45 protein-coding genes (1 of these 45 running past the window's edge) are annotated in these 57,671 nt (G+C 62.1%); 26 read left to right on the top strand and 19 right to left on the bottom strand.

Annotated features, from left to right (window positions below):
* A protein-coding gene (locus tag P1T08_02205; GenBank protein MDF1594901.1) for a low temperature requirement protein A crosses the window boundary here: on the bottom strand, nt 1-883 show its 5' portion. It extends 296 nt beyond the left edge of the window; 883 of the gene's 1,179 nt are visible here — the first part of the coding sequence; its start codon is at nt 881-883; its stop codon lies beyond the left edge, outside the window.
* 141 nt (nt 884-1,024) lie between these two features.
* Between P1T08_02205 and P1T08_02200 the strand changes: the two genes are divergently transcribed.
* The gene (locus tag P1T08_02200; protein MDF1594900.1) at nt 1,025-2,857 is read left to right on the top strand and encodes a cyclic nucleotide-binding and patatin-like phospholipase domain-containing protein; all 1,833 of its coding nucleotides are present in this window, start codon (nt 1,025-1,027) and stop codon (nt 2,855-2,857) included.
* 131 nt (nt 2,858-2,988) lie between these two features.
* Entirely contained in the window at nt 2,989-3,768 is a 780-nt protein-coding gene (locus P1T08_02195) for an MBL fold metallo-hydrolase (GenBank protein ID MDF1594899.1), read from the top strand.
* 53 nt (nt 3,769-3,821) lie between these two features.
* Here P1T08_02195 and P1T08_02190 read toward each other — a convergent pair whose 3' ends face one another.
* The gene (locus P1T08_02190; GenBank protein MDF1594898.1) at nt 3,822-5,213 is read right to left on the bottom strand and encodes an ATP-binding protein; all 1,392 of its coding nucleotides are present in this window, start codon (nt 5,211-5,213) and stop codon (nt 3,822-3,824) included.
* Entirely contained in the window at nt 5,210-6,868 is a 1,659-nt protein-coding gene (locus P1T08_02185) for an FAD-dependent oxidoreductase (protein ID MDF1594897.1), read from the bottom strand. The genes P1T08_02190 and P1T08_02185 overlap by 4 nt, the downstream gene beginning before the upstream one ends.
* Nucleotides 6,869-7,074: 206 nt before the next feature.
* Here P1T08_02185 and P1T08_02180 point away from each other — a divergent pair, with 206 nt between their 5' ends.
* Complete coding sequence (locus P1T08_02180; protein ID MDF1594896.1) at nt 7,075-8,877, top strand: cation:proton antiporter; 1,803 nt, start codon at nt 7,075-7,077, stop codon at nt 8,875-8,877.
* Nucleotides 8,878-8,883: 6 nt separating this feature from the next.
* Here the strand turns inward: P1T08_02180 and P1T08_02175 are convergent, their stop codons facing one another.
* Nucleotides 8,884-9,189 (bottom strand): hypothetical protein, encoded by a 306-nt coding sequence (locus P1T08_02175; GenBank protein MDF1594895.1) that lies wholly within the window; start codon nt 9,187-9,189, stop codon nt 8,884-8,886.
* A 153-nt stretch (nt 9,190-9,342) separates the two neighbouring features.
* Here P1T08_02175 and P1T08_02170 point away from each other — a divergent pair, with 153 nt between their 5' ends.
* From P1T08_02170 to P1T08_02160, 3 genes are all read left to right on the top strand, one after another.
* On the top strand, nt 9,343-9,537 hold the full coding sequence (locus P1T08_02170) for a hypothetical protein (GenBank protein ID MDF1594894.1): 195 nt from the start codon (nt 9,343-9,345) through the stop codon (nt 9,535-9,537).
* Between the two features lie 68 nt (nt 9,538-9,605).
* Nucleotides 9,606-10,271: a glycerol-3-phosphate acyltransferase gene (locus P1T08_02165; GenBank protein MDF1594893.1), complete on the top strand. Its 666-nt coding sequence runs from the start codon at nt 9,606-9,608 to the stop codon at nt 10,269-10,271.
* The gene (locus P1T08_02160; GenBank protein MDF1594892.1) at nt 10,268-11,101 is read left to right on the top strand and encodes a DegV family protein; all 834 of its coding nucleotides are present in this window, start codon (nt 10,268-10,270) and stop codon (nt 11,099-11,101) included. The genes P1T08_02165 and P1T08_02160 overlap by 4 nt, the downstream gene beginning before the upstream one ends.
* Nucleotides 11,102-11,137: 36 nt before the next feature.
* Here P1T08_02160 and P1T08_02155 read toward each other — a convergent pair whose 3' ends face one another.
* The 8 genes from P1T08_02155 to P1T08_02120 form a co-directional block, all read right to left on the bottom strand.
* Nucleotides 11,138-11,875, bottom strand: a complete 738-nt coding sequence (locus P1T08_02155) for an alpha/beta fold hydrolase (protein ID MDF1594891.1) — start codon at nt 11,873-11,875, stop codon at nt 11,138-11,140.
* Nucleotides 11,875-12,543 carry a hypothetical protein gene (locus tag P1T08_02150; protein ID MDF1594890.1) on the bottom strand — a complete coding sequence of 223 codons (669 nt, stop codon included), beginning with the start codon at nt 12,541-12,543 and terminating at the stop codon, nt 11,875-11,877. The genes P1T08_02155 and P1T08_02150 overlap by 1 nt, the downstream gene beginning before the upstream one ends.
* 173 nt (nt 12,544-12,716) lie before the next feature.
* Nucleotides 12,717-13,421 (bottom strand): respiratory nitrate reductase subunit gamma, encoded by a 705-nt coding sequence (narI, locus tag P1T08_02145; GenBank protein MDF1594889.1) that lies wholly within the window; start codon nt 13,419-13,421, stop codon nt 12,717-12,719.
* Nucleotides 13,418-13,930, bottom strand: a complete 513-nt coding sequence (locus P1T08_02140; GenBank protein MDF1594888.1) for a nitrate reductase — start codon at nt 13,928-13,930, stop codon at nt 13,418-13,420. The genes narI and P1T08_02140 overlap by 4 nt, the downstream gene beginning before the upstream one ends.
* Nucleotides 13,927-15,438, bottom strand: a complete 1,512-nt coding sequence (gene narH / locus P1T08_02135) for a nitrate reductase subunit beta (GenBank protein MDF1594887.1) — start codon at nt 15,436-15,438, stop codon at nt 13,927-13,929. Before narH ends, P1T08_02140 begins: the two co-directional genes overlap by 4 nt.
* A gap of 11 nt (nt 15,439-15,449) precedes the next feature.
* Nucleotides 15,450-19,067, bottom strand: a complete 3,618-nt coding sequence (locus P1T08_02130) for a nitrate reductase subunit alpha (GenBank protein MDF1594886.1) — start codon at nt 19,065-19,067, stop codon at nt 15,450-15,452.
* Complete coding sequence (locus tag P1T08_02125; protein MDF1594885.1) at nt 19,064-19,861, bottom strand: c-type cytochrome; 798 nt, start codon at nt 19,859-19,861, stop codon at nt 19,064-19,066. The genes P1T08_02130 and P1T08_02125 overlap by 4 nt, the downstream gene beginning before the upstream one ends.
* Before the next feature lie 78 nt (nt 19,862-19,939).
* Nucleotides 19,940-20,446 (bottom strand): Rrf2 family transcriptional regulator, encoded by a 507-nt coding sequence (locus P1T08_02120; protein ID MDF1594884.1) that lies wholly within the window; start codon nt 20,444-20,446, stop codon nt 19,940-19,942.
* A gap of 176 nt (nt 20,447-20,622) precedes the next feature.
* Here P1T08_02120 and P1T08_02115 point away from each other — a divergent pair, with 176 nt between their 5' ends.
* The 7 genes from P1T08_02115 (at nt 20,623) to P1T08_02085 (ending at nt 28,876) form a co-directional block, all read left to right on the top strand.
* Complete coding sequence (locus P1T08_02115; GenBank protein ID MDF1594883.1) at nt 20,623-22,239, top strand: MFS transporter; 1,617 nt, start codon at nt 20,623-20,625, stop codon at nt 22,237-22,239.
* A gap of 53 nt (nt 22,240-22,292) precedes the next feature.
* Nucleotides 22,293-23,894: an antiporter gene (locus P1T08_02110; protein MDF1594882.1), complete on the top strand. Its 1,602-nt coding sequence runs from the start codon at nt 22,293-22,295 to the stop codon at nt 23,892-23,894.
* 103 nt (nt 23,895-23,997) lie between these two features.
* Entirely contained in the window at nt 23,998-24,609 is a 612-nt protein-coding gene (locus P1T08_02105) for a cation transporter (GenBank protein ID MDF1594881.1), read from the top strand.
* A gap of 104 nt (nt 24,610-24,713) precedes the next feature.
* On the top strand, nt 24,714-25,343 hold the full coding sequence (locus tag P1T08_02100) for a hypothetical protein (protein ID MDF1594880.1): 630 nt from the start codon (nt 24,714-24,716) through the stop codon (nt 25,341-25,343).
* 39 nt (nt 25,344-25,382) lie between these two features.
* A complete protein-coding gene (locus P1T08_02095) occupies nt 25,383-26,135 on the top strand; it encodes a zinc-dependent peptidase (protein ID MDF1594879.1) in 753 nt (250 codons plus the stop codon).
* Nucleotides 26,136-26,309: 174 nt separating this feature from the next.
* Nucleotides 26,310-27,218, top strand: coding sequence for an ABC transporter ATP-binding protein (locus tag P1T08_02090; GenBank protein ID MDF1594878.1), 909 nt, complete (start codon nt 26,310-26,312; stop codon nt 27,216-27,218).
* A complete protein-coding gene (locus P1T08_02085; protein MDF1594877.1) occupies nt 27,218-28,876 on the top strand; it encodes an ABC transporter permease subunit in 1,659 nt (552 codons plus the stop codon). The genes P1T08_02090 and P1T08_02085 overlap by 1 nt, the downstream gene beginning before the upstream one ends.
* 27 nt (nt 28,877-28,903) lie before the next feature.
* Here P1T08_02085 and P1T08_02080 read toward each other — a convergent pair whose 3' ends face one another.
* The 3 genes from P1T08_02080 to P1T08_02070 all read right to left on the bottom strand — a co-directional run bounded on the left by P1T08_02080 (nt 28,904) and on the right by P1T08_02070 (nt 31,222).
* Nucleotides 28,904-30,013, bottom strand: a complete 1,110-nt coding sequence (locus P1T08_02080) for a HAMP domain-containing sensor histidine kinase (GenBank protein ID MDF1594876.1) — start codon at nt 30,011-30,013, stop codon at nt 28,904-28,906.
* Complete coding sequence (locus tag P1T08_02075) at nt 30,010-30,705, bottom strand: response regulator transcription factor (protein ID MDF1594875.1); 696 nt, start codon at nt 30,703-30,705, stop codon at nt 30,010-30,012. The genes P1T08_02080 and P1T08_02075 overlap by 4 nt, the downstream gene beginning before the upstream one ends.
* A 109-nt stretch (nt 30,706-30,814) precedes the next feature.
* The gene (locus tag P1T08_02070; GenBank protein MDF1594874.1) at nt 30,815-31,222 is read right to left on the bottom strand and encodes a hypothetical protein; all 408 of its coding nucleotides are present in this window, start codon (nt 31,220-31,222) and stop codon (nt 30,815-30,817) included.
* A 340-nt stretch (nt 31,223-31,562) separates the two neighbouring features.
* On the opposite strand from P1T08_02070, the gene P1T08_02065 reads away from it, so the two are divergent.
* The 3 genes from P1T08_02065 (at nt 31,563) to P1T08_02055 (ending at nt 33,545) form a co-directional block, all read left to right on the top strand.
* A complete protein-coding gene (locus P1T08_02065; GenBank protein MDF1594873.1) occupies nt 31,563-32,411 on the top strand; it encodes a DUF6390 family protein in 849 nt (282 codons plus the stop codon).
* A 376-nt stretch (nt 32,412-32,787) separates the two neighbouring features.
* The gene (locus P1T08_02060; protein MDF1594872.1) at nt 32,788-33,204 is read left to right on the top strand and encodes a hypothetical protein; all 417 of its coding nucleotides are present in this window, start codon (nt 32,788-32,790) and stop codon (nt 33,202-33,204) included.
* Complete coding sequence (locus P1T08_02055) at nt 33,150-33,545, top strand: hypothetical protein (protein MDF1594871.1); 396 nt, start codon at nt 33,150-33,152, stop codon at nt 33,543-33,545. The genes P1T08_02060 and P1T08_02055 overlap by 55 nt, the downstream gene beginning before the upstream one ends.
* 5 nt (nt 33,546-33,550) lie before the next feature.
* On the opposite strand, the gene P1T08_02050 is transcribed toward P1T08_02055, so the two are convergent.
* Complete coding sequence (locus P1T08_02050) at nt 33,551-34,552, bottom strand: adenosine deaminase (GenBank protein MDF1594870.1); 1,002 nt, start codon at nt 34,550-34,552, stop codon at nt 33,551-33,553.
* A gap of 207 nt (nt 34,553-34,759) precedes the next feature.
* Here P1T08_02050 and P1T08_02045 point away from each other — a divergent pair, with 207 nt between their 5' ends.
* Genes P1T08_02045 through P1T08_02035 form a run of 3 tightly spaced genes read left to right on the top strand, consistent with a single transcriptional unit; the run spans nt 34,760 to nt 36,935 of the window.
* Nucleotides 34,760-35,158, top strand: a complete 399-nt coding sequence (locus tag P1T08_02045) for a hypothetical protein (GenBank protein ID MDF1594869.1) — start codon at nt 34,760-34,762, stop codon at nt 35,156-35,158.
* An 18-nt stretch (nt 35,159-35,176) separates the two neighbouring features.
* Nucleotides 35,177-35,857 (top strand): response regulator transcription factor, encoded by a 681-nt coding sequence (locus P1T08_02040; protein ID MDF1594868.1) that lies wholly within the window; start codon nt 35,177-35,179, stop codon nt 35,855-35,857.
* Nucleotides 35,844-36,935 (top strand): ATP-binding protein, encoded by a 1,092-nt coding sequence (locus P1T08_02035; protein ID MDF1594867.1) that lies wholly within the window; start codon nt 35,844-35,846, stop codon nt 36,933-36,935. The genes P1T08_02040 and P1T08_02035 overlap by 14 nt, the downstream gene beginning before the upstream one ends.
* A gap of 86 nt (nt 36,936-37,021) precedes the next feature.
* Here P1T08_02035 and P1T08_02030 read toward each other — a convergent pair whose 3' ends face one another.
* Nucleotides 37,022-38,818 carry a bifunctional metallophosphatase/5'-nucleotidase gene (locus P1T08_02030; GenBank protein ID MDF1594866.1) on the bottom strand — a complete coding sequence of 599 codons (1,797 nt, stop codon included), beginning with the start codon at nt 38,816-38,818 and terminating at the stop codon, nt 37,022-37,024.
* 406 nt (nt 38,819-39,224) lie between these two features.
* Nucleotides 39,225-40,811, bottom strand: a complete 1,587-nt coding sequence (locus P1T08_02025) for a cation:proton antiporter (protein ID MDF1594865.1) — start codon at nt 40,809-40,811, stop codon at nt 39,225-39,227.
* 411 nt (nt 40,812-41,222) lie between these two features.
* Between P1T08_02025 and P1T08_02020 the strand changes: the two genes are divergently transcribed.
* The 4 genes from P1T08_02020 to P1T08_02005 are packed head-to-tail and all read left to right on the top strand — an operon-like array spanning nt 41,223 to nt 55,267.
* On the top strand, nt 41,223-42,998 hold the full coding sequence (locus tag P1T08_02020; GenBank protein ID MDF1594864.1) for a non-ribosomal peptide synthetase: 1,776 nt from the start codon (nt 41,223-41,225) through the stop codon (nt 42,996-42,998).
* Nucleotides 42,991-46,395, top strand: coding sequence for an amino acid adenylation domain-containing protein (locus P1T08_02015; GenBank protein MDF1594863.1), 3,405 nt, complete (start codon nt 42,991-42,993; stop codon nt 46,393-46,395). The genes P1T08_02020 and P1T08_02015 overlap by 8 nt, the downstream gene beginning before the upstream one ends.
* Entirely contained in the window at nt 46,395-53,624 is a 7,230-nt protein-coding gene (locus P1T08_02010) for an amino acid adenylation domain-containing protein (GenBank protein ID MDF1594862.1), read from the top strand. The genes P1T08_02015 and P1T08_02010 overlap by 1 nt, the downstream gene beginning before the upstream one ends.
* Nucleotides 53,621-55,267: an ABC transporter ATP-binding protein gene (locus P1T08_02005; protein MDF1594861.1), complete on the top strand. Its 1,647-nt coding sequence runs from the start codon at nt 53,621-53,623 to the stop codon at nt 55,265-55,267. Before P1T08_02010 ends, P1T08_02005 begins: the two co-directional genes overlap by 4 nt.
* 26 nt (nt 55,268-55,293) lie before the next feature.
* On the opposite strand, the gene P1T08_02000 is transcribed toward P1T08_02005, so the two are convergent.
* Nucleotides 55,294-55,998: a 4'-phosphopantetheinyl transferase superfamily protein gene (locus P1T08_02000; protein MDF1594860.1), complete on the bottom strand. Its 705-nt coding sequence runs from the start codon at nt 55,996-55,998 to the stop codon at nt 55,294-55,296.
* Between the two features lie 542 nt (nt 55,999-56,540).
* Between P1T08_02000 and P1T08_01995 the strand changes: the two genes are divergently transcribed.
* The 3 genes from P1T08_01995 (at nt 56,541) to P1T08_01985 (ending at nt 57,578) form a co-directional block, all read left to right on the top strand.
* Nucleotides 56,541-56,771 (top strand): ribbon-helix-helix domain-containing protein, encoded by a 231-nt coding sequence (locus P1T08_01995; protein ID MDF1594859.1) that lies wholly within the window; start codon nt 56,541-56,543, stop codon nt 56,769-56,771.
* Entirely contained in the window at nt 56,768-57,178 is a 411-nt protein-coding gene (locus P1T08_01990) for a PIN domain-containing protein (protein ID MDF1594858.1), read from the top strand. Before P1T08_01995 ends, P1T08_01990 begins: the two co-directional genes overlap by 4 nt.
* A gap of 115 nt (nt 57,179-57,293) precedes the next feature.
* Entirely contained in the window at nt 57,294-57,578 is a 285-nt protein-coding gene (locus P1T08_01985; GenBank protein ID MDF1594857.1) for a hypothetical protein, read from the top strand.
* The last annotated feature ends 93 nt before the right edge of the window (nt 57,579-57,671 follow it).

The raw sequence follows: 57,671 nt of genomic DNA, 5'->3' as shown, positions 1-57,671 counted from the left end.
CATGCTCGAGACCGATGGCCGTCATCATCAGAGCGATCACCAGCAAGAGGTGGCTGTAGATCCACACCGTCGGCTTCCATGCCTTCTTCTGGTCGGTCCGCCGGCGGACAACGGTTCCGTCGAGGTTGTCGAAGTAGACCCACCACAGGGCTGAGGTGATCAGCACGGCCAGAACCGACAGCGCCGTTGCACCCGTCGTCCATCCCTCGTGATCAAGGCCGGCCACGACCGCGGCAACGGATTCGCCGAGCACAAGAATCGTGAACAGACCGAACCGTTCGGGCAGGTGGGCGACATCCAGCGGGACGGTCGCCTGAACCCGGCGCATGCGGTACGGAGTGGCGAAGTCCACCAGCAACCCGACGGTCCACAGCACGAATCTGGCCGGTTCCGGCACAACGACCGACACCAGCCAGAGCAGCGCGGCCAGAGCCATCCCCCTCGTGTAACCAGACACCAGTTCCCGGGTCTCCGGAACGTGGCGGCGGGCCCGAAGATACATGATGATGAGAATCACCCGGGCGGTTACGAAGGCAAGTGCGTAGGCGGTCAACGACTCCGTCTCTCCACCCGAGATACTCGCCGCCATCAGCGCCACGGCCACCATCTGCGCAACCGCCAGCAGTCGCTGGCCGAGATCATCGGTGTCGTACCGATCGGCATAAAACGTGAAACCCGCCCACGCCCACCACAACGGAATGAACAGACCGGTGAACGACAAGAACCCCGACCACGTCGAGTCTTCCAGAAGCCGGTGGCCGAGTCCCGCCACGGCAACAACGAACACGAGATCGTAGAACAGCTCGGTCCAGGTGACCTTGCGTTCCTCTGCTTCGCCCTCCACGGTACGAAGGCGCGGCGGACGAAGCTTCGTCATACTCATCGAGTCTCCCTCCTCAGCGGCCAGCAGCCTACATGTTGATTACGCAGAATGCCCAGGACATGCCGTTCAGCAGGGTCTCTGCCTGTCTGTACACAGAACCGGTGGAAACCCGGTAGCGTGCCCCCCCGAGGGGAGTATCCGATGGGCCAACGCCGGAGTCGCGAAGCGAATCTGAAGTTGATTTCAACAATCCCGTTGTTCAGCGCGCTCTCAGAGGCAACGCTCAAGGAGTTGGTCGACTGCTCGTCCGACCGCCGCCTGGTGGGCGGTGAGATTCTCATGCGAGAGGGGGAAGCCGGAGACTCTATGTTTGTAGTTGTGAACGGCCGGCTCCGCGCCGACGTTCTCGCCGGCGACGGGTCGTCGACCGTCGTCGGTGAAATATCGGCGGGCGAAACCGTCGGCGAAATGGCGCTTCTGTCAGATCACCCGAGGTCGGCCACGGTCCGGGCGGTCAGAGACTCCAACCTGATCGAACTTTCCAGAGAGGTTTTCCACGATCTCGTCTCTCGCGAACCGGCCGCCCTCGCGGCGATCGCACGGATGATTGTTGCAAGACTCGGCCGGTCGATTCACTCAGGCGGCCGATCAGGGGAGGTACGAATAGTCGCGCTAGTCGCAGCCGGCCAGACCCGGGACATCATGCAAGCGGCCGGCCTGCTGGAGGACGCTCTGTCCAAACACGGAACGGTAGCGGTGGTGGACTCCAATCGATTCGAGCTGGTCGCGAATGGACAGCAATCCATGGATCTTGGCCGAATGGTTGAAGAGCTTGGAGCCGCACACGACAAGGTACTCTTGATTACAGACCACGCGTCGCCTGAGTGGACCCGGCGATGCATCGGACAAGCCGATCGAGTGTTGCTCATCGGGGAGCCCTCCGGAGATCCTTGGCCGAACTCCGTGGAAGAGGGCCTCCTCCACGAGATGGCGACCCGGGCACACACACGCGTCGACCTGGTGATGGTGCATGGTGCCGACGGCCCGATTCCGGCGCCAGTCTCATCATGGATAGAGCATCGGCCCGGGATCCGGCACTACAACCTTCGCCCTGGAACGGATGCGGGATTCCAGAGGCTTGCCCGGATTCTGACGGGTACGGCCGTCAATCTCGTTCTCAGCGGCGGCGGAGCGCGCGGCCTTGCACAGATAGGTGTTCTGCGAGCGTTGGAAGAGAGCGGCGTACCCATCGACTTCGTCGGAGGTGCCAGCTTCGGTTCGATTACAGCCGCCCACAAGGCGATGGGCCGCGGCTGGGAAGAGACCAGGGAACAGATGGTCAAGCATCTCGTCGATCTGGGATCCCCCGTCGACCTCACTCCGCCCCTCGTTGCCCTTGCCAGGGGCGCCAAAGTGAGGCATCAACTGAGAGGCACATTCGGTGAAGTCAACATCGAAGATCTATGGATCCGTTTCTTCTGCGTTTCCAGCAACTTGACCCGCGGGGAAGTCCAGGTCCACCAAACCGGAGCTCTGTGGGAGGCGCTGCGCGCCAGTATCTCTATCCCTGGAGTATTTCCGCCGATGCGCTCACAAGACGGTGACGTACTGGTCGACGGGGCGGTGATGAACAACCTCCCCGTCGATGTCGCGGAAACCCTCGGCGAACCGGGCCCGATACTGGCAGTCAATCTGCGAAGCCCGGCCGACATCGCGGCTCACGACCTGCCGCGGGATGGGGCACTCTCCGGGTGGAGAGCCTTGCGTCACCACTTCGCACCATGGCGAAAGAAGTCGGCTGTTCCGGGAATGGTACAGACGCTTCTCCGCACGTCGGAGATCGGCAGTGTCATCTCATCGAAGGTTTTTGAGCAGAGGGCTGATCTGGTATTCCGCCCTCCCGTATCCGACTTTTCGCTAATGGCGTTCGCGTCCTATGAGCAACTCATAGAGGTCGGCTACCGGCACGCGTTGCAGGTCCTGGAACAGAATGAGGCAAGCGAACGTTTGACAGAGTCGATTCTGAGTCACTGAATGGATCCTCTATCGCCAAGGAAGACGCGCTTGAGCCATCGAGAAACATCTCCAACGGTCCCTCCCCGGCAAGGGCGGCATCTGTGACCGATCCCCGACCAATCCTCACCTTCAGAGGTGTGCGCGGCTCAATGCCCGTTTCTGGTGGCAACACGAACCGGCACGGTGGGCACACACTCTGTATCGAGGTCACGTCGGCCGATCGCTCGGTTGTGTTGATCGATGGTGGAACCGGAATCACCCGCCTCCACCGGAACGGTGCAACTGGTGGCGCAACCGAGTATCACGTCTTCCTCACGCACTATCACTGGGACCACATCCAGGGACTGCTGTTCTTCCGCCCGCTCTACGACGAGTCCAACACCTTCACCTTCTACGGGCACCAATGGGACACGATGAGCAGCAAGGACGCCATCGAGGGAGCTCTACGACCGCCATGGTTCCCCGTCTCAATCCAGGACACCGCCGCTCACAAGACCTATGTGACGATCTCAGACACGGTCCTCGAGGTCGGCGACCTCAAGATCACCGCTGCCCCTCTGCACCATCCGCAGGGTGTCACGGCCTACCGCATCGACGGTCCCAAGCACTCGGTGGTGGTGGCGACCGATTGTGAACGCGGAGACCAAGAGGCGGACGAGACTCTCCGGCGACTGGCGACCGGCGCCGATACGCTCATCCACGACGCCCAGTACAGCCCGGCCGAGTACGAGGACCACTACGTCGGCTGGGGCCACAGCACCTGGGCGCAGGCGGTCCAGGCGGCCCAAGACGCCGGGGTCAAGCGACTCATTCTCGTCAGTCACGATCCGGCCAGAAACGACGACGAGATCGATGCTCTCGTCGAGCGGGCACGAGGGGAATTCGCAGACACCACCGCCGCCTATGAAGGCATGCAACTCGAGTTGTAGTCGGACACCTGCAACCCAGAACCCAAAACCTAGAACCTAAGACCTGAGAGTGTCTATTTCCCCTGCGTCAGCGGCAGCTCCACCCTGAAGACCGTCCGGCCCGGCTCGGATTCAACCGTGAGGTTTCCCCCGTGGTGGTGGATGATGATGTTGCGGCTGATGTCGAGCCCCAGGCCCGTCCCGGACCCCGGCGGCTTGGTTGTGAAGAACGAGTCAAAAACGCGCGACTGGATATCTGCGGGAATTCCCGGGCCGTTGTCTTCGATCTCGACCACCACCCCCGACTCGGAAGGCCGGGCCCGCACGATGAGCCGCCCGTCCTCTCGCCCTGCGAGCGCATAGAGCGCGTTGTCGATCAAGTTGGTCCACACCTGATTCAGTTCGCCACCGAGCGCCTCGATGTGAGGCAGTTCCACTGCGTAGTCACGCTGCACGTCGACGCCTTTGGCCTTGTGGGCGAGCAACAGGAGAGTGTCGTCGAGGCCCGCCGTCACATCTACGTTCTGAACCGGCGCTTGATCCAGATAAGCGTACGATTTCAGAGCCTTGACGATGGCGGACATCCGACGGGTCCCTTCTTCGATCTGATGCAGCATCGAGAGCTGATCCTGGGCCGCGTCGAGCAGACCGATCACGGCGGCAAGCCGGCCGGCATCGACCCGATCGGCCAGAGCCGTCAGCTGTTCCACCGAGATGCCGGCCTCGGTCAGGCCGGGCGCCAGCTCCCAGCTTCGATCGACGCCGTGCTCGACCAGCCACTCCTCGATGGCGTCTTCGCGATCGGTTCGATCCATCGCCGAGAGGGACGAGCCAACCCCCTTTCTCTCGTGGAGCGCCTCGAGGGTCGCCGCAACGAATTCGAGTTCGGTCGGGTCGAGGCTGGCAGCAGTGGCAGACCGCGCATCCCCGTAGCGCACCATTGCCTCCATCAACTGGCCGGCACTCCGATTGACTGCCGCGGCGGGGTTGTTCAGTTCGTGAGCGAGCCCGGCGGTCAGGGTACCGAGCTGTGCCATTCGTTCCGACTGTTGCAGGCTCGATTGCGTGTCCCGCCACCGGTCGAGCATCACCTCGAAGAACGCCCGTGCCGCCGATGGGCTGGAATCGAGAAGCTGGTCGAGTTGTGCTTTTGGAATGGCGAGCAGCGTTGTATCCGTCCTGGCTCGAACGGACGCGTTTCTCGGCGCGTCTTCCAACAGGGCCATTTCACCGACCACTCCATCCGACTGGACGGCCAGCAGCACCTCGCCTCCAGCGGCTGCCTTCACGATCTCGATCTGACCGTCGAGGACCACGAATGCCCGATCGCCCGGATCGCCCTCTGCGAACAGGACTACGCCGGCCGGCAGTTCGAGCTGCTCGGTGCCTACACAAAGACGTTCGAGGTCCTCGTCCCGGAGGTCTGAGAAGAGCGGTACGGTCCGAAGGCGCTCGACGAGGGTCATGCAGTCTCGAGGTACTTGTGAATGAAGCTCACCCCGGTAGCCCCCTGCCCGACAGCTGAGGCGACCCGGCGGATCACATTGGCGCGGACGTCTCCTGCGGCGAAGATGCCGGGAACGCTGGTTTCCAGGAGAAATGGATCACGGGCAAGTGGCCAGGCTGGATGTCTCACACCGTCGACCATGAGGTCGGTCCCCGTCAGGATGAACCCCTTGGCGTCTCGTTCGACGACTCCCTCCACGAACCCCGAGTGGGGGACGGCACCGATGAAGACGAAGAGGCCGGCAGCCTCATGGTTCTGTTCGTTCCCATCGACCCGGTTGCGAGTGGTAAGTCCCTGCAGGCGCCCGCTACCTTCGACCCCTGCTACTTCGCTGCTCAATAGAACCCGGATGTTCTCAGTGGCGGCAATCTGATCAACCAGGTACTGCGACATTCGGGCCTCCAGGGAGTCGCCGCGGACGATGATGGTCACGGTCCCGGCGAACTTGGACAGCATCATCGCCGCCTGACCGGCAGAGTTGGCACCACCGATGACGAAGACGTCCTCTCCGCGATATGTAACAGCTTCCGACACGGCGGCGCCGTACCAGATGCCGGCACCAATCAGAGGCCCGGCACCGGGTACGTCGAGGGTACGAATGGTCATACCGGTGGCGATCAATAGGGCACGGCAGCTGAGTTCCGTGCCATCGTTGAGCGTCACGATCTTCGTCGGGTCTTCAACCCGAACCGAGGTCGCCTCTACGGCCGTGAGGATCTCCGCGCCGAGGCGCTCGGCTTGCGCCGTGGCCCGACGGGCCAGATCGGCCCCACTGATCCCCTTAGGAAAACCCAGATAATTCTCGATCCGGGAAGAGGTTCCTGCTTGACCTCCCGTTGCGTGTCGCTCGATCAGGGCGGTGTGGAGACCTTCGGATGCCCCGTACACCCCGGCACCGAGACCGGCCGGACCGGCCCCGATGATCACCAGGTCGTAATGAGTGGTGGACGGCGACGTGTGCAATCCGGCGTGTTCGGCAAGCAGGCGGTGGTCGGGTTGCTCGAGTCTCGTCCCGTCCGGGAACAAGACCAGCGGCAGCCGGGCTACGGCCTCCCCGGCGGATACCACAGCCCGGGCGTCCGGATCCTCTTCGATATCCATGAACCGATAGGGCACCTGATTCCGTGACAAGAAGTCCTTGACGTCGTAGCTGTCCGGTGACCAGCGGGCACCGATCACCCGGATGCCGTCGTAGGGGGCCGGATTATCCGCCTGCCAGTCATCAAGCAGGTCGTCGAGTATCGGATAGAGATGTTCCTCCGGTGGATCCCACGGCTTCATCAGATAGTGATCAAGGCCCACGTCATTGATGGCGGCAATCGCAGCCTCGGTGTCCGCGTAGGCGGTGAGCAGCACCTTTCCGGCATCTGGATAGAAGGCGATTGCCCCGGCGAGGAACTCCGTGCCGCTCATCTCCGGCATCCGTTGGTCCACGAGGAACAGGGCCACGACATCCCCGCGGCTCTGCAGTTCACGCACCGTCTGGAGTGCGTCCACGCCGGACGACGCCCGCACAATCCGGTAGTCCTCACCGTAGTGACGTCTCAGATCACGGGCGACCGAGGCAAGCACTTGCGGATCGTCATCGACTGCGACAATTGCCGGTTTGCTCATCGTCTCTCCCGGAGACAGACACACGCCGTGAGCATTAGAAACACTGCTGATCCTCCCTCCAGTCCGGAATTCGGCCGAACATCGCTTCAACATAGCGACACAGACGGGCAGCCGACCAGAAAATCCACCGAGTTCGCTCCCGGCTGAGCCTGTTTCCGTCATCCGCTCGAGCGAGTATCTTCTAGGCCCACACTCGAGAGGCACAGGTGAAAGACCCGTCCGTTCAGATCGCACTACTGGTCATCGTCGCGGTTGGCGCTACATGGCTCGCCGGGCGGCTCCACATACCCTCGATTCTGCTGCTCATGGCGGTCGGGCTCATTGCCGGCCCCGGATTCGGACTCATCGATCCCGATGCTCTATTCGGCGAGATCCTCACTCCGGTCGTGTCTTTGGCAGTCGGCATCATTCTCTTCGAGGGAGGGTTGAGCCTCCGCCTGAGAGAAATCGAGGGCCAGCAACGCGTCATCTGGCTTCTGGTGTCGGCGGGCGTGCTGATCACATGGATGGTCGGAAGCGGTGCGGCACTGCTGTTCACAGACCTCCCGACCGGTGCAGCATTCCTCCTCGGTTCAATCCTGGTGGTGTCCGGACCGACGGTCGTGGGGCCGATCCTGCGCAGTGTTCGACCGAGCCGTTCTGTCTCGTCGATCCTCAAGTGGGAGAGCATCTTCATCGACGGTATCGGTGCGATGGTGGCCGTACTCACTTACGATTTCTTGCTGATCGGTTTCGACGAGAGCTCTCCGCTGTCGATCGGAGCGGACGTTCTGATGTTCGTCGTCGTAGGAGTCCTGGCCGGCGGCATTATGGCGGTACTCACCATCATCCCGCTGCGACGGCACTGGGTGCCGGAGCAACTCCTCTCACTGGTAGGCATTGCCGCGGCCCTCGCCGCATTCACCATCTCGAACGCGTTCATCCACGAGTCCGGGTTGCTCGCCACCACCGTCCTGGGGCTGATCCTGGCGAATCACCGTCCGATCCGCACCGAACAGATACTCCGTTTCTCGGAGGTCGTGCGGGTCTTGCTGATCGGAGCGCTCTTCATCATCCTCAGCGCCCGTCTCACCACCGACGATCTCGCCCTGCTCGGATTCGGAACCGTCGGTCTCATCGCCGCGCTGGTCATGATCGGACGTCCTCTCGCCGTCGCCGTAGCGACCTGGCGATCTGATCTCTCGAGGGCCGAGCGCTGGCTGCTGGCCGGAGTGGCACCGCGCGGGATCGTGGCAGCTTCGATCGCGTCCGTGTTCGCACTCGAATTAGAGTCCAGGGGCTATGCCGGAGCTGAGAAGCTGGTGCCTCTCACGTTCGCGGTGATCATGGCCACCGTCATTCTCTACGGCCTCGGCACCGGGCCGCTTGCCAGGCGGCTCGGATTGGCCGAACGCAACCAGCAGGGCATCCTGATCGTTGGTGCCGGAGTCGTCGAGCACTCAATCGCCCGAGCGTTGCACGACTCCGGGATTTCGATCGTCATGGCGACCACCAACCGCACCGACGAGTACTGGGCGAGAATGGACGGGCTCACAACCTTCTACGGCAACGTTCTCGACGAGGACATCGATCTCGAACTCGAACTGTCCGGTATCGGTCGACTCCTGGCGCTGACTCCAAACGATGAAGTCAACACGCTGGCCTGTCAACGATTCACCGATGTTTTCGGCGGTGCGGAAACGTATCAGCTGCCCGCCGCCGCGCTACCGGCCGGAATCGAGATCAGCGGAGCCCACCTCGGCGGCCGCACGTTGTTCGGCGATGACTTCGACTACGAGACACTCCGTCATGAGTTCGAATCCGGGGTTGTACTCCGTCGGACGGAGTTGTCCGATTCATTCGGCGCTGATGATCTCATGGAGCAGGAGGGTGGGGTCCGTCCTGCCTTCGTGGTCCGCAAGGAACGATTGAGCGTGGTGACCGCAGATACTTCCGAGCGGACCCTGTCCGGACTTCGAGGAGGCGACACGCTCATCTGGCTGACAGTTTCCGAACCGGAATCGGCCTAGCCGATCTCAACTTGCCGGTGAGTCGCCTCCATCACCTTCATGCTCGTTTCCAGGCAAGCGGCCCGCCTCCATTGCGAGTAGATCGCGCTGGACTCGTTCGAACTCGACTCGTTCGATCTTTCCGGCTGCATATCGACCAGCCACCCGCCGAAGGGGATCTTCTGTAGCGAACCGGCCGCGTTGGTTGAAGAGCACCACGCCGAGAGTCACGATCACCGCAAGAACCACCAGGATCGGAACGAGGTACCAGTACCCGAAACCGTCCATGTGACCACTCACAAAACCTCTTCGACCGAGATCAGCCAACACCATCGCTTTCTCCTTGCATGTCGCTATGAAGTGTGGTCCAGGGGTGTAAGAAGCCCCTGAAGACGACTTGAAGATCTGGTGAGACCGGGGTCGTTCGCCGGCCAACTGGGACTCTCGGCCCTGGATGGAGTTGAACCGGGCGGATATGCTCGCAGCATGACGGCACTCGGCATCGTCCTCATCGTCTACGGCATCGCGGTGGTGGCCATAGCCTTCATGAAGCCGCCGGCCATTTGGAACATCAAGAAGATCCAGGGTTTTGTGAGTGCTCTGACCGAAACCGGTACGGTGATCTTCTTCATCGTCTGGGGTATCGCCGCCATCGTCATCGGAATCGTCCTTCTGGTTTGAACGTCGTCGACCCCCGGTGATCCCGGGCATTTGCGAATGCCCGCTGCTCAATCGCATAGTCTGAGTCCATGGGATTGAGAGCCTGCTTCCGGCCCGTCGCAGCCATCGGTCTCGGGTACCTGGCCGGTTCCGTCCCGTTTTCGAATCTCGTGGCTCGTAGGACGAAGGGCGTTGACTTGCGCGAGGTCGGCACGGGGACCGTTTCAGGTTCGGGGCTGTACTACGAGGCCGGCCTTGGGCCGTTGCTCGTCGGCGGCATCCTCGATGTCGCCAAGGGAACGACCGGTCCGCTCGTGGCAGGGAGCGCCAGCCCGATGCTGGCAGCCCTCGCAGGTGGGGCCGCGGTGATCGGTCACAATTGGTCGATCTTCCTTGGCGGGGCAGGCGGCAGGGGCATATCCCCCGCCATGGGTGCCCTCCTCGTTAACGGATGGCAGGGGAGCCTCGTTCTGTTGGGAGGGGTCACCGTCGGCCGTATGGCGCGGCTGACTTCGGTGGGCGCACTCTTTTCCTACCTGGCTCTCATCCCGGTGCTGGCAGCCAAGCGCGGGCGCGGCGGAGCAATCGCCGCCGTCGCCGTCGTTCTCCCGATCCTGGCCAAGCGCATCGCAGGTAATCAACCAGCGGGGGGTGCGAAGCCCTGGAAGACGAGGTTCATCCGCCTCGTGTTCGACCAGGATTCACCTCCGCCGATCGAATGGGCACGTCGCCAACCGGGGAGCAGTGGCCAATGACCGTCACCGTTATCACCGACAGCGTTGCCACCATCCCCTCCGGGGTAGCGAATGAGACGGGAGTGATCGTCGTCCCCGAGCGATTCACGCTCGGGGAAAAGTCTTACCTCGACGGCGAAATGGGCCTCGAGGAGGTTGTAGAGCGCATCGATGAAGGCTTCACGACTTCAGGACCGTCGCCGGGTGACTTCCTGCAAGCGATCGAGGAGCACGGAACCGATGACGGCGTGCTGATCGTCACCGTCTCTTGTGGGCTCGCCTCCGGAACCCACGACAGCGCCCACACTGCGTCGCGGCTCTCATCGGTCCCTACACGGGTCCTCGACTCGCGGACGGCAGCCGGCGCGCAGGGGCTGGCCGTCCTCGGCGCCACTCGATGCGCCAACCTCGGCTGGTCGCTCGATGCGGTAGCCGGCGAGGCTGAGTACATCGCCGGGCGGGTCCGGCTGGTCGCTCGACTGGACGATCTGGGCTGGTTGGCACGAGGAGGCCACGTCCCGTACATCGCCGCCCGGGCGGGAGACATGGTGGGGGTCAAGCCTCTGGTCGAGGTTCGCCACGGGAAGGTGCATGCTCTCCGCCCGGCTCTGAGCGACGAGTCTGCCAGTGAACGCTTGTTGGATATCTGGCGGTCATCGAATCCTGGCAACGCCCGCCTCCACATCGCCGGCCTGCACGCCCTGGGAGCAGAGACCGCCGTTCGTCTGCTGGACGCGGTCCGGTCGGAAGTTGAACCGGAAACCGAGTTCATGGGCTATTTCGGCACCGTAATGGTGATGCATTCCGGACCAAGCCTTACGGGCCTCGCCTGGTGGTGGGATGAGAGGTAGTCGCGGGTCGCGAGTTTCTAGTCGCGAGTTGCGGTTTCAGGCTGGAGCCGTCGCCAGTGCCCAATCGATTGCCCGACGAATTGAGGGGATGCCCCTCCTGTCGAATGCATGCCCCATGCGTGGGACAAGCTCGAGGCGAGTTGGTCCGACCGCCGCCAGCACCAGTCGTCTCGCCTCGCCGGTGTGGATGAAAGAATCGGCCTGTCCGTGGACCACGGCGAGAGGCACCCTGATACTCGAGACCAGAGCCTCGGGGGGAGGTGGATTCGTCCATAGCGGGTGGATGCGAACCCGCAGAAACCGGGCGGCCAGGTAGCGGCCGAGTTTCGTCCGGGTCATGAGTATCGCCAGAACTGCCGAGGCACTCCTCGGGACTCGCCACCGCGCCGGTGAACTGAGGCTCACGGCGCCGGCCAGCCCATGGTCAGTGGCGGCATAACGCAAGGCGGCGATGGCTCCCATCGATGCACCGAACACCACCACCGTGCCGGATCTCAACCTGGCCTCTCGCACAGCTGCCTCCACATCGAACTGCTCGCTGTCTCCCAAAGTGCACAGGCCTTCAGAATCGTTGTGACCCCGGGAGTCGTACGTCAGCACGTCGTGGCCGGCATCGGCCAATCCGCGAGCGAACTCGTCAACCTCTGGATCGTCCTTCGACGCAGTGAACCCGTGGGCAATGACTACGGCGGTTCCACGAGGATTAGAGGTTGCCGGCAACCAGCGACCCTGCAACGTGAAGCCGTCGCGAGTGACGAATTGCAGACCTTGCATCAAACCACGATATGCGTGCTGACGGGCAATGCCGGGATGGCGGTTGCGAGCAGTCCGTGACGGCGCATCGATCGGAAGAACACAGAGGTTGAAACGCCGATGGCCGCCGCAGTGAGTGCGAGCGTTCCGGCCGTTTTGGCAGCCAGAAAGACGGGAACCGGCTGACTGACGAGCAACCAGAACCCCAGAGCGGCGTTGGCGAGTTGCACCAGCGCCCACAAGAGGGTGATGCGGAGGAAGTAGCTTCGCACAGCCGGATGACTCCGAAAGGCGTCCGGCATCGGCAGAAAGTCCTCGGCGAGCCGGGCGGCCAGCGGTCGACCGGCCGGAACGGAGAGCAAGAAGGCGGCAGCCACGACGACGGTACCGAGCGTCGGCTGGAGGAAGTAGAAGAACACCGACCGGGTCGAGATTGCCAGCACGGTGCGCACAGTCATCCCAAGTGCGCCCAGCAAGAGGATCCCGGGGACGCGCTGGCGTCGGTGCACTCGATATGCAACCGCTCCCCACGACCAGAAGAGGGCAACTCCGATCGCTCCCCAAATCCCGACAATCCACAGGAAGACATAGAACAAAGCCAGCGGAATAACCACACCCTCGAGCAGTGGGCGGATGGCATGTCGCGCGAGCGAACGAAGCGAGGGGGGTTGGAAGGTGGGGGCGTTCATAGAAAGGAATCGGCACGAGCGCCCCGGATCTTGAGCCGGGACGGTCGAAGCCGCGCGCAGCTTACCGGGCGGTTAGCAATGCGCAAGAGGTACTTTGTGGCAGGTAACCCCTTCTGGCGTCAGGAACCGGCCAGAATTGCGCGCTTTCTGACGCCAGAACGAGTGGGGAAGGGTCAGACGCCGGTTCCGACCCTGGTCGGGGTCTTCTGGTCGCGCCGTACCCAGGTGACCAACTGCCACGGTCGGATTAGATACTGGAACGGCACCGTGATGATGTGCACCAACCTTGAGAACGGGAACGCCACCAGGAACAACCAGAAGAGGGTGGCGTGCGTCTGCAGCACGAGCGGGACGTTGACCACCAGTTCCGGTCGGGGCCGCAAGGTCAACAACGACCAGATCCACGGCACAAACACGCCGGTACCCCAGAACGAACCCCAGCGATAGCCGACGGCGATCCATAGGCCGGTGATGATCTGCGCGAGTAGAAGCGTGAGCACTACGAAATCCATCGGCGTCGTAACCACCCGCACCCGCCGCGAGGTAAGGCGCCGGTGGATCAGCACCACCAGCCCCGCCAGCGCCCACAGACCGAGGGAGAATCCCGTGATCTCGAGGAGATACAACCGCACCGGGGCGCCATTCCACGCCTGAAATCCGACCGGGACGAGAAGGGCCAGGAGGTGACCGACGAGGATCGCCAGGACCCCCCAATGAAACGAGATCGAGCCCCAGAAGAGCTGACGATTCTCCAGCAGCTGGGTCGACAGCGAAGACACAGAGAACTTCCGGAATTTGAGCCGGTAAACCGTGCCCACAATCGCGAGCGCCAACGCGACATACGGGAGCACGACAAACAACAGGACGCCATCGCTCATTGCTCACCTCCAACCGTGGACGGGACATCGACCTCGGAAATTGCTTTCAGGAGGTGCCGGTACGGGTTGTCGCGTTCTGCCTCTTTCAACTCACCACGCATCTTTGCCACCGCGGTGGGCAACACCTCGAGGAGGGTCGCCGGCACCGGGCCGGCAACCGCCAGGAGTCGGAGCACGGGAGCAAGATGGTCGGGCAACTCGCCACCGGCGTCGACGCCCGCCTCCTCCTGCGCCACCTTGAGCTCCGCCATGAACTCCCCCCGGTGATAGTTGTCCCCCCAAATCACCCAGCCGACGTACGGCACGAACAAGGGCCCGAGATCCAGCGTTCGTGTGTGCAGCTCTTCCCACTCGGCGAGACTGAGATCGCCGACCGATTCGATGAAGTGGCTGAAGTGCCTACGCACCCCGGCCGAGTCGAGCTTCGCCATCGCCGCCCGCAGTTCTTCGAGGCGGCCCGGACGGGGGTATTCGAATCCCTCGGCCAGCGGCGCGAAGTCCCACATCATGCACCTCGCTTCGGAACCGACGTGTAGCCCAGTCCGGTCTCCCCCTTGCGGGCGAGCGGGTCGCCGTACATCGCCTCTGCAGACATCTCCCGGTGATAGGGCGGGAACACGAATCGTTCCTGCATGGTCGGGAGCGTGGTCATCCGGTAGATGGCCTCGATCTCTTCGGGTGTCGTGCCCGCCGACTCGATCATGGCCAACGTTGCCTCATCGATCACACCTTCCACGCTCTGGCGGCGCTTGTAGATGCGGACCGCCAGCATCTTGCGCAGGATCTTTTCGATGACCTCCTCATTGCCGGCCGAGAAGAGATTGGCCAGGTACTTGATCGGCAGTCTCGCCTTCTCGAGGCCCTGGAACAGCTCGAAATCGATCTGTTCGGGCGAGATGTCGAGTCGTATGAGACCCTGCTCGATGGTGGATACCACCGGCGAAAGGGGCGGAATGTAGAACATCATGGCGATCGTCCGGTACTCGGCGTGCAGTGGCAGGGCCAGCTTCCACTCCTTGACGAACTTGTAGGCCGGGGAGTTCTGCGCAGCCGCGATCCATCCGTCGTCGAGACCGTTTCTCTTGGCCGCCGCCACCACCGCGGGATCGAACGGATCGAGGATCACCTCGTTCTGCCGGTCGAAGAGTTCTTCCTCGGGACCCTCCGCCGCCCATTGAATGAGGTCGGCGTCGTAGAGGAGTACTCCCATGTAGCGAATCCGGCCAACACACGAATGGGCGCAAGCCGGGGCCTGACCCGTTTCCATTCTGGGGAAGCAGAGAATGCACTTCTCCGATTTGCCGGTCGACCAGTTGTAGTAGACCTTCTTGTAGGGGCAAGCAGACACGCACATCCGCCAGGCACGGCACTTGTCCTCGTTGACCAGCACGACGCCGTCCTCGCCCCGTTTGTAGATGGCGCCGCTCGGGCACGCTGCCACGCAAGCCGGATTCAGGCAGTGATTACAGATCCGGGGCAGGTAGTTGAAGACCACCCGCTCGATCTCAGCCATCTGTTCCTTCACCTCGGCAGCCACGCCTGCGAAGTTGGGATCGTTGGCGGCATAGATGTTGGATCCAGACAAGTCATCGTCCCAATTCGGACCTGCCTCGATGTCGATCGGATCACCGGTAATCGCTGAAATGGGAATCGCGGTCGGTTGATGCTCCCCTTCCGGGGCGTTGAACAGATCCTCGTACCGGAACGTGAACGGTTCGTAGTAGTCGTCCAACTCCGGCAGCGCCGGGTTGTAGAACAGGTTGGCGAGACCCCGCGACCGGCTGTGGAGCTTCAACTCGACGCCAACCCAGTTCTTCTCCCACCCACCCCGGTAGTGCTCCTGGTCCTCCCACCCGGTCGGGTAGCCGGTGCCGGGCCGGGTCTCGACGTTGTTCCACCACATGTACTCGGCGCCCTTGCGGTCGGTCCACAGGTTCTTGCAGGCGACGCTGCACGTGTGACATCCGATGCATTTGTCGAGGTGGAACAGCATGCTCATGTGGGCTCTGACGTCCATGGTTCCTCCTCTCAGTAACTCGGCTTGTCGATACGGCGGACATAAACGAACGTATCCCTGTTCACCCCTGTTGGCCCCCAGTAGTTGAAGGCGTAGGTGAACTGGGCGTACCCGCCACTCATCAGAACCGGCTTGAGCCGGGTTCTCGTCAGCGAGTTGTTCATACCGGCTCGCTTCTTGCGCAGCGGCGAGATCGGGATCCCGACCGTTCGCTCGGTGGCGTGATAAACGAACACCGTTCCCTTCGGAATGCGGGCCGACGTGATGCACCTCTGCACGAACACGCCGTTGTCGTTGAACAGCTCCACCCAGTCGTTGTCCGAGATTCCCATCTCGGCAGCTTCTTTGTCGTTGAGCCAAACCGGATAGCCGCCCCGCGACAGGGTCTTCATCCGGATGTTCTCCGAATACGTCGAGTGAATGCTCCACTTGCCGTGCGGCGTGATGTAGTTGAGCAGCCGTCCCTGCGCCTCGTTGGCACTGAACTCCGTCTCCGACAGCATCGTGTGATCGGGCCGGGGCTTGTACGTGGGCAGATGTTCGCCCCAGTCAAGGTAGTTCTCGTGATCGAGATAGAAGTGCTGACGCCCGGTCAATGTTCGCCACGGAATCAGTTCCTCGACGTTCAGAGTGAACGGGCTGTAGGCCCGACCGTGGTTGATCTTGGCGCTCCACGTCGGGGTGGTGAGCACCCGGCGCGGTTGCGACACTAGGTCCGAGAATCGGATCCGGGTGTTGCGCTGCCCGTCGGAGAGATGAGTGAGCGAGAGACCGGTCTTCGCCTCTTCGGCTTCGAAGGCGCGGTGGGCTAGTTCACCGTTGCTGGCCGGGTCGAGATGCAGAATCGCCTCACATACCTCGCGGTCTTGCTCGAGCGACGGGTATGGACGTCCGTTGAGACCGGCAATACCGATATCGCGCGGTTGGCGCTGGATGAGTTCCGCATAGGCGTCCGCCACCGGAATGGTGAGGCCGTGCGCGTTGACACCGTTCTTCTCGACTCCGCGCCCGAGCGAGACCATCTTCTCGTAGAGATTCCTGAAGTCCCGCTCGACGATCCGGAACTTGGGCATCGTCTTGCCGGGAATGGCCTCTACCTCACCCTTGAACCAGTCGAGAACCTCCGGCTGCGCCATTTCGTCCGGCGTGTCGTGTTGTAGCGGCAGCATCACAACGTCCTTGACCGGCTCCGGGAAGTGAGGGGCAGACAGCTCGGCGACTTTGGCCGCCACCGACTTGAAGATCAGCCAGTCCGACTTCGACTCCCATGACGGTGGAACCGCCGCTTGCATCGGGTTGATGTAGGAGTGCATGTCCGTCGAGTTGAGATCGTCCTTTTCGTACCAGGTGGCGGCAGGCAGCACGATGTCGGAGTAGAGAGCACTCGTATCCATCCGGAAGTTGAGATCGACGACCAGATCGAATTTGCCGATCGGCGCATCCGTGCGGAAGTTGACTTCAGAGACGGTCTCACCGGCTAGCTCTCCGGCGACCGCCGTCGAGTGGGTTCCCAGGTAGTGGCGCATGAAGTACTCGTGTCCCTTGGCGCTGGTCCCGATGGCATTGCCACGCCAGATGAACCAGGTCCTCGGCCAGTTTTCCGGGGCGTCCGGGTCATCGATGGCGAACTCGACCTCCCGGCTCTTCAGCCGTTCCACCACATACGAGATGATCTCATCGTCCGTCGTGGCCCCACTCGCCTGCGCCTCCTTGACCAGATCCAGCGAGTTCTGCTTGAACTGCGGATAGAACGGCAGCCAACCCCGGTGCACGGCCCGCACCTGGTGGTCGATGGTGTGATCGTCGGTCGAGGCGTGTTCGGGCAGCGTGTCGTAGTCTGAGTATCCCCGCTCGTACCTCCACTGGTCGGAATGGACATAGTGGAACGACGGGCTGTTTTGCTGGCGAGACGCCACCCCCCAGTCGCCACCAAAGGCGATTGATCCCCAGGAAGCCTGGTTGACCAGCTTCTCTTGTCCGACGTAGTGCCCGAGGCCCCCACCGTTCACGCCGACACACCCGGTCAGCATCAGGGCAACGATGCCAGACCGGTAGAGCAGATTGTTGTGGTACCAGTGGTTGGCACCTGCTCCGATGATGATCAAGTTCTTGCCGTTGGTCTTCTCGGCGTTGTCGACCCAGTCTCTGGCGAAACGAATGACGGTGTCACGGTGGATGCCCGTGAACTGCTCCTGCCAGGCGGGGGTATAGAGGGCTTCTGCGTCGTTGAGGTCGGCGGCGTAGTCGCCGCCGAGATCACGATCGACGCCGAACTGAGCAACCATGAGATCGAACACCGTGGTGACTGCGACACGGCCTCGGTCGGTTTCGACATACCGAACAGGAACACCCCGGCGCACCGAACCGCCGCCGACGAACTCATCGAACTCGACGTCAACGACACCGTCGTTCGAACCGACAAACGTCAGTTCAGGATCAAGCGCTTCTCCGTTGAGACCGTCGACCAACTCGAGGTTCCATTTGCCCTTGTCTTCTTTCGCCCAGCGGTAACCGATAGTTCCCTGCGGCATCCGCGGGCGACCCGAGTGGCGGTCCCACCAGAGGAGCTTCCATTCACCGTTCTCGGCGTCGCGATATTCGTCAACGCGGTTCGCCCGCAGGCATTTCACTGGGCGTGAGCCGTCGAGTTCCACCAGAAACGGCATGTCGGTGTACTGCTTCACATAGTCCTGGAAGTAGGGAACTTGCCGGTCGACGTAGCTCTCCTTGAGGATCACATGGTTGACGGCCATCCAGAAGGCGCCGTCCTGGCCGGGATTCGAGGGAATCCACCAGTCGGCGTACTTGGCCACTTGACTGAAGTCGGGGCTGAACACGGTGAGCTTGGCGCCGGCGTGCCGGACCTCGGAAATGAAGTGGCAGTCGGGTGTTCTCGTCATGTTGAGGTTGGAGCCCATGACCGCCACGAAGCGGGAGTTGTACCAGTCGGCCGACTCATGGACGTCGGTTTGCTCGCCCCAGATCTCCGGTGAGGCGGGCGGCAGGTCGCAGTACCAGTCGTAGAAGCTCATCACGACGCCACCGAGCAAGCTGAGGAACCGGCTGCCGGCCGCGTAGCTGATCTGCGACATCGCCGGGATCGGTGAGAAACCTATGACCCGATCCGGGCCGTGTTGTTTGGTTGTGTGCACCACGGAGGCCGAGGCGATCTCCAGCGCTTCGTCCCAGGACATCCGGCGGAACCCGCCCTTACCGCGGGCGGTCTGGATACGTTTCCTTTTCTCCGGATCGTCCATGATCGACTTCCAGGCTTCAACGGGATCGCCGTGGATGGCTTTGGCCTGCCGGTAGAGGTCGATGAGCGCGCCGCGTCCGTATGGATACTTCACGCGAATCGGACTGTAGAGGTACCAGGAGAAGCTGATGCCGCGCTGACAACCGCGCGGTTCATATGGAGGCAGGCCGTCTTCGAGTTGCGGGTAGTCCGTGGCCTGGAGTTCCCAAGTGACGATTCCGTCCTTGACGAAGACTTCCCAACTGCACGAACCGGTGCAATTCACACCGTGGGTCGTCCGAACCCGTTTATCGTGCTGGAAACGGTTGCGATAGAACTCCTCCCATTTCCGCTCTGCCGGAGCCTCTTTGTCTCTGATCCATTCGGTACTCATCGTTGGCTCCTCAACTGCCGTGCGAATCCCGGCCGCCGACTGCGCGGCGCCAGCAACATCAATGCGAACAGAGCAACAACGCCGAGGGCGCCGCCCAAAACCAGTACGTCGGGCCCCCCGGATGGCTGCACATTCGAGAGGGAGGCGAAGTAGGCGGCCAGGTCTGACCTCTCCTGGTCGGCGATGGGGCTGTCGGAAAAGAGCGGCTGCATGGTTGCCGACGGAGGGCTGACCAATGCGGCTGCTACAGCTTCTTCGCCGCCGTACCGGTTGGACAGATCAGTGAGATCGGGCCCGAGGGCCGGTCCGTTTAGAGCCTGGAAGCCGGCTGCGGTGTGGCACGAAGCACACGCAGGAGCCCCGTTCTCCAGACGTTCGCCTCCCGTGAAGAGGTCCTTCCCTCTGGCTGCGTCACCGGGTTCGAGTCCCCCGGTCTCAGCAGGAATGAACACGCCGGCCTGGATGTAGCCGATCACCGCATCGATCTCGGGACCCGAGAGATCCGGGAAGGAAGGCATCTCTCCGTCGTATGAGACTCCGAGAACATCAAGTGGGCCGGACTTGCCTTCTGCCAATACGGTCTTGACGTATTCGGTGTCCTGCACACGGTCGTTGCCGACCAAAGGAGGGAACGATCCACTCACGCCTACACCGGTACCCTGGTGACAGGCCGCGCAGCTGGCGAGGAACACCTCTCGGCCGTCGACTTCCTCCTGTGCGCCGACTGCGGGCGGAAACAGCATGACGACTGCGGTACCTCCCACGATCAGCGCCAGGCACAGTGACCGTCTCATGCCCTTTCCTTCCCTCTCTCGATCTATGAAGTGCACTTCTCTCCCCGATGCCTTCCGAGATCCAATCGATCCGACTTGCTATCTCTTCCTATTGTCCGACTTCCTCGGCAGCCGGGGAGTTGGAATCTTGTGAGGTGGTGTGTCCTCGGGAATCTGATGGGTGCCGGCAGCAAGTTCTTCATCAATACTTACCAGATCCGCGAACGACGTGGTCGACAGTTGCTCGGCCATGGCGTTCTGGGCGCGCGCCCAAGGGACATGCACCGGGCAGTTGTTCTCCCATGAGCACGGTCCTCCCTGCAGCACGCATACGTCGAGAGCGATCGGCCCCTCAGCGGCTTCGACAACCTCGAGGAGCGAGACCTGACCTGGTTGCCGGGCGAGAACGTATCCGCCGGTGGGGCCGGCAACGGCCTCGAGCAGGCCATGCTGAACGAGATTGGCAAGGATCTGAGTGAGATACCGGTTCGGTATATCCATCTCCGCGGCGATCTCCCGGGCCTTGCGGCGATCGCCATTGTGGCGGGCGATGTCGAGCACAGCTCGCACCGAGTAGTCGCCTTTTCTTCCGAGAGACGCCTGCATAACGCTGAGTATAGCACTTAACGTTTAGAGTTGCACTTGACGTTACGTGGAATTCCGACTACAAACACAACTGCGGGCGTCCATCGAAGGCGCGACACTGGTGCCGGAACAGACCCCAACGACCCGGGGGTTCGGGGAAGCCGGTCCGACAACAGCTCAGTTCAAAGGAGAGGGACATGAGTCAGGACGATCGGTCACCGTCCACGGCTGATACGCCGCCGAAACTGCTCGACTTCAGCCAGGAGCGAATCCGGACACTCCACTACACCTGGATCGCCTTCTTCATGACCTTTTACGTCTGGTTCAACATGGCTCCGATGGCGACCACCATGTTGGATTCCGTCGGTTGGTTGACCGACGAGCACGTGAAGATCCTGTTGATCGCCAACGTCGCTCTGACGATCCCGGCCCGCATCGTGGTCGGAGCCCTCATCGACCGCTTCGGGGCACGCGTCGTCTTCTCGGGGTTGATGGTCCTCATGGCGCTTCCCGCCCTGGCCTTCGTTCTCGCCGACTCCTTCATGCAGATGCTGATAGCCCGCCTCGTGCTCAGTTCGGTCGGCGCCGGATTCGTCATCGGGATCAAGATGGTCGCTCAGTGGTTCCCTCCGAAGTACATCGGTAGAGCAGAAGGGTTCTACGCAGGTTGGGGAAACTTCGGATCCGCGTTCGCCGCTATGACGCTCCCCTGGTTTGCGATAACAGTCATGGACAACTGGTTCGGACTCGGTGACAACGCCTGGCGTTGGGCGCTCGGAGTAAACGGCTTCGTCATGGGTGCCTACGGGGTGCTGTATTACTTCCTGGTCCGGGATGTACCGGCGGGCGAGCAACTCCACAAAGCCAAGAAGACCGAGCCGATGATGGTTACGTCGTACCGTGACCTGACCCAGTATCTCGTCTGGTCGTTTCCGCTGGTTGGTGCCCTCGGGGTCCTCGCCTGGCGAATCAGCAACGTGAAAATCGACGGTGAGGCGGTCATCTCCGATGGAACGCTGTTTGTCATCTACGGCATTCTCCTGGCGGTCTACGTCGGCCACGTCTTCAAAACCCTTCAGATCAATCTCCCGTACCTTCGAGCAGGGGTTCCCGACGACGAGAAATACCACTGGGGCAGTGTCGCGGCTCTCAACAGCACTTATTTTGCCAACTTCGGGGCAGAGCTGGCGGTCGTGTCGATGCTGCCGAAGTTCTTCGAGAACACCTTCGTTCCTCTCACAGACAGTGGCGGCAGCCCGCTGGTCACGGCCACCGTCGCAGGGGTGGTGGCAGCCTCCTTCGCGTTCGTGAACCTGGGAGCCCGGCCACTGGGCGGGTACCTGTCCGACCGGATGGCCAACCGCAAACGAACAATGCTGATCTACATGGTCGGGATCGCAGTCGGGTTCCTCCTGATGGCATTCATCGGTCGATGGGGCAGCGGGGTAGACGCCGACGGCCTCAGGACCGTGGTCCCGATGTTCGGGGGGCTCTGGTGGTTGGTCGCCTCCGTGGCAATCACCGTCTTCGCCTCGGTGTTCGTGCAGGGGGCGGAAGGCGCGACGTTCGCCATCATCCCGATGATCAACAAGCGGATGACGGGACAAATCGCCGGAATGGCGGGGGCCTACGGCAACGTCGGCGCGGTCATATACCTGGTTCTCTTCTCGCTGGTTGACTCCAAGACGTTCTTCTTCGTCCTGGCGACCGGAGCGGCGCTCAGCTTCGTCGTGACCCTGTTGATGCTCGAAGAACCAAAGGATTCGTTTGTTGAGGAGTTCGTCCACGACGCAGAGGGGCGCCTGGAGGCATAGGTCAAACATCACTTGGCAGTGCGGGGATGAGCCCCGCGGGAAGAGGAAAGCGCATGGCTGACATCTACGACTGGGACGTCGAAGACGAGACGTTCTGGGAAACCACCGGAAAGAAGATCGCCAAGCGGAACCTCTGGATCTCAATCCCAAGCCTCTTGTGTGGGTTCGCGGTATGGCTCTACTGGAGCGTCATCACCGTTCAGATGCTCAACCTCGGTTTTCCTTTCACCAACGCGCAGCTCTTCACATTGTCGGCAATCGCCGGTCTGGCAGGGGCGAGTTTCAGGATTCCGAGCAGCTTCCTGATCCGGATTGCGGGTGGTCGGAACACGATCTTCTTCACAACTGCGTTGTTGATGATCCCGGCTGTCGGTACCGGTCTTGCTCTTCTCTCGCAGGACACGCCACTGTGGATCTTCCAGGCGCTCGCATTCCTTTCGGGCCTGGGTGGTGGGAACTTCGCTTCGTCTATGTCCAACATCAGTTTCTTCTATCCGAAGAAGATGCAGGGCCTCTCACTCGGCTTGAACGCCGGCCTCGGCAACGCAGGTGTCACGACCATGCAGGTGCTGATCCCTCTGGTCATGACCTTCGGGCTCTTCGGTGGCGGATCGATGATTCTCGAGACGTCTTCTGGAACCCTGATCGGTCAGATCGCAGCCGGTACCGAGACCTGGATCCACAACGCCGGTTTCGTGTGGCTCGTCATCCTGATTCCGCTGGCGTTTTTCGCATGGTTCAAGATGGACAACATCCGCGCCGAGCACGTCTCTCCAAACATCGGCTCCCCCCTCAATTCGTTCGCCAAGATCAGCGGGATGCTCGGATTGGCCTTCATTCCGGCCGCCATCGGCCTCTTCTTCATCCTGCCGAGCCCGACCGGCTTGGGATGGACGTGGGCCAAGTACCCGATCATCATCCTGGTGATCTGGGGAACGGTGCTGCTCCTCAAGCTTCTGCGTGGTGAGATCAAGCCCAACCTCGAGCGACAGTTCAAGATCTTCGGCAACAAGCACACCTGGATCATGAGCGTCATTTACACAATGACGTTCGGCAGTTTCATCGGATACTCGGCCGGCTTTGCCCTGGCGATCAAGGTCATCTTCGGCTTTCAGCATGTCCTGGTGGATGGGGTGATGACCCATGACCTCGTGAACCCCGGAGGCCCCTCGGCGTTGACGTTTGCGTGGATGGGCCCGTTCATCGGGGCGTTCATCCGTCCGGTCGGCGGCTGGATCGCCGACAAAGTCGGTGGAGCGCGAGTGACGCAGTGGGTGTCGGTGGTGATGATCGCCAGTGCGCTCGGAGTCGCCTACTTCATGAAGCAGGCATACCAATCTGCAACTCCGGAGGATCATTTCCTGCCGTTCTTCCTGCTCTTCCTCGTCTTGTTTGCTGCGACCGGAGTCGGAAACGGGTCCACCTTCCGCACGATCGCCGTCGTGTTCGACCAGGAGCAAGCCGGACCGGTGCTCGGATGGACCTCGGCCGTCGCCGCCTACGGAGCATTCGTGGTGCCTCAGGAGTTCGGCGAGCAGATCACGAAGACAACACCGGAGATCGCCCTGTACGCATTCGCCGCCTTCTACGCGATCTGCCTGTTCTTGAATTGGTGGTACTACCTGGGCCCGAAAGCAGAGTTCCAGAACCCGTAGAACAACCGTCTTACCCCGTTCTGGCGTCAGGAACCCGTCAGAAGTGCGCGCTTTCTGACGCCAGAACGAGAGAGGGTGAGCGGGCTGGCACAATGTGGCCTTCATGACCGACCGATCAGACCTCAATCGCAGAGCCCTGCAACTCGAATACGCAACGATCGGGTGGAACGTCGGAGAGGCCGTGCTGACCATCGGGCTCGGCATTGTGGCCGGGTCGCTGGCTCTGATCGGTTTCGGATCGGATTCAATCATCGAGGTGTTCGCATCCGCGGTCGTGATCTGGCATTTGATTCCTGGCCATGACTTCGATCACCCCGACCGAACCGCTCTCGCTCTCCGATTAGTTGGCCTGGCCTTCGCAGTGTTGGCCGTTGTTCTCGTGTCGTTGAGTGTTCGCGATCTCGCAACGGGACGCCGACCGGACGCATCGCCGTGGGGGATCGCATATCTGGGTGTCACCGCTGTGGTCATGTTCGCCCTTGCCCGCTCGAAGAAGCGGATCGCAACGCGCCTGGACTCGGCTCCATTGCGGTCGGAAGCCTCTATGACGCTCCTCGATGGACTCCTCGCCACGGGCACGATGGTCGGACTAGCACTGAACGCAGTATTCGGGTGGTGGTGGGCCGATCCGATTGCAGCGCTACTCGTCGGTGCGGTTGCCGCCAACGAGGCCCGTGAGAACTGGGCGGAGGCGGCCGAGTTGCTCGAGCTGTAAGGGACTCCTGAGAAATCCTCATACCGGAGAACACGGCGACGTTCCCCTGGGTAGTGTCCGAAAAGCGCTCGCGCTTTACGAATCTGAGGGGAGGAACCATGAGGATGTCTGCGGCCGTCCTGTCAATCGTCCTGGCTGCCTGCGGAGGTACGGGGGCGGCATCGAGCACCACTGAAACCGATGCGGCGATCACAACAGTCGCAGCGCCGATCACCGTCCCAACGACAACCCCCACCGTCGCAACCTCAACAACCCTGGGGGCCGCCACGACCACAACGAAGGCAGGGCCGGAGACGTTCGATTCCGGCGTATTTGCCGTGCCGTTCTCGATCATCAAGCCTGAGAGCACGGTCCTAACTCGATGGCAGGTCAGCGCAGATTCCTACTGGCTCAAGCACCTGTCCGGCAAGAACATGTGGGTGACCATCACCACCCTTGGCCCCTCCGCCGTCGAGGAGTGGCGGGAACGCGACCTTCCTCTCACGTTTTCGGATGAGATCGGCGAGATCGAGATCGGTGGCTTGCCCGGAACGTCCGTCGATTTCGCGGTCGATGGGCGAGGCGCGCTGCCGGGAGTGGACAACTTCCAATTCGAGAAAGGCGATGTGGGCAGGCTCTACATCGTCGACGTCGATGGCGAGGTCGTCACCATCATCGGCCTGGCAGGCGCGGATCTCTGGCCACAATTCGAACAAGAACTCGAGGAGCTTATATCCGGCATAACCTGGGAGTAACGCCGGAACAGCGCCGGCGCCGGGCAGGCGGATCACCACATGAAGCGGAAACACGAGAAGGCCCTCCGGGGCACGTTCCCTGAGTCATGGCGGACATTGCTCGGTGAAAGGCTGCGCTGGTGGTCGATGCTCGGTGCCGGTGACCGGGAGCGCATGGAGGACTTGATCAGGGTGTTCCTGGCCGACAAGTCGTTTGAAGGAACGCGGGGCTTTGAACCATCAGAGGAGATGAAGATCCAGATCGCCGCCCAGGCCTGTCTCCTCATCCTCGGCCTCGACTACGACTTCTACGACGATGTGACGTCCATCATCGTGTCGCCCACCGTCGTTCACCACAACGGGCCGCGTCACCTCGATGGTGGGATCGTCAGCGATGACCACGCCGCCCTTTCCGGACAGGCGATGCTGCACGGACCGGTCCTCATCGCCTGGGATAGGTTGTTCAACCAGGCGCTTCATCCGGACCGGGGTCACAACGTCGTCTTTCACGAGTTCGCTCACAAGCTGGACATGCGAAACGGAAGCGGCAATGGTGTTCCGCCGATGTCCGCCGAACTCAAACTGCGCTGGGAGCCGGCACTCCGGTCGATCCTGCAACGGCTCCGCCGGGGAGGCGCGGCGAGCCTCGATGCGTACGGCGGTACGAATCCGGCCGAATTGCTGGCCGTCGCCACCGAAGCGTTCTTCGACATTCCGGTACGCCTGCAGCGGGATGAGCCGGATTTGTATGGACTGCTCAGGGCTTTCTACCGGCAGGATCCTGCCGCCCGCCTGACGGCATCGAGCGGCTGACCACCCGCATAGACTTCTGACCGTGCATTCAGTCAAAACGGAACCCAGCGTTTCGCCGGCAAGCCGTGACCGAACGGGCGGGGCGCGCATCTGTGCTGCCGCGATCCACGGCTTTGCCACTCCTATCAGTAGTGAGGCGTTTGTCAACGACACCGGAGAGACGGAGGAGCATCCATGACCGATCAGATCGCCATCCGCGCAGAAGGCCTCACCAAGCACTACGGGGACGTAGAGGCTCTGGTGGATCTGAACCTGGACGTTCGCACAGGTGAGATCTTCGGATTTCTCGGACCGAACGGCGCGGGCAAGACGACCATGATCCGGACGATCCTCGACGAGATCCGGCCCACTGCCGGGAAGGCTTCGATCCTCGGGATGGACTCCCATGCGCAATCGGTCGAGATTCGCAGGCACATCGGGTACGTACCGGGCGACCTGGCGATGTATCCCAACCTGACCGGCCATGACACGCTCACCTACTTTGCCAACCTGCGGGGCGGAGTCGACTGGTCTTACATCGATGAACTGGCCGGGCGGCTCGATGCCGACCTCTCGAAGAAGGTAGGAGACTTGTCCTCGGGCAACCGGCAGAAGGTCGGTCTGATCCAGGCATTCATGAACAGGCCGGACGTATTGATCATGGACGAGCCGAGTTCGGGCCTCGACCCGCTCGTACAGCGTGAGTTCCAGAAGATGATGCGCGAGGTGGCGGCCGAAGGGCGCGCCGTGTTCCTCTCCAGCCACACCCTGTCAGAGGTGCAGCGGGTCGCAGACCGGGTCGGGATCATCCGCCACGGCAAGCTGATTGCCGTCGAGGCTGTTGCTGATCTCCGGTCGAAAGCCATCCGCAAGATCAGTATCTTCTTCGACGCTCCCGTCGACGGCACGGTGCTCGAGGGCCTGCCGGGAGTCCGGGCAGTCACCACAGAGAACGACCACGTCACTCTCTCATTCGACGGGCAGATGGAAACGCTCTTGAAGGTCGTCACCGAGCGGTTCCACGTCATGGACATCACGACGCAGGAAGCCGACCTCGAAGAGATCTTCTTGACCTATTACCGCGACGAGGAGGTGAACGTCTAATGCTGGCGAACGTCGCCACGAAGAACGTCCTCGACCGGTGGAAGGGCATCCTCATCGGTGCCGGGAGCATCGGACTACTTCTTCTGATGGGCATGTCGGTGTATCGCAGTGTCGATCTCGGTCTCTACACCAGCATGCCGGCCGCAATGCGGGCCCTCGTGGGGATCGCCGAGGACACCGATGTAGGCGGGTTGGCCTACGGAGCCATCTACGCCTCGTACGGGGCGCTTACGCTGGCGGCCCTGTCGCTTTCGATGGGGTCCGCGTCGATCGCCGGCGAGGAACGCAATGGCACGCTGGGTCTGCTGCTCGGGAATCCCAAGAGCCGGACCAGCATCCTGGTCTCCAAGGCAACGTCGATGGTGGGCTTGACTGCCGTCGGAACGCTCGTTCTGCTTGCGTTCGGACTGCTCAGCCCGGCCCTTTTGAGTGTCGAACTCGGGGACATGCACATCACGGCGCTTGCCTTCCACATGTTCGTGATCTCCATTTTCCACGGCTTCCTCGCCATGGCGATCGGGGCCTGGACCGGGAAGACTGGTCTGGCTTCAGGTGTGACCGCCGGGATCATGACAATCTCGTTCATCGGCGTAGGCCTGTTCCCGCTCATCGATGCGTTGAAGGAGTGGGCCCGGATCTTCCCCTGGTACCACTACTCAAACGGCGAACCAGCCCTCAACGGAGTCGACTGGGGCGGGATCGCCGTCCTAATCGCGGCGATGGTTGTGCTGGCCGCGGCCGCAGTGGTCGGGGTGAACCGGCGAGATCTACGGGGCCAGACGACAGGCGTTTCGTTGATCGACCGTTTGCGAACTCACCCGATAACCAAGAAGGTGGCCGACCGGTTGGCCGGATCGGCACGCGTCAGCCACATCTGGGTCAAAACCCTCACCGAACACCAGGGCCTAATCATCATTGTTGCCTACATCGAGTTCTTCATCATGGGAATCCTGATCGGACCGATGTACACCTTCATCGATGAGTTTCTCCTGGATTTCGCCGATGCCTTACCGGAGGCAATGCTGGCATTGTTCGGAGGCGGTGATCTCAGCACCGCCGAGGGCTTCTATCAGGTCGAGACCTTCGGGATGATGGCTCCCATTGCCGTAATGGTGGCGACCATTGCCATTGGAGCACGGGCGCTGGCGGGCGAAGAGGCCAATCGCACGATGGGCATACTGTTGGCCAATCCGATCAAACGGTCAAAGATCGTCTATGAGAAGACTGTCTCGATGGTTGTCGGAGGCGTGGTCGTCGGCTTCGCTACGTTTGCCGGAGTGACCCTCGGGTCGGTCATCGGTGGCCTGGGGATGAACATAGGCAACATCGCCGCCACTTGCTTGCTGTTGACGTTGCTAGGCCTGGTGTTCGGTGCCGTCGCGCTGGCCTTGAGCGCCGCCACCGGAAAGCCGCGCCCGGCCATCTTCGGATCGATCGGCATCGCCATCGTGCTCTTCGTGATCAACGCCTTCCTGCCGCTCAGCGAGAGCCTGGCCGGCCTGGCCAAGGCGACACCGTTCTACTACTACCTGTCCAGCGACCCTCTGTTGACGGGAATGCACTGGGGCCACGGGGCGATCCTGTCCGGCATTTTCGTCGGGCTCATCGCGCTGTCGGTCGTTCTCTTCCAACGGAGGGACCTGCGCCAGACGGGCTAGACCGGAAGTCCGGGCAGGAAGGTCGTTCTAACCCCGGTCGAGTTCGTGGAGAGGAATCGAGATCCTGAAGGTCGACCCCTGGCCCGGGCCCCTCGAGTCGGCAGTGACGTCACCACCGTGGGCTCGGGCGATGCTGCGGGCGATGGTGAGCCCGATGCCGCGTCCGGCCGGCTGGGTCGAGTCCGGCAGACGGTAGAACCGCTCGAATATGTGGTCGAGTTCGTCGCGCTGGATACCCGATCCCGAGTCCAGGACCTCTACCACGGCCATGTCGCTCTCCCGGATCGATCGAACGGCGACGACACCGCCGGCGGGAGTATGGATGAGGGCATTGCCCAGCAGATTGGTGAAGACCTGGCCGATGCGCAGGGGGTCGACGGAGACCGGGAGAGCAACGCCCGGTTCAACCTCGAGCGCCACCTGCTGATGATCGAACTGGAGCCGGAGTCGCTCGGCCGCGCCGGCACCCAGTTCCCGCAGGTCGGCGAGTTCTAAAACCATGGGCAGCGACCCCTCTTCCGCCTGAGACAAAAGCGCGAGGTCGTCGGCCAAGCGTTGCATCCGGGAGGCTTCGTCGGCTACCGCCACAAACAACTCACTGGTCGGCTCGGTGACTCCATCGAGGACTCCTTCCATCAGCGCCCGGATGGTGGTGATCGGTGACCGGAGTTCGTGGGTGACCTCGCCGATGAGCCGTGTCCGTCGGCTCTCAGTCGCCGACAAGGTCCGCGCCAGGGTGTTGACGTCCCCGGCCAGAGCCGCCAACTCTTCCTCCTGGGGCAACTCGATTTCCTCGTCGTATTCGCCGCGGGCGATGCGGTCGGTCGCCTCCCGCACGGCGCTGATCGGGCGTATGAACCTCCTGGCCAGGAACGCCGCAACCACTCCGGCCGCCAGGACGGCGACTGCGAAGCCGACCACTAGCGCGATGTTCAGCGAATCACCGAGGGCCGCATGAAGTTCGCCTGCCGTTGCGTTATTCAATCTGCCCGCGCCCCGATTCATCCGACCTAGCCGGCCCTGGAACAACGTCCTCGTGAGGACGCTCCCAACCACGAACATCGCCAACCCACCGATCGCGATGACCAGCAGATGGGAGACAAAGAGTCGGGTGCGGAGACGGCGCCAAATACTCATGATCGGACCCCGCGGAACTTGTATCCGACGCCGCGCACGGTGCCGATGAACCGCAGGGGGTCGGCCGAGTCACCGAGCGCTTTGCGAAGGTTGCTGATGTGGGTGTCGACGATCCGCTCGTCTCCGAAGAAGTCCCAGCCCCAGATGCGTTCGATGAGCTGCCGGCGGCTGAAAACCCTTCCCGGAGATGAGGCCAGCGCGGCGAGGAGGTCGAACTCGAGCGCGGTGGTCTCTACCGCGTGGCCGTCCACGCCGACCTGCCTCCTGGCCAGGTTCACCGCGATACCGTCGAACTCGAGAACGTCTTCGTCGACCGAACTCGTCATACCCTTGCGGCGCAAAACCGTACGGACCCGGGCGACGAGTTCGCGCGGACTGAACGGCTTGGTCACGTAGTCGTCGGCCCCGCCTTCGAGGCCGATCAACCGGTCGGTCTCATCAGCGCGAGCAGTCAGCATGATGACGTACACGTCGGAGGTCCGGCGGAGTTGCTGTAGAACCTCGAAACCGTCGATGCCCGGCAAGCGGACGTCGAGAACCACGAGGTCGGGGCTCTTGTCGCGGGCTTTGGCGACGGCTTCCTCCCCCGTGGCCGCTTCATCGACGTGATAACCCTCCTCACGAAGATAGGAAACGACAGTGGACCGAATGCGGTCTTCGTCGTCGACCACGAGAATCCGTTCAGCTCGCATGGAAGTCATCGTAGGTGCGGGTGTCGGCACTCATCGACGTGCTCCTCCCCTCGCGTTCGTTCCCCCGCCGCGATGACGGGGGAACAAACGAGGGAGTGGAGTCGGATATCTACCCGTTCCGCCCGTGTCCGTTACCGCCGCTCATGCCGCGCGAGCCGCCGCCTGATCCGGCGTTGTCGCAGAGACCATCGCCATCCTCGTCGACGAAGTTCTCTCCATCGCAGGTGCCATTGGGGCCGTGCCCACCGAGACCTCTGGTCCCGCGCAGATCGTTGACACCGTCACCGTCCTCATCGACGTAGTTGTCGCAGATTTTGTCGCCGTCTGCGTCGATGAAGTTGTCACTGACTCCATTACCGTCTTCGTCGATGAATCCCCAGGCGTAGCCGTTGCCGGCCTGGTTGCCGACGTTGTCGAAATCCCGGATTCCATCACCGGGAGCCGCCGCCAGAGCGGCAGTTGCCATGGCTCCTACCAGGAGTGCCACGGCCAGGAAAAGACCGAGAGTCTTCTTCATGATGTTGCTCCTTTCTTGAACATCTAGGGGCAGTATCGGAGACGGTCATCCAGGCATAGTGAGCGCTGTGTGAAGGTTATGTGGAGTCGGAGGCGGCCTCCGCCCTCGGGTGGACGGTCGGTCGAACGGGTTACTGCGATCCGGGATCCCTCCGTTGGCGGAACGATCGGGCTACCCGACGATCCCCACCGCGCTGAGGACGGCCTCCGCGAGATCTCCCGGGGGTCAAGCCCGGCGCGTCGATAGCCATATCGTTGAAGACGCGGGTAAACACGGCCTCCATGATCAGGGGCATACTGCTGGGGCCACTTGTGGTCTTTGTGCGCGATCATGAGGACCTTTGGCTCATCGTCCCGGCGTCGGCGATGCGCTTGGCTGGGTCACGATGAAGGCCTCGCCCGATCCACGCGGCACCCTTTCGCCTGAGGTCGCCGGACCGTTGCTGTTTGCCCGTTTCGCCTATCCACCCAACGAACTGGGATACTGCGGATCTGAGGACCATCGCACTTTGCTCGAGTACGGTGCGGCGCAAGTCGTTGATCCCGGCATACGGGAGTTGGCCAAGGGATTCTCCGGCGCATGGCCATACCTCCAGTTCATCGCCACCGAAACCGGCATCGGAGATCCACTCGACACCAGAGTCGTCGAGGCGTATTGGATCGGAAGTCCTTTGCTCGAAGGACTGGACGTAACCGCACTCGGCAATTCCCTGCGTGATCGCTTCGCTCCTCGAGCAGGGGCATCGTGGAAGTACCTCGAGGAGACCATCCCGGCAAAAGCGCTTCCCCACCACTCATTTCACGTGCTCGGCGTATACCCGTGGGTTGGCCTGTTGAACGGCGACCTCGGGGACCACCCGCTCCGGATCCTCGACCGGTGTCGCATCCGGTGGGGGCGGGTTGTGGCTGATCTCGGGGAAAAGCTGGTGGTTAGTAGCCGACCGCTCGAATGGGATGGTCGATCATTGTCACTCGGCGCTGAGATCGAGGAGTTGGCCGTCACAACCCTGGAGGGGTACGGGTTCGTGAGTGGCTTCAGTCCGGGGGAATGGGTTGCCCTCCATTGGGACTGGGTTTGTGATCGTCTCGATCGACGGCAGCTCGCCAATCTCCAGCGCTACACAAATACCCATCTCTCCATTGCCAATCACGGCCTAGCTCACCCTGGTCCTGCAACCGTTCTCGGCTGAGGGCGAGCTGTCGCCTCCCGGCCGACCGCGGTTATGTCAACGGACACCCGGTCACGCTCTCCGTCGGTGGCGTATGGTGAAGTGGCGAGCATCGGGTGGTGAAGGTGAGACTGGGCAGAGGGACGGCATTCCTGCTGGCAACGATCGTCGGCCTGGCGGCCTGCGGTGCTCCGGCCTTTCCCGCCCCCGACCAGGACTACTCCCACCTCGGACTGTCAGATGCGGAAGCCGCCACGCTCCTCAGCCTGGAGCAGGTGGACGATTACCCGCTCTACAGGATGCACCACTACGCGGAGTACGACTCCAGGAATACAAGGGGCCCGATGCCGCTGTTCCTTCAGGTAATCGCGTCTGGGCGTGCACCCTCTTCACGGCCATGGCGGACCCGGAGTCGAGGTTGTTTGCCCGCAACCTCGATTGGCGGTTCAGTCCGACTCTGGTGCTCTTCACTGATCCGGCCGACGGGTACGCGGCGGTCACGTTCGTCGACATCGAGTATCTGGGTTTTCGCGGTGACCTGGCCGGGGACTTGACCTCCAGATCAATCGAGGAGTTGGCCGGTCTTCTCGATGCCCATCACCTTCCCTTCGACGGCCTCAACGAGGCAGGCTTCGCCATTGCCATGGCTGCGGTTCCACAAGGCGAGGTACCCATAGACCCCGACAAGGAGGCGATCGGATCGCTCGGGATCATTCGAGCGATGTTGGACAAGCAGGTACCGTCGAAGAAGCGATCGAGTTGTTCGGGACCTACAACATCGACTTCGAGGGTGGGCCCCCTCTCCATTACCTGATAGCAGATTCGCATGGCGATTCGGCTCTCGTTGAGCATTTCGAGGGCGAGATCCAGGTGGTTCGTGGTGACCCCGCATGGCAGGCGGCGACCAACTTCCTCGAGTCCTCGGTCGAGTCGACCGGAGGGCAGTGCGGACGGCACGACACAGTTGCGCGCCAACTCGAAGGGGCCGGCGGTGCGCTCGACATCCCGGGAGCCTTTCTGTTGCTGGAAGACGTGTCCCAACCCGACACCCAGTACTCAGTCGTCTACAGCACCAGTACCGGGAACGTTGGGGTGGCAATGGGCCGGGCTTACGACCAGGTATTCAGCTTCCAGCTAGAGATGCTCGATCGCTGACTCCCTCAGAACCGGGTCGAATACGCAGCCAACTCCTCGAGGTAGGGACGTCGCTGATCGTCGGAAATCCAGGCAGCCTCGAACGCGTTCCGGCTCAGCTGGATCAGATCGTCTCTCGTCAAGCCGCCCTCGCGTTGGGCGACGATGAGGTTCTCGGTCATGTAGCCGGGGAAGTAGGCGGGATCATCTGAGTTGATGGTCACCTTCAAGCCCCGGTCGAGCATCTCCTTTATGGCAGAAGCCTTCGTGCCCTCTGTGACATAGCTGTTCGAAATCGGGCAAACCGTCAAGGCGACACCACGAGTGCGGAGTTCGTCGATTAGGCGATCGTCTTCGAGCGAGTTCACTCCATGGTCGATCCGCTCGACTCCAACGTCGTCCAGGCACTGCCAGATATGCTCGACCGAGTCGTCCTGGTCGACATCGCAATGCATGGTCAGGCGATACCCCTTCCGGCGGGCCTCGGCGAAGACATCGATGAACTTGACCGGTGGATTGCCCTTCTCATCGGAATCCAACCCGACGCCCACGATCCACTCTCCGTAGGGAAGCGACTGAGCGAGCGCCTCGGAGGCCGACCCGGCCGTCATGTCCCGCAGGAAACACATGATGAGCTGGGTCTCGATGCCCAGGTCGGCACGACCCTGTTCCTGGGCGCGATGAATCCCCCTGATCACGGTTTCGAACGAAAGACCACGGCTCGTGTGCGCTTGCGGGTCGAAGAACATCTCGGCATACCGCACGTTCTGCGACTGAGCCTTCACCAAATAGGCATAGGTCAGATCGAAGAAGTCCTCCTCGCTGATCAGGACGCTCATCCCTTCGTAGTACACGCTCAAGAACGAAGGCAGATCGTGGAAATCGTAGGCGGCTCGCATCGCCTCGACCGTCCTCGCCGGAAGCGCCACGTCATTTCGTTCTGCCAGCGCGAGCTTCAACTCCGGCTCGAGAGTTCCCTCGAGGTGAAGGTGGAGTTCGGCCTTCGGAATGCCTTCGATGAAGCTCATATCGTCCACGGTCGTGCCTTTCGTGTCGTTCTTCTCGGCAACATTCTGGACCCTATCGAACGGCCTGCTCAGTTGAGACCGGGAAATGCCGACTCCGCCCGCCGGCACCGCTGGATCAACGATGTCTCACGTGTCTCCGCACCGCGTTCACAAGTTCTCCACATCAGGGCGAGATCCTGTGGTCAACGAATCGAGAAAGGAATCGATATGTTCAGGCGTCGAAGCCCGTTCGGAGTGTTCATCCTTTTGGGTATTGGTGTCCTGTTGGGAGCCGCTCTGTTCGGCGGCCCGGGAGCGGTCGGCGGCCTGGTGGCCGCACCGTTCATTGTGTTGGGCGTCGTATTCAAAATCGTTCTGTTCTTCATGCTCTTCGGTCTGGCGGCCAGGCTGCTCGCCGGCCGCAGCGGGCGAGGCGAGCCGGGCAAGAGGTGGTGCGGTCCATCACAGGACTGGGGAACCGATGCGGCCCGCCCGCGGCGGGTTTCCAGGAGGGGATGGCCGGTGAGCGACGAGGGAACCGCGCACGACGATCGCTTCGAGGAATGGCACCGGATGGCGCATGCCCGACAAGAAGTGGACGACCACACTCCACCTGTTGAAGACTGAACGACCACACTATGAGCCATGAAGACGATCCTCGTCGTTGACGATGAGATGAAGATCACCCGCCTGCTGCGCGATTATCTGCAGCAGGCGGGCTTCCGCGTCATCACCGCCGCCGACGGCCCGGCGGCTTTGGCCGCCGCCCGCTCCGAGCGGCCCGACATGATCGTGCTCGACCTGGGGTTGCCGGGCATCGACGGCCTCGACGTGACCCGCATGCTGCGCAAGTCGTCGGATGTGCCGATCATCATGTTGACCGCCAGGGCCGAAGAAGCCGATCGAATCGTCGGCCTGGAACTCGGCGCCGACGACTACCTGGCCAAACCCTTCAGCCCCAAAGAACTGGTCGCCCGGGTCCGCGCAGTGCTTCGCCGGGTCGACGCCTCAGTAGAGGCGCCGGAGTTGGTGCGGGCGGGCGGTCTCGAGATCGATACGACGAAACGCACAGTGACCGTCGCCGGGCGATACGTCGATCTCACTCCGACCGAGTTCGACCTGCTGTTGCACTTCGCTCGCTCACCAGGCCGGGTGTATACGAGGGCTCAACTCCTCGATGCCTTGCATGGTGTGGCTTTCGAGTCGTACGAGCGGGCGATCGACGCGCATGTGAAGAACTTGCGCCGCAAGTTGGAACCCGATCCGTCGCATCCGCAGTATCTGCTGACCGTGTACGGGGTGGGGTACAAATATGCCGACGGGTAGGCAGTTTCGCGGCGGGCCGCAGTGGTGGCCGGAAGGCGAGCACTGGCCCCCGCGGGCCGGGCGGGGTCAGCAGGATTGGGCAGGGTTCGGGCGCCGGATCTTCAAAGGTGTACTCGCGTTTGTGATCTTCCTGGCACTGGTAGCGGCGCTGTTCGGGGCGCTCATCGCGACTGCGGTGGCGGGGGTGGCGTCGGCCGGGCGGCCCGGCATCGTCGCAGCCACGCTGTTCGTGCTGGTGGTGGGAGGCTGGTTTCTACGTGCGTTGGTTCGGCGCACCTGGCGGCCGGTGCGGGATCTCATCGGGGCAGCCGGACGATTAGCGGACGGTGACTACAGCGCCCGGGTAGATGAGCGATCCTCCGCCGGGATGCGGGCGGTCGGATCTTCGTTCAACTCGATGGCCGAGCGACTCGAAGAGGCAGATGAACAGCGCCGGCGGTTGATGTCCGACCTGGGTCACGAACTGAGGACCCCGCTGGCGGTCATCCGGGGTGAGATCGAGGCTGTGATCGATGGGGTCCACGACGGTGGCCCCGCACACATGGAGTCGTTGCTCGACGAGGTCGAGGTGTTGGAGCGATTGATCGAAGATCTGCGGGTCCTCACCCTGTCCGAGGCGGGGAAGTTGCCGCTGCAAACCGAGCATGCCGACCTGATGAAGGTGGTCGAGGAGGTGGCGAGTTCGTACCAGTCCATCGCCTCGAATTCGGCCGTGGAAATCTCGGTGAATGCTCCCACCACCGTGCCGGAGATAGAGATGGACCCGGTGCGAATCCGCCAAGCACTCGCCAACCTGGTCGTGAACTCGATCCGGGCCATGCCCGGAGGGGGTCGGTTGATGATCACGGTCGAGGTTGCGGACGATCGAATCACGACCGAGGTGGTCGACTCCGGCCCGGGCATCGACCCCACCCAACTCGAGGAGGTCTTCGGCCGCTTCGTGAAGTCCGAGGACTCCCCGGGAAGTGGTCTGGGGCTTTCGATCGCCCGAGGTCTGGTGAGAGCGCATGGTGGTGATATGGAAATCCTCGAGAGCGGCCCGGCGGGCACCACCGTATCGATGTGGTTGCCCCGCTGACCCTCGAGCACCGGGATTTGCGGGAGGTCGATGTCGCGCTGGACCCGACCCCGTAGGGTCGGGTCCAGTTGCCAATCACCCTCAGTTCAGGGCAGTTCGTTGACCCGGTCGATGCTCGGAGGAGCAACCGGGCTGAACGTCCCCAGGTAGTTGATGAGGGCCTGGAGGTCATTGCCTCCGTCGAGTCGCGGCGAGGTGATCGTGGCGAATGTACCGAAGTTGTCCCCGCCGTCGGCCAGGAATGTGTTCACCGTGACGTTGTACGTCACGGCCGGGTTGAGCGGTACGCCGTTCAGCTGCACATTGCTCACCGTCACCGATGTGCAGTCGCCCGTCACGCCATCGAATGTCTTGCCGAGGTCGTACGTGAAGCCGTCGGACACCCCGAGGTGCAGAAACGCCCGGCTCGACCCGGCCGGTTGGCACTGCTCTTCGAGCACCGAAATGATCTCGGCTCCGGTCATCTCGTAGGTAATCAGCGTGTTCCCAAACGGCTGGAACGTGAACGCCTCCCCGAAGGTGACCACACCGTCGCCCTCCGGAGGGTCTTGGGACTGGAGGTAGGTGAGATCCGATCGTACCCCACCGGGGTTCATAAACGCTATCTGAGAAGCGTTGATCGACGTCCACCACAGCTGGGCATCGGCGACCAGATTGCCGGCCGCCGACTCGACGCCACGATCTGATCCCGGCGGCGTGCCACCACGGAAGATCGTCTCCGTGATGGTCCCGACCGGGGTGTTGCCGGCCAGGTCGTAGAGCGGCTGCCACTTGGCGATGATGGCGGTCATGGCCGGGTCCGGCTCCAGGTCCACCTGGATGACGGCGTGGTTGGTGGCTGTGCTCATATCACGGCGAACGTCATTGGTGCGCTTGTCGAGGACCAGGTCAAACTCCGACACCACCCGTCCGTACGAGTAGGCGCTGGTGACGATGCGGGGCTTACCCGCCGCGTCGGGCAGCAAGCAGTTGTAGGGCAGGTGGGTGTGACCGGTGATCAGCACGTCGATCGCAGGATCGAGTGCGTCGTTGATCGCCACGATGGGTCCAGAGATCCCGACGCACGCGTCGATCGCACCGGGAGGCGGCGTCTGCGAGCCACCCTCGTGCAACAGCACGACGATGGCATCAACACCCTGCGCCTTCAGGATCGGTACTAGTGCGTTGGCCGTCTCGGCTTCATCGAGGAAGTCCCACCCCTGGATGCCGGCGGCGGCGACCAGGGTATCTGTTGCCTCCAGTGTCATCCCGATGAATCCGACCTTGACGCTCTCGAACTTCTTGATCCAGTAAGGCGGCAGCGGGGTCTGACCATCCTCGTCAACAACGTTGGCAGCCAGCCACTGGAAATCGGCTCCGGCGAACGGCTCGGCCGGGAAATAGCAGCCGTCGACTGGGTGACAGCCACCATTCTGCATGCGGAGCAGTTCCGTGACGCCCTCGTCGAACTCGTGGTTGCCGACGCCCGAAACGTCGAGACCCATCGCGTTGAGCGATTCAACCGACGGTTCGTCGTGGAACAGCCCGGAGAAAGCCGGCGAGCCGCCGATCAAGTCACCGGCTGCCACGGTGAGGCTGTACTTGTTGCCGGCCCGCAACTCGTTGAGCTTGGTCGACAGATACTCCGAACCACCAGCATCGAGGCCGTCGACCTGGCCGGGCACGGTCCCATTCAGGAGATGGCCGTGGTAATCGTTGAACGCCAGCAACTGAACCTGGACGAGTTGTCCTGGCGGATCTTCCTTCTTGGCGGCCGACGCCGGGTCGGCAGACGCCGCCAGCGCGGTCAAAACCAGCACAAAGGCGGCCGTCAGCGCGAGAAAGCGACGCCGCCTCTCAGTCCGCGGGCCGCCCAACACGGCAATAGCAGCGGGTAAAGACATGGGGAATCCTCCTCCTAGAGCCTCCGCCCAAAGCGCCCGGGGCGGTAGAACCGTTTCTAGCACAACAACGCGGAGAGTGACGCCTCGATCGGAGTAAGTGATTCGCGCTCATTCAGGGCGGATACCCGGACTCCTCGCAACGCGGCCGGCTGGAATTGCTGGATTCGGCTCTGCACGCACCCCAAGCGGGCTCTGGCATGTCCCGATGATGGACTCCTAGGGGACGGTTTCCTCGCAGGTCGTCGTGTAAGTGACCCGAACCTGGGTTTGTGTGTGCGGTCCGATCCGGACCGGAGCGAGCCGGTTCTGGCAAGCCCGACGCCGCGATCACCTAATCACCACTCTTCATTCGCCACCATTCCCGTTCGCCCGTGCGGTGGGCAGGGGCAGAGGGCAATTCCGTTCGCTACTGCCGGCCCTTCCCGTCGAGAAGATCGCAAGCGTCGTCGGCAAGGCCCTGACCGGCTTCGTCGAATAGGTTGCGGGCTACATCGACGCCGGCGGCCTCGAGTTCGCCGACCTCGTCGGGATATGTCGCGGAGGCGGCGGTTCGCACGGTGGGCAGGAAGTCCTGCACCCTACGCACAGCCTCGAGGTTGGCGGCTTGATCTCCCATGGCGAGGACTACCAGTTCGACGCCCGGGTGGAGGCGCAGCCGATCCCAGAACTCCAAGTCGAGGGCGTCGCCTCGAATGATGTTCCGCCCTGCAGCCGTGTTGGCGGCCACTATGTCATCACGACGATCGACGCCGAGCACCGATTCGGGGCGACGCAGAATCAACTCGTCGTAGGCCCCTGCTCCGACCCGCCCCATGCCGAAGACGATGATCTGTGCATCCAGGGGCTCGATTAGCGCGTCGTCGGCTTGGATCGGTTCCCGTTGGAGCGGTGACAGGCGACCCGACCAGCGGGCGTAGACGGTGTACCTGGCCGTATTGAGAGGGGCCGCAAGCGCGAAGGAGGCTGCGGCGGCGACGGCAATTGCGGATGTCCAACGCGGATCGATCAGCTCCTGGTCCGCGCCGATGACGGCGACGATGAGCCCGAACTCACTGTAAGTCGCCAAGGTGATCGATGAATGCCATGCCGTACGGGCACGGAAGCGGAAGCGCGATACCAGCCACACGAACCCGCTCACCTTCAAGGGCAGGACGAGCAACGCGACGAAGGCGACAACCAACTCTGCCGCCCCTGGGGCGCCCTCGAGGCCGATGGAAAGGAAGAAGCCGATCAGCAGTATGTCTTTGAAGCCGAGCAGCGTGTCGGCCAGTTCCGGAGCACGCCGGTGGTTGGCCAGCGTGAGTCCGATCACCAGGGCGCCGAGATCGGGCTTCAGGCCGACCTGATCGAAGGACTCGGCACCGACACCAATCGCCAGCGCCAAACCCAGCAGGATCAGCAACTCCCCGTGACCGCTTCGGTCGAGTAGCCAGCCGTAGATGGGTCGGGCGGCCACGACAGCCACCACGACCGGTACCGCCCAGATCGACGGGCGTGCGTCGACGGCCAGGGTCAGAAATGCGACCGCGAAGATGTCCTGAACGATGAGAACACCGACGGCTATCCGGCCCTGAAGGGACGCCGCCTCGTTGCGCTCCTCCAGAGCCTTCACCGCGAAGACCGTGCTGGAGAACGAGAACGCGAACCCGACAAGCACCGCCTCTGCGGGGGAGAGCCCCGAAGCGAGTGGCAAGCCCAGTGCACCGAGACCCAGGAACAGAGCGCCGAGCAGCGCCGTTGTCAGCACTAAGTGGATGGTGGCGCCCGCCCACACGACCGGGCGTCCCAATGTCCGCAGCCGCAGCTTGAGCCCGATGCCGAACAGCAGCAGCAGGACGCCGAGTTCTGCGACGACATCGAGGCTGGCGGTCGGCTCGTAGCCAAAGCCGTGAAGGAGGAACCCGGCCGCGAGGTAACCCACGAGTGGCGGGAGGCGGACGACGCTAGCGGCGAACCCGAACCCGAAGGCCACGATCAAGAGGGCCAGGTCCATGGGGGCAGGCTACCTGAAAGAGGCCTTCATGGTGCCGACTTTGAGTTCTGCGGGTGGCGCCTCACAGCTCGGCCCCGGCATTGCGGGCCGGGTTGTGCCGGCCGGAAGGTGAGGCGCCCAGGGGTATGTGGTGTGGCCGACCGCTTGCGCGCCAATCTCGTCGGCAGGGCAATACCGGTGTCTCAGGCGTCGCATTTCGGTGATACGAGGCTTGGCGATGGCTTCCTCCGTCACAAGAACCCCGAACCCTTCGCCATCGTGCGTGGCAAGTCGGCCACCACCAGCTCAAACGGCTGGCCATCTCCTGGGAAAATCGTCGCCGCCCACTTGCCTGAAAATGCTGGCAACCCATTGAGCTCAGGCGTTGGCCTAACTAACCTGACCCTGGGGCAAATACTGGGGCACGGGAACATGAGAACAACTGTCGAGATTGTGCGTGCATTGGGCTCGTCGACATCTGACGTTCTTCTGGCTCCAACCCGGGATCCGTCCTCTGGATATCACCTTGAGCGCGCAGTCGACCACCTCGCCTCCACGGTCAGCCGACTTGGCGTCTCCCGAACCGACGTCGTGGCGTCACTCGTGAACAACGGGCCAGAAGCCGTGACTGTATTCCTTGCGTCGGCAGCCGCCGGCATTGCAGCCCCACTCAATCCAGCGTTCAAGGCTGCGGAGTTGTCGTTCTACCTCGAAGATCTGCGTCCCCGCCTGATGATCGTCCCAGAAGACGCTCCGGAGCATCTTGTCGAAGCGTCTAGAGACGCCGGGGTGCCAATTCTTCGGATCGGCCCTGGTTTGAAGGCTGGTTCCGTGGCAATCATCGACACTCCTCCGACCACGGTTGGGGCCAGTCAATCGCCGGCCCCTGACGATGTTGCACTCATTCTCCACACCTCGGGAACGACATCGCGACCCAAGATGGTTCCGCTCACGCACGCCAATCTGACAGCGTCCGCTGCTCATGTGACAACGACCCTGCAACTCACCCCCGACGATCGGGTATTGAATGTGATGCCGCTGTTTCACATTCACGGCCTCGTAGCGGCCCTACTTGCCCCTCTGTACTCGGGCGGATCGATTGTCGCGACACCCGGGTATATCGCCACACAGTTCTTTGACTGGATGACCGCAACCTCCCCAACCTGGTACACGGCCGTCCCTACGATCCATCAATCCATCGTCGAACGGGTCCGATCTGCCCCAGAAATGGAACTACCGACGCTTCGCTTCATTCGCTCGTCCTCGGCATCGCTGCCGCCAGCAGTGATGAAGGGCTTGGAGTCGGCATTCGGCGCTCCGGTAATTGAGGCATACGGAATGACCGAAGCCGCCCATCAGATGTCATGCAACCCGCTACCGCCGGCGCGCCGCAAATCGGGATCGGTTGGTATTGCGGCAGGTCCTGAGGTGTCCATTCTGACGGCCGGTGAGGTACACCAGCGACGTCACGAAATCGGCGAAGTCGTAGTGCGGGGACCCAATGTGACGGCGGGGTACCTGACCCCAGCCGAGGATGCGTTCATCGATGGCTGGTTCCGGACTGGCGATCTCGGTCGATTCGACGAGGACGGATATCTGATCCTGACCGGTCGGTCCAAAGAGATGATCAATCGAGCCGGCGAAACCATCGCGCCGAGGGAAATCGACGAGGTCCTGCTCGAACACGAACTTGTGCGGCAGGCGCTGGCGTTCGGCGTCCCTGATCACCGTCTCGGAGAGCAGCCGGCCGCAGCAGTCGTCCTAGAAGCCGGCGCAGCCATCGATGAGCTCTCGTTGCGCAAGTGGGTCGAAGCGCGCCTGTCCTCGGCGAAGGTGCCGCGCCGCATCATCTTCATGGACTCACTACCCCTGGGCCCAACCGGCAAGCTACAGCGCATCGGCATGGCCGAACGGCTCGAGCTCTCCGACCTAGACGATGTTGCCGGCGCCGGCGCCGAATGGGTCGCGCCGAGGACGCGCACTGAGGAAGTTGTCGCCGAGATCTGGTCGGAGGTTCTCGACCGGGATTCGATCGGGGTCGAGGACCGGTTCCTAGACCTCGGCGGGGACTCGATGCTCGCCATCAGACTGCTCACTCGGGTTCGTGAACGTCTCCAGATAGATCCGTCGATCGTTGCGTTCTTCGATCGACCGACGGTCGCCGCCCAGGCCGAGCTCATCGACGAACTGCTCATCTCCGATGTCTGAAGCCGCCCGCCGTTCGGCAATCGATGCGCTGATCGCCGAACGGCTCGGACGGTCGACTCCGGTGCGGCACGTCGACTCGTCCGTGGCCCCACTGACGCATGTGCAGCAGAGCTTGTGGCTGACCTCACACCTCGAGGAGGGGGCGAACAACCGACCACTCCTACTGAGGTTGTCGGGCAACCTCGATAGCGCAGCACTCAGCGGGGCTATCGATTCCGTCGTTTGTCGACATCCCGTCCTGGTCTCTACGTTCCCACTGCAAGGAGCCGAGCCGGTGCAACTATCCGGCAATCGGCGGCCGGCCATGGAGATACGCGATGTGTCCGGAGAGAAGGACCCATTGGCGGCCGCCAGGTCACTCGCCGACGATCACACGTCTCGATCCTTTGATCTCGAGAACGAGGTCCCGTTCATCCCCCTGCTGATTCGGGTGTCACCGAACGAGCATCTTCTGGCGTTTGCCATGCACCACATCGTGTTCGACGGGTGGTCGGAGCCGCTTTTCGTCGACGAGCTCATCGCCCATTACGACGCAGCACTTGAGGGATCTGTTCCGGCAGGATTGCCGGACCTCAAAATCGACTATGCCGACCACGCCCGCTGGGAGCGGGCAACGACCACCGAGGATTCGTTCGAGAAGCAGCTCCAGTACTGGCGACGGCAGTTGGCTGATTTGCCGCCAGACCTAAAGCTGCCGCTCGATAGAGAAATGGATCCAGATTCGGTCGCGAATCCAGTCCACGTCCAGATCCCACCGGGGGTGATGTCCGGCCTTGAGGATCTCGCCAGAGGTCATGGTGCGACACTCTTCATGGTTCTGCTCGCTGCCTTACAGGTTCTCATCGCTCGACACGCCGGGGTGGACGACGTAGTGGTGGGGGTCCCCACTCCCGGCCGACCGCGATCGGAAACCGAAAACCTGATCGGTTGCTTCATCAACCTGGTGCCCATTCGAACCAGCCTGCAAGATAATCCGCGGTTCTCGGAGGTAATCGAGAACACCCGACGAACGACGCTTGAGGCGCTCGATAATTCGTCCGTACCGTACGGTCAGGTGTTCGGTGCGGTCAGGCCATGGTCGACCGACAGGATCCCCCTGCATCGCGTGCATTTCCAGATGCGCGACTTCCACCAGGCCATCCGGCAATCGACCCATCTTGAGGTCGAAGTCGTAGAGCCGCGGGTCGGCGCTACCAACCATCTCACCGTCCGGGCGACGCGCGCTCCGACCGGAGCGGCGATCACATTCGGTTATCACCCGGGAAGGTTCCGTCGGTCGACAATTGAACGTTGGTCCGAACACTACGTCCGCCTGCTCGAGTCGGTGGCCGGGACGGCGGATCCGACCATCCTCGACATTGAGCTGATGGGCGAGGCGGAACGGCGGACCACTCTTGAAGAATTCAATCCCGACGAAGCCGCCTACCTCCCATCACCGCCACTCGCATCCGAGTGCCTGCGTTCAGCAGCCACCCAATGGCCCGATTTCGTTGCCATGGAAGAGGGGACCCGTCACGTCACATATGCCGAGTTCGACCGAATGGTGGACTCTATCGCCTGGTCGTTGATGGATCGCAACTTGGGGCCAGAAGACGTGGTGATCCTCAGCGCCGATCGCGGGATCGATGCCGCAGCCGCGATGTTCGGGGCCTTGCGGACAGGAGTGGCCTACGTCCCGATCGACTCAGAGCTGACCAGCGAGTGGATGAACACGGTCATAGAACAGACAAAACCAGCGTTGGTGCTGACCACCCTGGAACCGTGGACACGAGATGACGGACTCGAGGTTAGAGGGATTTCACAACTGCTAGACGACAAGGCGCGACCGTTCCCCGGAAGACCAAAACCGGAGGATCTCGCCTATGTGTTGTACACCTCCGGATCCACCGGTCCTCCCAAGGGGGTAATGGTCGAGCAAGGCAACGTGGCTTGGTTCCTCAAGCAAACAGCCGACTTCGAGCCCCTCAGTCCGGGCGATCGGATCGTCTGGTTCCACAGCCTCTCGTTCGATGCCCACATGAACAGCCTGCACGCGGCGTTCGCCGGCGGCGCGACGGTCGTCGTCCGAGACGAGGCATCGTTCTACTCGATTCCTCGCCTCGTGGACTGGTTGACGGTCCACCGGATCAGCCACCTGCGCGTCTCGGCAGGCTTCTTCCATGTGCTGGTCGAGGAGCTCGCCGCGACCGGGTCGAAGCTGCCGGACACGCTCCGACTTGTCGCCTTCGGCGGGGAACAGGTGCGGGCAGACATCGTCAATCTGTGGCACGCCCTCACCGGAGGAAGCGTCCAAACCGTCGATTCGTATGGACCAACCGAGGCGACGGTCTGGGTTACGGCAAATGACCTCACCCAACCCCCGCCAACCGAACACGAATGGATCTCGATCGGCCCGCCCAGAGCTCCTTCCCGGGTCCACGTCATCGATGGACTCGGAAACCTGGCTCCGATCGGAATTCACGGCGAACTGTATATCAGCGGGCCACTGGTGGCTCGTGGATATCTCAACGCACCGGAACTCACGGCAGAGCGATTCTCGCCAGACCCGTTCTCTCGACTGGCCGGAACCCGCATGTACCGCTCGGGCGATATCGGTCGTTGGCTGCCAAATGGAACGCTTGAGGTGATCGGCAGGGTCGATCGCCAGGTCAAGATCCGCGGGTTTCGAGTTGAACCGGCTGAGGTCGAGACGGCGCTTCGGAAGGTGGCGGGAATCGATGCCGCCGTCGTCCTGGCAACTGAGGCCCCGAACGGCGACATGGAACTGCGCGGCTTCGTCACGTTTACCGACCATCAGCCAATTGACCTCCAAGCCGTCCGACGGTCGCTCGGGGTACCGAAGTTCATGGTGCCGACCAGCCTGACTGCAGTCTCGGAGATCCCGATGACCATCAGCGGCAAGGTGGACAAGAACGCTCTCCTCCGTGGCTCTCTCGAACCGGCCGCGACGATATTGGCACCGCGAGATCGTGCCGACATCGTCGCCCCAACCTCCACGGTTCCGGATCGCGGCGAGGTGGCCCGAATCTGGTGCGAAGTTCTCGGGGCTGATGACGTTGACGCAACCGATGATTTCTTCAATCTCGGTGGTCATTCACTGCTTGCCATCAAAGTGATCTCGCGAATCAAGGCGCGTCTCGGTGTGTCCGTAGAACTCACAGATCTATTCGAATACCCGACATTTGGAGCATTCTCGGACATGGTCCTGGCGACAGCTCGAGCCGACATCCCGAGTGGCAGCGTGGTCTCGCCCCCGATTGTTCGGACCTCGGAGCAACACGCAGATTCAATGGCTGGTTTTGACCCGGACATGGACGGTTTCTTGACAGCCCTCGAACAGATGACAGACGAGGAAGCCGAGGAAATGCTCCGACGACTCGACGCCGGGGGCAGGTGATGGGCAGCAGACTCCGCTCTCGCGGCCAAGCGCAGAATGGAAACGTTCTCTCCCCCATCGAAACGTTCGTTGAACGCGCCCATCAACACCCGGACCAGGTTGCGATCGAAGCTTCCGGGCGGGCCATGACCAACCGACAACTTCTCGATTGGGCGGGACACCTCGCCGATTCCCTGGCCAAGCATGGAGTGTCTCCCAATACCCGGGTAGCGATCGTCGGTCCTCGCGGCCCCGCCGCAATAGCTGCCATGCTCGCGACGCTGTCTCACGGCGGAGTCGTTGTCCCGCTCGACTGGTCCACCCCTACCGAACGACGGCGACTCATGATCAAGGACTCCGAGGCGACCTTGCTCGTCCAGATCGGCGAAGGACCCGCCATCGAAGCCGACGGGATTTCGCTGATTCGAATTCCCGCCTGGCCGGAAGAGGAGTTCGAGAAAAACTCACTCGATGTCATCGCCCGCTCCGCAGTTGATCCGGCGTACATCTTCTTCACCTCAGGATCGACCGGAAAACCGAAGGGCATCCTCGGCTCTTGGGGAGGCTTCAACCAGTTCATGCAGTGGATGGCGGAGACGTTCGAGATTGCCGAAGCCGATCGTGTAGCCCTGAGCCGCAATCTCGGATTCGATGCCGTAATGCGAGAGATCTTCGTGCCGCTGGTCAGTGGAGCGCGAATCGTGGTTGCCCCCGATCCCATGGACCCAGACGATGCCATAGCCTGGATCCGACGGCAGCGGATAACCATCACGAATGTCACTCCTTCCCATGCTGAGCTGTGGCTAGAGGGTGTGGAAGCATCCGCGTCGAGCCTTCGATGGGTCTTCTTCTCGGGCGAAATCGTGACCCCCCGCCTGGTAATGGACTGGCGAGCCCGCGTGAAGCCCTCCGGCGCGCTCGTGAACTTCTACGGCCCAACCGAAACCACGTTCATTCGCACCTTCCATGTAATAGGCGACGTTGTGCCCGGCCAACCCATTCCCGTCGGAACTCCCCTTCCGGGAACCGACATCCTCATCCTCGACGAGCACGGCCAGGAGGCTGAGAACGGTGAGATCGTCATCCGGACCGACTTCGGCACTCTCGGATACGTGAACGTCGACGACGACCAGAGCTTCGTCTCCAATCCGCTGACGGACGATCCCGACGACATCGTCTATCGAACCGGGGACGTCGGCTCGAGACGGGACGATGGGACTCTCGTCGTGTCGGGAAGGACCGATCTTCAGATCAAGATCCTCGGCGTAAGAGTCGAGCCGGAGGAGATCGAGGCGACCCTGGAAGAACACCCGGGCGTCAAGCGCGCCGCAGTAGTCCCGGTCCATCATGGCGGTCGGATCACCCGTCTCGATGCCGCAATAGTCACAGAATCCGAGACACCGACGACCACGTCTCTGCGGGAGCATCTCCGCTCGAAGGTCCCCCGGGTGGCGATCCCAGCACGATATGTTGTGGTCGACGCGATGCCGATCAATGCGAACGGCAAAATCGACCGGGCGGAGATCGCGGAGATCGTCGACAAGTCCGCTGCATTGGCCACCGATCGCAGCACCGATACCCAAGATCGGGTAGCTGCGCTTTCACCGGCCAAGCAAGCCTTATTGGAACGGCGCTTCTCTCAGCGGTCGCCGAACCAGGGGCTCACACCAGGGGACACCGACGGTCGGATCGCCCGGTTGTCACCCGCCAAACGCGCCCTGCTCGAGGCCAGGACTGGTGTGCCGCCAGCGGTCACTCCTCGCGTCAAGCAAGCCCCTCTATCTTCGGCACAGGAGCGGCTCTGGGTTCTGGACCGCATGTACCCGGGGAGTGCCAACTACACCATCACGAAGGTTCACCGTCTCCGCGGTCGGCTCGACATCGAGATACTCCGGCGGGCCTGCGAAGTCGTGGCGGCCCGCCACGAGATCCTCCGCACTCGCTACGTGGCAAACGATGGGGACCCTATCCAGATCGTGGACGATCCTGGCCCGGTTCAGTTGGCGGTGATCGATCTCAGCGATTGGGACGGAGATAGACAAGGCGAGGCCGAACGAATCACCCAGGAGGCTGCGTCGTACTCGTTCGATCTGGCCGGCGAACCGGTTTGGCGGACCACGATCCTGCGGATGTCGCCGGATGAACACATTCTGATCAGCGCTGTGCACCATATCGCCAGCGATGGGTGGTCGTTGCCGATCTTGTTCGGCGAACTCTCCTCGGCGTACAACGCACTCCGTGAGGGATCCGAACCAGATCTCGACTCGATGCCAATCCAATACGCCGACTACGCGATAGCGCAGCGCCAGGCGTTGGACGACGGAACCTACGATCGGGACCTGGCGTTCTGGCAGAGTCAACTGGTTGGTGCTCCGGACGCCATCGACCTCAACCCGGACCGGCCGCGGCCCGACATCATGACATTCACCGGGCGCAATCACAGGTTCGTACTCACCCAGACCGACAGGAACCAATTCCTGGCTCTGGCCCGGGAGGAGTCCGCGACGGCATTCATGGTCGGGCTTGCCCTGTTCATCTCGAACCTTCACGAGCGCTCAGGAAGCGATGATGTCGTCGTTGGCATCCCAAGCGCCGATCGGGCCTCCGGCGACACCCAGAGCCTGATCGGATTCTTGGTCAACACGCTGGCCATCCGGCACACGCTTCAGCCGGGATCAAGCTTTCGCGAAGTCCTCCGATCCGTGCGATCCTCGCTGCTGGCCGCCTACGATCACCGCGAGGTGCCATTCGAGCAAGTGGTCCGCGCCGTTGCACCGGCCCGTCATGCCGATCGAACGCCGCTGTTCCAGGTCTTCTTTCAGTTCGGCGTCTCGGCATTCGCCGCCGATCCGGCCTTCGTCGGAGTCGAAGCCGCATCCATCGAGAGGGTCTCCGAGGCTTCGAAGTTCGACTTCACGATGTACCTGGGAAACGACGAGACATCGCTAAACGGGAACTTGGTTTACAACACCGACCTCTTTGACGAGTCGACCATCGTCGGACTCCTCGATGAATTCGATCGACTCGCCGACCGCCTGGTGTCGAATCCCGATGCGCCGATCCAGACCCGACCTCGTGAGGTCGAAGGACCGACAAACCTGGCGACGGAGGCACCTCAGCCGGCACCGGGTTCCGACGTGGTCGATCCGGCCCTACTCGCCCGCATGTGCGACATATGGGGCGAGGTGATCGGTATCGACGTCGGCCCCGATGACAACTTCTTCGAATTAGGCGGCCATTCGTTGACCGCGATCAGGGCGTTCTCGCGAGTCGATGCCGAATGGGATGTGGGGTTGCCCATCAGCACCATCTTCGAAGCGCCAACCCCACGAGCGTTCGTGCGCGAGCTCGAGCGCTATCGAAGCGCCGAGCCGGCAGCCGAACACGAGTCGCGTACCAACCAGAATGAACGATCTCCCCTGTCGTTCGCTCAACGCCGGTTGTGGTTCCTCCACCGGTTGACACCCGAAGCCGGCAACTACCACACCCCCTGGCGAGTGCGCCTGTACGGGGAGCTTTCACTTCGGGCCGTGCAGCATGCAATGGATACCATCGTTGCGCGGCATCCCGTGTTTAGAACGAGAATACGCGAAGAGAATGGTGTCCCATTCCAGATCGTCGATAGCCCACGGCCGCACGCCATCGAGCTCGTCGAGGTCGATACCTCCCTGGACCTCTCCGCCGCGCTTCGTCACGAGGCGCTGGCACCGTTCGACCTGGCGAATGACCACCCGATTCGCACCAAACTCTTCCGGATTGCTGATGACGACCACATTCTTTCGATCGTGGCGCACCACATCGCCACGGACGCAGATTCGATGCAGATCATTCGAGGCGATTTGGAGACGCTCTACACGGCGTGGGTCGAAGGTCGCTCTGCCGATCTCCCGGACATAGCAACGACCTACGCGGATTTTGCGCGGCGCCAGGAACAGCAACTAACGGCCGCCGACCCCGATTTGAAGTGGTGGCTGAAGACGCTCGATGGTTCCACGTCGAATCTGGACCTGCCCACCGACCGGATCCGTCCACCGCAGAGTGATGGAGAGGCCGGAGTGGTTCGATTGGAAATCGATGCGGAGGTCTCCGGAGAGGTCGAGCGTGTGGCCCGCGACGAGGGAATGACGCCGTTCATGGCCTACCTGGCCATCTATGCACTGCTCATTCACAGATTCACCCGACAGGACGACTTCGTCATCGGGATCCCGAGTACCGAACGCAACAACCTCGAGTTGGAGAACGTTGTCGGCTTTTTCGTCAACCCACTCCCGATCCGGGTGCGAATCCGGCCAGAGTTGACCATCCGGGACCTGCTCAATCGTATCCGCTCGGCGATGCTCGAAGCTCTGGCGCATCGACACGTCCCCTTCGATGCGGTGGTGGAGCACCTCGACGCACCAAGAGACACGTCCCGGACGCCCATCTTTCAGACGATGTTCGACATGAGATCTGGGCAATCGTCGGCGTTGTCGTTGCCGCACCTCTCCAACGTTCCACTCGGCGTCGACCTCGGCTCCCATCCGGCGAAGTACGACCTTCGCACCCATGTCACGAAGAGGGACGATGGTGTTCGCTTCCTCATGGAGTTCAGAAACGATCTCTTCGACAAGGAAACGGTGCTTGCCATGGCCGAGCACTACACAGAACTGCTTCGAGCCACAGGGGAGGACACCGACCGACGGATCGACACCCTTCAGCTCGAACCTGCTCGTCCAGTTTCCGAGCCTAGATCTATCGCCAAAGCACGACTCATCGACCTCGCAGACCGGGTGTTCGACCGCGCCCCGTCGTCGGCAGCCATAGTGGATGGCAGGAAGCCCCATTCGTTCGGCGAACTCGCGGCGGCGTCGCATCAGATCGCTAGCGCTTTGGAAGCTGCAGGCATCGAACCCGGCGACGCGGTAGGCGTACAGATGGCGCGCGGATCAAGCATCGTTGCGGCGATCGTTGGGATCTTGCGCGCTGGAGCGGTCTACGTTCCTCTCGACCTCGCCTATCCACAGGCGAGAATCGACACGATCGCTCAGGACGCCCGGTTGAAGGCGATTCTGTCCCAAGGCAACGGCATCAACGATCCACGAATCGAGGTCAGAGCAGTTCAGCGAGAGGCCGACCCGGGAACATCTGACCGGATCGCCTACATCATGTATACCTCGGGTTCCACCGGGTCACCGAAGGGCGTCGAGATCGAAGAACAATCGATCGTCAATCTCGTCAGCGACCCGAATTATGTCGACCTATCCAGCGATTCGGTCATCGGATTCGCCTCCAACACAGGGTTTGATGCAGCCACGTTCGAGATATGGGGGGCTCTTCTCAACGGCGCGGCGCTCCACGTCATAGACAGTGCCACCCTGCTCTCCCCGGATTCACTTGTAAGAGAAATCCGCGCAAGCGGTATCACGGTTATGTTCCTGACGACCGCTCTGTTCAACGCCGTAATACGCCATGCGCCGGACGCGTTCGAATCGCTAGACACGCTCATGTTCGGCGGCGAGGCCGCGGACTCGGATGCCGTGCGCTCGTGTCTCGAATCCGGGCCACCGCGGAGGCTGGTAAATGTCTACGGGCCGACCGAAACAACCACCTTTGCAACGTGGAAACTCGTCACGAACGTGCCAAGTCGCGCCAGGACCGTCCCTATCGGCACACCGATCTCGGGGGCCACGGCGACCGTGGTAGACGCGAACATGAACCCCCTTCCAGCCGGTGCTCCCGGCGAGTTGGTTGTCGGAGGGCTCGGCGTCGCCGCCGGGTATCGCAAGAACCCGCAGCTCACCAACGAACGCTTCGTGACCCTCGGAGGGCAACGGGTGTACCGAACCGGAGACCTCGTGCGCCGCAGGCCCGACGGCGACATAGAGTACCTTGGAAGGATCGATCGACAGGTCAAACTGCGCGGATTCCGAGTCGAGCCGGGCGAAATAGAAGCCCACCTCCGCAGTCACCCGGCCATCGAACAAGCCCACGTCGCGGTACGGTCGACTGGAGCCGACTCGCGACTCGTGGCCTACGTAGTCGGGAAGATCACGTCACAGACGGCCATAGACCATCTCGGTCCGCTACTACCAGGCTTCATGATCCCGTCGGCGGTCGTCATCGTCGACGCCTTGCCCTTGACGGCCAACGGCAAAGTGGATGAGGCAGCGCTCCCCTCGCCCACAGTTCCACAGCGGTCCTTCCAGCCGCCCCAGGGAGCCGCCCAGATAGGGATGGCCCGCCTGTGGGAGCAGACCCTCGAGGTCCAAGACATCGGAGCGGACTCCAACTTCTTCGACCTCGGCGGACACTCGCTCCTGGCCATCCGACTGACGGCAGCGATAGAGAAGCAGTACGGCAGACGCCTCCCCCTGTCGGTTTTGTTTGAAGCACCTACGCTGGCCGCGTTCACGGAACGCATCAGCGCGCAGGGGCCTCGGCCGGGCGGCCCCGTCATCACTATCAAGCATGGGACCGAAGGCAGTCCCATCGTCTGCATGCCCCCCGCCGGAGGCAATGTCATGACGTATGAACTGATGGCCCGCAGCCTCAAGACCGGTCGCCCGATCCTCGGGATTGAGGCCGTGGGCCTGGACGGAAGGTCCTCACCGCTCAAAACGATTGACGCGCTGGCCGTCCACTGCCACACAGCGATGAAGTCGGAAGGTAGCACCGGCCCCCACGTTCTCGTCGGATACTCCCTGGGGGGTCTGATCGCGTTCGAGGTCGCCAGGCGGCTCCGCTCCGAAGGAGAACCCGTGGACCTCGTCGTCCTGATCGATGCCCGATTCCGGCCCGGCGGGGCACGCCGGGCTAGCTCGGTGAGCAAGCGAATGTCGGGTCTTCTCCACGGAACGCTCGACCGAAGGCGGATTGGCAAGCAGCTGGCCCTTCACGCTCGCCGACTCGGCGGCCGCCTCCGTCATGGACCGAAAACCGTGATGGCGCGAGTCACCGGTCGCCCTCTCAGCCCTCGGCTGGTCGAGAGGCTGATGTTCCGTGCCGCGACTAGGGCGGCTTCGACCTACAAGCCGGGACCGTACGATGGACGAGTGCTCTTTATTCAGGCGGGCGACAATACCGATCCGTCGAAGGTCGCCGCCCTCACTCCCTGGCGGGAGGTAACCGGCTCGAATCTCGAAGTTGTCGGTGTTCCGGGAACCCATCGGGGCGAGCAATCATTGATGCGTGCCCCGCATGCACAGATGGTGGCTAAGCACATCCAGGCAGCACTCCGCGCTGAGCCTGCTCAGACGGCGGAGCTGCGATGAGTTGGCCAGTTTTCAAGCGCTACATCGGCCTCTATCGCTCCTCACGAGGTCGACTTCTCGGAGGCGTTCTCCTCTCGATCTTGAACGCGCTCACCCTGATTCCGATACCCATACTCGTCAGGATCGCGATCGACGAGGCGATACCAGCTCGCGATATAGATCGGCTATTGACGATCGGCGCCATGATCCTCGGTTTGACACTCCTCGGCGCGGCGCTCTCATTAGGGGGCGGATATGTCACGGCTTCAGTGGTCCGCGACGCTATCAAGCGTCTTCGGCAGGATGCCGTCGAGAAACTGTTCCTCGTGAGTCGGAGGTTCGTCACATCACAGGAACCGTCCGTTCTCCATGATCAGATCGTCCAGGAATCCGAGCGCATCGATCGCGGTACCAAGGCCGTTTTTGATACCTATCTTCCCGGGTTCGTGATCGTTGTGGGAATCGGCGCAGTCCTGATCGAGATGAATCCAGTTCTGGCGGCCATCACGCTTGGCTTCGGCCCGGCCATCATGCTTACGGGTCGACTGTTGGGGCGGATCCTACGACAACGTGTCCGGCATCAGCACCGGATGTTCGAACACTTCAGTCGTGAAGTTCTACGAATTCTCAGGACCATGGACTTGATCCGAACCCACGGAGCCGAAGAGATGGAGATGGATCGGATCGCGCTGCGGGCGGGCGAATTGGAGGAAGCGGGTGTACAGCAATCCTTGTGGAACAAGGCGTATTCGCTTTCGCAGACCACTTTGCTGGCTCTCGCGGGAGCTAGCGTCCTCATCGTCGGCGGAATTTTCGTGGCTCAGGGCAGCTTGACGCTGGGGGATCTCATTTCGTTCTATGCCGGGTTCGCACTGATGCGAGGCCCGCTTGGAGGAATAGCGCTGAGAGTCCCCGCCGTCATTGAAGGCTTAACGTCTCTCTCGCATCTCGACGCATTACTCACAGAAGGGGATGCTCGACCGTATCAAGGCTCGACCGAGATCCAATTCGCGGGTCACCTTCGAGTGGTGGATGTCACGTTCGGATACGGAGAGGAACCCGTGCTCGAAGGCGTGTCACTCGAACTGCAGCCAGGGAGCGTCATCGCCATCACGGGGCCGAACGGCTCGGGGAAGTCGACGCTCGTGAGTCTCATACTCGGGTTCTATCGCCCTGATCGAGGCCAGCTCTTGGCGGACTCAATCCCCTATCCCGATCTTGACATGATCTCGCTTCGCAGGAGGATGGGTGTGGTCCCGCAGCAGACGGTGCTCCTGCACGGGTCGGTGGTCGACAACATCACTTATGGTCGTATCGGACTGAATCGGGACGATATCGACCGGGCGCTCAAGGTCGCGGACGCCTCATTCGTTGAGAGCTTGCCGGACGGACTAGACACGGACATCGGTGATGAAGGTGTCTTTCTCTCGGGTGGTCAGCGTCAACGACTCGCAATCGCGAGAGCCGTCATCCACAGGCCAAGCATCCTGATCCTCGATGAGCCGACGAACCACCTCGACCGTGACGCTCTCCATGCCGTCATCAGTAACATCGCCACGCTTCAACCACGCCCTGCGGTGCTACTCATAACCCACGATCCGGCCGTGCTCGGCGGGGTTGACGAAGTCATCGAACTCAAGGGCGGCCGCATCGTATCGAGCTGAGGTAGGTCGCCAGCGATCCGGCAGCATCACACTGCCTCGATAGCCAGCGAAGCCAGCACCAGGCGCTGGCGCCATATTGTCTGGACCGAGTAAACCGTTCCTGCCCGAACGTCGGCTGCGAGATCGTCGAGCAGTTGGAGGGTCACCTGATTCGGATGTGCACCGGGTCGAACGTATGCAGCGTCGAAACCGAAAAGCCTCCCAACCCGTGGGAACAATGCCTTGTAGAGGGCCTCTTTGGCAGCGAAGACCGCTACTGCCGTGCGCTCGGGAGCGCTGTTCAACAGCGGTTCCAACCCGACCCGTTCCGATGCCGAGGTGATCATCGTGATGAGGTCGGGAAAGAAGCGATCGAGACTCTCGATGTCCAGGCCAAGCCCCGACCAGTGCTTCTGCCAGGCCACAGCCGCCAGAGCCGTCCCGTCTGAGTGCGTGATCGTCCCTATCGCTCCGGTCGGCCAGATCGGTTCCCGACGACCACCGATCAGCACAGGCGTCTCTTCCACACCGAGACCACGCAGCGCTTGCCGGGCGGCCGCACGCCCGGCTGCAAACTCCAAGCGTCTCGCCTCGGTTGGTCCCTCGCCGAGAGCGCTCAGTTCACGAGAGGCAATCGGGTCGTGGGCGACGGCATCCATGTTCAAGTGACCCAAGTCCACCTGGGCGAATCCGACTCCACGGGGAAACGGCGAGTCCCAGCCGGTGAGGCCTGGTGTTCCTGATGAAGTCATCGCGGGTGCCGGGGAAGGGTATAGGAGACGGCCGGTGGTATCAGAGCGATACGGTGCCTGCCGGGGCCGGGACACTTCACCGGTCGGTCGGTGTTCTCAAGCGGACCGGAGCACGGATTGTCGTTTAGCAACGAAGGTTGCTCAATGAGGGTGTCCCGGGGGTCGGCCATCGAAATCCTGGGAGCCTTCTCGCCGTAGAACCCGCAATTGTCGAGGACGTCGTGCACGTGATCTGACAATAGCGATCCTGGCCCACTGAGAAACACAGCGCTTTCGTCTTGACCGCCCCGTCCACGTGGAGTGCGCCAGAGCCTCCGCCCAGCTGTGCACCAGGCGACGGGACCGACCCACGCCTCCCGGAAGTCGAGATCCAGGAGTTGGCCGAGACCGGGTTCGCTCTGGGCCACAGCATCGTGCTCGACGCTCATCCTGGCTGGCAGGTCGGCTCAGACCGAACTTGTCTAGAACCTGGGACCGCGCACCTCAACCCGCGAGGGGAGCACTATGTAGGCGTCGCAACAGCGCCTATGTATAATGACTCCATGAAGACGATTACGATCACCATCCCCGACGAACTCGACGCCGAAGCAGCAGCCGAAGCGAAACGCCGGGGCATCTCCAAGTCCGAGCTGATCCGCCGCGGCCTGGCCACTCTCCTCCCCAACCAGGACACCCGGTCGGCTGACGATCCGTGGCACCAGCTCGCCGGCTTCGCAGGCGAAGAATTCACGACCGAACCGGGCGAGATCGACCGGGTGGTCTACGACTCGTGAAGTTCGCCGACACCAGCTGGTGGGTGGCGTGGTCCCTCCCCGGGGATGGAGGGCACTCCGATGCGTTGGCGATGCTCGCCCATCTTGGATCTGCCGAACAGGTACTAACCACCAATCTGGTCGTAGGAGAAACCTGGACGTTTCTCCGCCGCAAGGACGGTCACCGAACTGCCCTAGCCTTCCTCGACCGGATCGGCGCACTCCAACAGCAATCCAAACTCGCCGTCCACCGGGTCACCATCGACCAAGAGAACAACGCGTGGGCCTGGCTGCGGAAGCACGACGAGAGGAGCTACTCGTTCGTCGATGCAACAAGCTTTCAGGTGATGCGCAACCGCCGCCTCCGCGAAGCACTGGCGTTCGATCAGGACTTCGCAGCGGCAGGCTTCCTCGAACTACGCCCGTAACCCGCACTCCGATGTGAGGATATGGGGGTAATCGGGGGCGGGTTTCTTGGACGATGGGTGGGGGGTCTGGGACTCTGTGTGGTGGCCCCGTCCGGGGCCGGGAAAGGATGCCCGTATGTCTTGGTTCCCGTGTTTGATTCGGTCTGTTTCACCGGCTGGACGGCTGCGTGTGCAGTTGGGTCATCGGGTGGTTGATGACTATCTGGAGTTCTTGGCGGCCCGCTGCCGATCGAACACGGTGTTGGCGGCCGGGTTCGATCTGAAGGTGTTCTTTGCGCTGATTCCTAAGGATCCTGATGCGGTGACCACGGCGGATGTGTTGGCGTTTATCACCGCGCAACGCAATACCGGTGATCCCAAGGTGATCCGCCTGGCCGATGGCGAGTCGGGGTTTCTTTGACATAACTCCATCCTCGCTTCCAAGGTAAAGAGTCTCCAAGAATCCCAGGGCGATACAGTTGTCGGCTCGGACGATCCAACGGCGACTGTCGTC

This window comes from Acidimicrobiia bacterium, from assembly GCA_029210695.1.
Classification (GTDB): domain Bacteria; phylum Actinomycetota; class Acidimicrobiia; order Spongiisociales; family JAHEDJ01; genus JAHEDJ01.
The sequence above is the reverse complement of the archived record's forward strand: the minus strand, read 5'-3'. Positions and strand labels throughout refer to the sequence as shown.

Excerpts from the sequence above, each read along its gene's own strand:
- P1T08_02130 (MDF1594886.1), bottom strand. The coding sequence starts at position 19,067 with ATGAGTACCGAATGGATCAGAGACAAAGAGGCTCCGGCAGAGCGGAAA.
- P1T08_02195 (MDF1594899.1), top strand. The coding sequence starts at position 2,989 with ATGCCCGTTTCTGGTGGCAACACGAACCGGCACGGTGGGCACACACTC.
- P1T08_02175 (MDF1594895.1), bottom strand. The coding sequence starts at position 9,189 with ATGGTGTTGGCTGATCTCGGTCGAAGAGGTTTTGTGAGTGGTCACATG.
- P1T08_02010 (MDF1594862.1), top strand. The coding sequence starts at position 46,395 with ATGGGCAGCAGACTCCGCTCTCGCGGCCAAGCGCAGAATGGAAACGTT.
- P1T08_02100 (MDF1594880.1), top strand. The coding sequence starts at position 24,714 with ATGTCTGCGGCCGTCCTGTCAATCGTCCTGGCTGCCTGCGGAGGTACG.
- P1T08_02060 (MDF1594872.1), top strand. The coding sequence starts at position 32,788 with ATGGCGGACCCGGAGTCGAGGTTGTTTGCCCGCAACCTCGATTGGCGG.
- P1T08_02030 (MDF1594866.1), bottom strand. The coding sequence starts at position 38,818 with ATGTCTTTACCCGCTGCTATTGCCGTGTTGGGCGGCCCGCGGACTGAG.
- P1T08_02190 (MDF1594898.1), bottom strand. The coding sequence starts at position 5,213 with ATGACCCTCGTCGAGCGCCTTCGGACCGTACCGCTCTTCTCAGACCTC.
- P1T08_02200 (MDF1594900.1), top strand. The coding sequence starts at position 1,025 with ATGGGCCAACGCCGGAGTCGCGAAGCGAATCTGAAGTTGATTTCAACA.
- P1T08_02140 (MDF1594888.1), bottom strand. The coding sequence starts at position 13,930 with ATGATGTGGGACTTCGCGCCGCTGGCCGAGGGATTCGAATACCCCCGT.
- P1T08_02090 (MDF1594878.1), top strand. The coding sequence starts at position 26,310 with ATGACCGATCAGATCGCCATCCGCGCAGAAGGCCTCACCAAGCACTAC.
- P1T08_02000 (MDF1594860.1), bottom strand. The coding sequence starts at position 55,998 with ATGACTTCATCAGGAACACCAGGCCTCACCGGCTGGGACTCGCCGTTT.
- P1T08_02035 (MDF1594867.1), top strand. The coding sequence starts at position 35,844 with ATGCCGACGGGTAGGCAGTTTCGCGGCGGGCCGCAGTGGTGGCCGGAA.
- P1T08_02105 (MDF1594881.1), top strand. The coding sequence starts at position 23,998 with ATGACCGACCGATCAGACCTCAATCGCAGAGCCCTGCAACTCGAATAC.
- P1T08_02160 (MDF1594892.1), top strand. The coding sequence starts at position 10,268 with ATGACCGTCACCGTTATCACCGACAGCGTTGCCACCATCCCCTCCGGG.
- P1T08_02120 (MDF1594884.1), bottom strand. The coding sequence starts at position 20,446 with ATGCAGGCGTCTCTCGGAAGAAAAGGCGACTACTCGGTGCGAGCTGTG.
- P1T08_02095 (MDF1594879.1), top strand. The coding sequence starts at position 25,383 with ATGAAGCGGAAACACGAGAAGGCCCTCCGGGGCACGTTCCCTGAGTCA.
- P1T08_02170 (MDF1594894.1), top strand. The coding sequence starts at position 9,343 with ATGACGGCACTCGGCATCGTCCTCATCGTCTACGGCATCGCGGTGGTG.
- P1T08_02050 (MDF1594870.1), bottom strand. The coding sequence starts at position 34,552 with ATGAGCTTCATCGAAGGCATTCCGAAGGCCGAACTCCACCTTCACCTC.
- P1T08_01995 (MDF1594859.1), top strand. The coding sequence starts at position 56,541 with ATGAAGACGATTACGATCACCATCCCCGACGAACTCGACGCCGAAGCA.
- P1T08_02155 (MDF1594891.1), bottom strand. The coding sequence starts at position 11,875 with ATGCAAGGTCTGCAATTCGTCACTCGCGACGGCTTCACGTTGCAGGGT.
- P1T08_02070 (MDF1594874.1), bottom strand. The coding sequence starts at position 31,222 with ATGAAGAAGACTCTCGGTCTTTTCCTGGCCGTGGCACTCCTGGTAGGA.
- P1T08_02025 (MDF1594865.1), bottom strand. The coding sequence starts at position 40,811 with ATGGACCTGGCCCTCTTGATCGTGGCCTTCGGGTTCGGGTTCGCCGCT.
- P1T08_02185 (MDF1594897.1), bottom strand. The coding sequence starts at position 6,868 with ATGAGCAAACCGGCAATTGTCGCAGTCGATGACGATCCGCAAGTGCTT.
- P1T08_02040 (MDF1594868.1), top strand. The coding sequence starts at position 35,177 with ATGAAGACGATCCTCGTCGTTGACGATGAGATGAAGATCACCCGCCTG.
- P1T08_02085 (MDF1594877.1), top strand. The coding sequence starts at position 27,218 with ATGCTGGCGAACGTCGCCACGAAGAACGTCCTCGACCGGTGGAAGGGC.
- P1T08_02020 (MDF1594864.1), top strand. The coding sequence starts at position 41,223 with ATGAGAACAACTGTCGAGATTGTGCGTGCATTGGGCTCGTCGACATCT.
- P1T08_02150 (MDF1594890.1), bottom strand. The coding sequence starts at position 12,543 with ATGAACGCCCCCACCTTCCAACCCCCCTCGCTTCGTTCGCTCGCGCGA.
- P1T08_02045 (MDF1594869.1), top strand. The coding sequence starts at position 34,760 with ATGTTCAGGCGTCGAAGCCCGTTCGGAGTGTTCATCCTTTTGGGTATT.
- narI (MDF1594889.1), bottom strand. The coding sequence starts at position 13,421 with ATGAGCGATGGCGTCCTGTTGTTTGTCGTGCTCCCGTATGTCGCGTTG.
- P1T08_02015 (MDF1594863.1), top strand. The coding sequence starts at position 42,991 with ATGTCTGAAGCCGCCCGCCGTTCGGCAATCGATGCGCTGATCGCCGAA.
- P1T08_02165 (MDF1594893.1), top strand. The coding sequence starts at position 9,606 with ATGGGATTGAGAGCCTGCTTCCGGCCCGTCGCAGCCATCGGTCTCGGG.
- P1T08_02005 (MDF1594861.1), top strand. The coding sequence starts at position 53,621 with ATGAGTTGGCCAGTTTTCAAGCGCTACATCGGCCTCTATCGCTCCTCA.
- narH (MDF1594887.1), bottom strand. The coding sequence starts at position 15,438 with ATGGACGTCAGAGCCCACATGAGCATGCTGTTCCACCTCGACAAATGC.
- P1T08_02115 (MDF1594883.1), top strand. The coding sequence starts at position 20,623 with ATGAGTCAGGACGATCGGTCACCGTCCACGGCTGATACGCCGCCGAAA.
- P1T08_02075 (MDF1594875.1), bottom strand. The coding sequence starts at position 30,705 with ATGCGAGCTGAACGGATTCTCGTGGTCGACGACGAAGACCGCATTCGG.
- P1T08_02110 (MDF1594882.1), top strand. The coding sequence starts at position 22,293 with ATGGCTGACATCTACGACTGGGACGTCGAAGACGAGACGTTCTGGGAA.
- P1T08_01985 (MDF1594857.1), top strand. The coding sequence starts at position 57,294 with ATGTCTTGGTTCCCGTGTTTGATTCGGTCTGTTTCACCGGCTGGACGG.
- P1T08_02125 (MDF1594885.1), bottom strand. The coding sequence starts at position 19,861 with ATGAGACGGTCACTGTGCCTGGCGCTGATCGTGGGAGGTACCGCAGTC.
- P1T08_02080 (MDF1594876.1), bottom strand. The coding sequence starts at position 30,013 with ATGAGTATTTGGCGCCGTCTCCGCACCCGACTCTTTGTCTCCCATCTG.